Source organism: Variovorax robiniae, assembly GCF_037889955.1.
Classification (GTDB): domain Bacteria; phylum Pseudomonadota; class Gammaproteobacteria; order Burkholderiales; family Burkholderiaceae_C; genus Variovorax; species Variovorax robiniae.
The window spans coordinates 1-54,413 of sequence record NZ_JBBKZS010000013.1; the positions used below are offsets into that span (position 1 = coordinate 1).

At 66.0% G+C, this 54,413-nt stretch carries 58 protein-coding genes, 3 tRNA genes and 1 pseudogene (1 of these 62 running past the window's edge); 32 read left to right on the forward strand and 30 right to left on the reverse strand.

Annotation, left to right across the window (positions count from 1 at the left end; all coding sequences use genetic code 11):
- From WKW79_RS24785 to trpE, 11 genes are all read right to left on the reverse strand, one after another.
- A partial coding sequence (locus tag WKW79_RS24785) for a GTP-binding protein (RefSeq protein WP_295178652.1) occupies window positions 1-107 on the reverse strand: 107 nt, incomplete at its 3' end.
- A gap of 124 nt (window positions 108-231) precedes the next feature.
- A tRNA-Thr gene (locus WKW79_RS24790) sits at window positions 232-306 on the reverse strand.
- A gap of 49 nt (window positions 307-355) precedes the next feature.
- Window positions 356-429, reverse strand: a tRNA-Gly gene (locus WKW79_RS24795).
- Window positions 430-529: 100 nt separating this feature from the next.
- A tRNA-Tyr gene (locus WKW79_RS24800) sits at window positions 530-615 on the reverse strand.
- Between the two features lie 45 nt (window positions 616-660).
- Entirely contained in the window at window positions 661-1,389 is a 729-nt protein-coding gene (locus tag WKW79_RS24805) for a uracil-DNA glycosylase (RefSeq protein ID WP_340337883.1), read from the reverse strand.
- A gap of 10 nt (window positions 1,390-1,399) precedes the next feature.
- A complete protein-coding gene (trpC, locus tag WKW79_RS24810) occupies window positions 1,400-2,200 on the reverse strand; it encodes an indole-3-glycerol phosphate synthase TrpC (protein ID WP_340337884.1) in 801 nt (266 codons plus the stop codon).
- Window positions 2,201-2,202: 2 nt separating this feature from the next.
- Window positions 2,203-3,237 carry an anthranilate phosphoribosyltransferase gene (trpD, locus tag WKW79_RS24815; protein WP_340337885.1) on the reverse strand — a complete coding sequence of 345 codons (1,035 nt, stop codon included), beginning with the start codon at window positions 3,235-3,237 and terminating at the stop codon, window positions 2,203-2,205.
- Between the two features lie 17 nt (window positions 3,238-3,254).
- The gene (gene ltaE, locus WKW79_RS24820) at window positions 3,255-4,307 is read right to left on the reverse strand and encodes a low-specificity L-threonine aldolase (protein ID WP_340337886.1); all 1,053 of its coding nucleotides are present in this window, start codon (window positions 4,305-4,307) and stop codon (window positions 3,255-3,257) included.
- 14 nt (window positions 4,308-4,321) lie between these two features.
- Window positions 4,322-4,906 carry an anthranilate synthase component II gene (locus tag WKW79_RS24825; RefSeq protein WP_340337887.1) on the reverse strand — a complete coding sequence of 195 codons (585 nt, stop codon included), beginning with the start codon at window positions 4,904-4,906 and terminating at the stop codon, window positions 4,322-4,324.
- Window positions 4,903-5,292: a GxxExxY protein gene (locus WKW79_RS24830; protein ID WP_340337888.1), complete on the reverse strand. Its 390-nt coding sequence runs from the start codon at window positions 5,290-5,292 to the stop codon at window positions 4,903-4,905. Before WKW79_RS24830 ends, WKW79_RS24825 begins: the two co-directional genes overlap by 4 nt.
- Window positions 5,289-6,791, reverse strand: coding sequence for an anthranilate synthase component I (trpE, locus tag WKW79_RS24835; protein WP_340337889.1), 1,503 nt, complete (start codon window positions 6,789-6,791; stop codon window positions 5,289-5,291). The genes WKW79_RS24830 and trpE overlap by 4 nt, the downstream gene beginning before the upstream one ends.
- Window positions 6,792-7,076: 285 nt before the next feature.
- Here trpE and WKW79_RS24840 point away from each other — a divergent pair, with 285 nt between their 5' ends.
- Window positions 7,077-7,679 (forward strand): chalcone isomerase family protein, encoded by a 603-nt coding sequence (locus WKW79_RS24840; RefSeq protein ID WP_340337890.1) that lies wholly within the window; start codon window positions 7,077-7,079, stop codon window positions 7,677-7,679.
- Here WKW79_RS24840 and WKW79_RS24845 read toward each other — a convergent pair.
- Window positions 7,662-8,375, reverse strand: coding sequence for a phosphoglycolate phosphatase (locus tag WKW79_RS24845; RefSeq protein WP_422823963.1), 714 nt, complete (start codon window positions 8,373-8,375; stop codon window positions 7,662-7,664). The two genes, WKW79_RS24840 and WKW79_RS24845, sit on opposite strands and share 18 nt — an antisense overlap.
- Before the next feature lie 205 nt (window positions 8,376-8,580).
- Between WKW79_RS24845 and WKW79_RS24850 the strand changes: the two genes are divergently transcribed.
- From WKW79_RS24850 to WKW79_RS24870, 5 genes are all read left to right on the forward strand, one after another.
- On the forward strand, window positions 8,581-9,228 hold the full coding sequence (locus tag WKW79_RS24850) for a GntR family transcriptional regulator (protein WP_340337892.1): 648 nt from the start codon (window positions 8,581-8,583) through the stop codon (window positions 9,226-9,228).
- A 118-nt stretch (window positions 9,229-9,346) separates the two neighbouring features.
- Window positions 9,347-10,390, forward strand: coding sequence for a taurine ABC transporter substrate-binding protein (locus WKW79_RS24855; RefSeq protein WP_340337893.1), 1,044 nt, complete (start codon window positions 9,347-9,349; stop codon window positions 10,388-10,390).
- Between the two features lies 1 nt (window position 10,391).
- Complete coding sequence (locus tag WKW79_RS24860) at window positions 10,392-11,180, forward strand: ABC transporter ATP-binding protein (protein ID WP_340337894.1); 789 nt, start codon at window positions 10,392-10,394, stop codon at window positions 11,178-11,180.
- The gene (locus tag WKW79_RS24865) at window positions 11,177-11,995 is read left to right on the forward strand and encodes an ABC transporter permease (protein ID WP_340337895.1); all 819 of its coding nucleotides are present in this window, start codon (window positions 11,177-11,179) and stop codon (window positions 11,993-11,995) included. Before WKW79_RS24860 ends, WKW79_RS24865 begins: the two co-directional genes overlap by 4 nt.
- Window positions 11,996-12,005: 10 nt before the next feature.
- The gene (locus tag WKW79_RS24870) at window positions 12,006-13,250 is read left to right on the forward strand and encodes a pyridoxal phosphate-dependent decarboxylase family protein (protein ID WP_340337896.1); all 1,245 of its coding nucleotides are present in this window, start codon (window positions 12,006-12,008) and stop codon (window positions 13,248-13,250) included.
- Between the two features lie 29 nt (window positions 13,251-13,279).
- Here the strand turns inward: WKW79_RS24870 and WKW79_RS24875 are convergent, their stop codons facing one another.
- Complete coding sequence (locus WKW79_RS24875; RefSeq protein ID WP_340337897.1) at window positions 13,280-13,642, reverse strand: response regulator; 363 nt, start codon at window positions 13,640-13,642, stop codon at window positions 13,280-13,282.
- 174 nt (window positions 13,643-13,816) lie between these two features.
- Between WKW79_RS24875 and WKW79_RS24880 the strand changes: the two genes are divergently transcribed.
- Window positions 13,817-14,101: a hypothetical protein gene (locus tag WKW79_RS24880; protein ID WP_340337898.1), complete on the forward strand. Its 285-nt coding sequence runs from the start codon at window positions 13,817-13,819 to the stop codon at window positions 14,099-14,101.
- A gap of 18 nt (window positions 14,102-14,119) precedes the next feature.
- Here the strand turns inward: WKW79_RS24880 and WKW79_RS24885 are convergent, their stop codons facing one another.
- The gene (locus tag WKW79_RS24885; RefSeq protein WP_340337899.1) at window positions 14,120-15,238 is read right to left on the reverse strand and encodes a beta-ketoacyl-ACP synthase III; all 1,119 of its coding nucleotides are present in this window, start codon (window positions 15,236-15,238) and stop codon (window positions 14,120-14,122) included.
- Window positions 15,239-15,413: 175 nt separating this feature from the next.
- Between WKW79_RS24885 and WKW79_RS24890 the strand changes: the two genes are divergently transcribed.
- Both WKW79_RS24890 and WKW79_RS24895 read left to right on the forward strand, forming a co-directional pair.
- On the forward strand, window positions 15,414-15,569 hold the full coding sequence (locus WKW79_RS24890; RefSeq protein ID WP_340337900.1) for a hypothetical protein: 156 nt from the start codon (window positions 15,414-15,416) through the stop codon (window positions 15,567-15,569).
- A 22-nt stretch (window positions 15,570-15,591) separates the two neighbouring features.
- Complete coding sequence (locus WKW79_RS24895; protein WP_340337901.1) at window positions 15,592-16,227, forward strand: transglutaminase-like domain-containing protein; 636 nt, start codon at window positions 15,592-15,594, stop codon at window positions 16,225-16,227.
- Window positions 16,228-16,230: 3 nt separating this feature from the next.
- On the opposite strand, the gene uraH is transcribed toward WKW79_RS24895, so the two are convergent.
- The 4 genes from uraH to WKW79_RS24915 are packed head-to-tail and all read right to left on the reverse strand — an operon-like array spanning window position 16,231 to window position 19,009.
- Window positions 16,231-16,584 carry a hydroxyisourate hydrolase gene (gene uraH / locus WKW79_RS24900; RefSeq protein ID WP_340337902.1) on the reverse strand — a complete coding sequence of 118 codons (354 nt, stop codon included), beginning with the start codon at window positions 16,582-16,584 and terminating at the stop codon, window positions 16,231-16,233.
- 22 nt (window positions 16,585-16,606) lie between these two features.
- Window positions 16,607-17,122 carry a hydroxyisourate hydrolase gene (locus WKW79_RS24905; protein ID WP_340337903.1) on the reverse strand — a complete coding sequence of 172 codons (516 nt, stop codon included), beginning with the start codon at window positions 17,120-17,122 and terminating at the stop codon, window positions 16,607-16,609.
- On the reverse strand, window positions 17,119-17,664 hold the full coding sequence (gene uraD / locus WKW79_RS24910; RefSeq protein ID WP_340337904.1) for a 2-oxo-4-hydroxy-4-carboxy-5-ureidoimidazoline decarboxylase: 546 nt from the start codon (window positions 17,662-17,664) through the stop codon (window positions 17,119-17,121). Before uraD ends, WKW79_RS24905 begins: the two co-directional genes overlap by 4 nt.
- Window positions 17,665-17,671: 7 nt before the next feature.
- Window positions 17,672-19,009 (reverse strand): MFS transporter, encoded by a 1,338-nt coding sequence (locus WKW79_RS24915; RefSeq protein WP_340337905.1) that lies wholly within the window; start codon window positions 19,007-19,009, stop codon window positions 17,672-17,674.
- A 158-nt stretch (window positions 19,010-19,167) separates the two neighbouring features.
- Between WKW79_RS24915 and WKW79_RS24920 the strand changes: the two genes are divergently transcribed.
- Window positions 19,168-20,121, forward strand: coding sequence for a LysR family transcriptional regulator (locus tag WKW79_RS24920; protein ID WP_340337906.1), 954 nt, complete (start codon window positions 19,168-19,170; stop codon window positions 20,119-20,121).
- On the opposite strand, the gene WKW79_RS24925 is transcribed toward WKW79_RS24920, so the two are convergent.
- Entirely contained in the window at window positions 20,108-21,103 is a 996-nt protein-coding gene (locus WKW79_RS24925; protein WP_340337907.1) for a 2-hydroxyacid dehydrogenase, read from the reverse strand. The two genes, WKW79_RS24920 and WKW79_RS24925, sit on opposite strands and share 14 nt — an antisense overlap.
- 200 nt (window positions 21,104-21,303) lie before the next feature.
- Here WKW79_RS24925 and WKW79_RS24930 point away from each other — a divergent pair, with 200 nt between their 5' ends.
- The 3 genes from WKW79_RS24930 to WKW79_RS24940 are packed head-to-tail and all read left to right on the forward strand — an operon-like array spanning window position 21,304 to window position 24,931.
- Window positions 21,304-22,122, forward strand: a complete 819-nt coding sequence (locus WKW79_RS24930) for an IclR family transcriptional regulator (protein ID WP_340337908.1) — start codon at window positions 21,304-21,306, stop codon at window positions 22,120-22,122.
- A gap of 34 nt (window positions 22,123-22,156) precedes the next feature.
- The gene (locus WKW79_RS24935; RefSeq protein ID WP_340337909.1) at window positions 22,157-23,323 is read left to right on the forward strand and encodes an acyl-CoA dehydrogenase family protein; all 1,167 of its coding nucleotides are present in this window, start codon (window positions 22,157-22,159) and stop codon (window positions 23,321-23,323) included.
- A gap of 51 nt (window positions 23,324-23,374) precedes the next feature.
- Window positions 23,375-24,931: an AMP-binding protein gene (locus WKW79_RS24940; protein ID WP_340337910.1), complete on the forward strand. Its 1,557-nt coding sequence runs from the start codon at window positions 23,375-23,377 to the stop codon at window positions 24,929-24,931.
- Between the two features lie 3 nt (window positions 24,932-24,934).
- Here WKW79_RS24940 and WKW79_RS24945 read toward each other — a convergent pair whose 3' ends face one another.
- Window positions 24,935-25,858 carry a LysR substrate-binding domain-containing protein gene (locus tag WKW79_RS24945; protein ID WP_340337911.1) on the reverse strand — a complete coding sequence of 308 codons (924 nt, stop codon included), beginning with the start codon at window positions 25,856-25,858 and terminating at the stop codon, window positions 24,935-24,937.
- A 112-nt stretch (window positions 25,859-25,970) separates the two neighbouring features.
- Here WKW79_RS24945 and WKW79_RS24950 point away from each other — a divergent pair, with 112 nt between their 5' ends.
- From WKW79_RS24950 to WKW79_RS24980, 7 genes are all read left to right on the forward strand, one after another.
- A complete protein-coding gene (locus WKW79_RS24950; protein WP_340337912.1) occupies window positions 25,971-27,059 on the forward strand; it encodes a tartrate dehydrogenase in 1,089 nt (362 codons plus the stop codon).
- Window positions 27,060-27,199: 140 nt separating this feature from the next.
- Window positions 27,200-28,573 carry a dicarboxylate/amino acid:cation symporter gene (locus WKW79_RS24955; RefSeq protein ID WP_340338057.1) on the forward strand — a complete coding sequence of 458 codons (1,374 nt, stop codon included), beginning with the start codon at window positions 27,200-27,202 and terminating at the stop codon, window positions 28,571-28,573.
- Window positions 28,574-28,697: 124 nt separating this feature from the next.
- Window positions 28,698-30,002, forward strand: coding sequence for a phosphopyruvate hydratase (eno, locus tag WKW79_RS24960; RefSeq protein WP_340337913.1), 1,305 nt, complete (start codon window positions 28,698-28,700; stop codon window positions 30,000-30,002).
- Window positions 30,003-30,028: 26 nt separating this feature from the next.
- A complete protein-coding gene (locus WKW79_RS24965) occupies window positions 30,029-31,000 on the forward strand; it encodes a Bug family tripartite tricarboxylate transporter substrate binding protein (RefSeq protein ID WP_340337914.1) in 972 nt (323 codons plus the stop codon).
- Window positions 31,001-31,050: 50 nt separating this feature from the next.
- The gene (locus tag WKW79_RS24970; protein WP_340337915.1) at window positions 31,051-32,238 is read left to right on the forward strand and encodes an amylo-alpha-1,6-glucosidase; all 1,188 of its coding nucleotides are present in this window, start codon (window positions 31,051-31,053) and stop codon (window positions 32,236-32,238) included.
- 134 nt (window positions 32,239-32,372) lie between these two features.
- Complete coding sequence (locus WKW79_RS24975; RefSeq protein WP_340337916.1) at window positions 32,373-32,735, forward strand: hypothetical protein; 363 nt, start codon at window positions 32,373-32,375, stop codon at window positions 32,733-32,735.
- On the forward strand, window positions 32,735-33,325 hold the full coding sequence (locus tag WKW79_RS24980) for a hypothetical protein (RefSeq protein WP_340337917.1): 591 nt from the start codon (window positions 32,735-32,737) through the stop codon (window positions 33,323-33,325). Before WKW79_RS24975 ends, WKW79_RS24980 begins: the two co-directional genes overlap by 1 nt.
- Window positions 33,326-33,358: 33 nt before the next feature.
- Here the strand turns inward: WKW79_RS24980 and WKW79_RS24985 are convergent, their stop codons facing one another.
- Window positions 33,359-34,402, reverse strand: a complete 1,044-nt coding sequence (locus WKW79_RS24985; RefSeq protein ID WP_340337918.1) for a GIY-YIG nuclease family protein — start codon at window positions 34,400-34,402, stop codon at window positions 33,359-33,361.
- A gap of 440 nt (window positions 34,403-34,842) precedes the next feature.
- Between WKW79_RS24985 and WKW79_RS24990 the strand changes: the two are divergent.
- The 4 genes and pseudogenes from WKW79_RS24990 to WKW79_RS25005 all read left to right on the forward strand — a co-directional run.
- Window positions 34,843-35,078: pseudogene (locus WKW79_RS24990) on the forward strand (glycoside hydrolase); the annotation flags it as partial.
- A gap of 95 nt (window positions 35,079-35,173) precedes the next feature.
- Window positions 35,174-35,500 carry a type II toxin-antitoxin system PrlF family antitoxin gene (locus WKW79_RS24995; RefSeq protein ID WP_340337919.1) on the forward strand — a complete coding sequence of 109 codons (327 nt, stop codon included), beginning with the start codon at window positions 35,174-35,176 and terminating at the stop codon, window positions 35,498-35,500.
- Window positions 35,497-36,015: a type II toxin-antitoxin system YhaV family toxin gene (locus WKW79_RS25000; RefSeq protein WP_340337920.1), complete on the forward strand. Its 519-nt coding sequence runs from the start codon at window positions 35,497-35,499 to the stop codon at window positions 36,013-36,015. The genes WKW79_RS24995 and WKW79_RS25000 overlap by 4 nt, the downstream gene beginning before the upstream one ends.
- 166 nt (window positions 36,016-36,181) lie before the next feature.
- The gene (locus WKW79_RS25005; RefSeq protein WP_340337921.1) at window positions 36,182-36,640 is read left to right on the forward strand and encodes a DUF995 domain-containing protein; all 459 of its coding nucleotides are present in this window, start codon (window positions 36,182-36,184) and stop codon (window positions 36,638-36,640) included.
- A gap of 27 nt (window positions 36,641-36,667) precedes the next feature.
- Here WKW79_RS25005 and WKW79_RS25010 read toward each other — a convergent pair whose 3' ends face one another.
- From WKW79_RS25010 to WKW79_RS25035, 6 genes are all read right to left on the reverse strand, one after another.
- A complete protein-coding gene (locus WKW79_RS25010) occupies window positions 36,668-37,666 on the reverse strand; it encodes a Bug family tripartite tricarboxylate transporter substrate binding protein (RefSeq protein ID WP_340337922.1) in 999 nt (332 codons plus the stop codon).
- A 43-nt stretch (window positions 37,667-37,709) separates the two neighbouring features.
- Window positions 37,710-38,876, reverse strand: a complete 1,167-nt coding sequence (locus tag WKW79_RS25015) for an acyl-CoA dehydrogenase family protein (protein ID WP_340337923.1) — start codon at window positions 38,874-38,876, stop codon at window positions 37,710-37,712.
- Window positions 38,877-38,890: 14 nt separating this feature from the next.
- Entirely contained in the window at window positions 38,891-40,096 is a 1,206-nt protein-coding gene (locus WKW79_RS25020) for an acetyl-CoA acetyltransferase (protein ID WP_340337924.1), read from the reverse strand.
- A gap of 14 nt (window positions 40,097-40,110) precedes the next feature.
- Entirely contained in the window at window positions 40,111-41,562 is a 1,452-nt protein-coding gene (locus WKW79_RS25025; RefSeq protein ID WP_340337925.1) for a 3-oxoacyl-[acyl-carrier-protein] synthase III C-terminal domain-containing protein, read from the reverse strand.
- 15 nt (window positions 41,563-41,577) lie between these two features.
- Window positions 41,578-42,459 carry a MaoC/PaaZ C-terminal domain-containing protein gene (locus WKW79_RS25030; RefSeq protein WP_340337926.1) on the reverse strand — a complete coding sequence of 294 codons (882 nt, stop codon included), beginning with the start codon at window positions 42,457-42,459 and terminating at the stop codon, window positions 41,578-41,580.
- Window positions 42,460-42,551: 92 nt separating this feature from the next.
- Complete coding sequence (locus tag WKW79_RS25035; protein ID WP_340337927.1) at window positions 42,552-43,457, reverse strand: SDR family oxidoreductase; 906 nt, start codon at window positions 43,455-43,457, stop codon at window positions 42,552-42,554.
- A 106-nt stretch (window positions 43,458-43,563) separates the two neighbouring features.
- On the opposite strand from WKW79_RS25035, the gene WKW79_RS25040 reads away from it, so the two are divergent.
- Both WKW79_RS25040 and WKW79_RS25045 read left to right on the forward strand, forming a co-directional pair.
- Window positions 43,564-44,877: an acetyl-CoA hydrolase/transferase family protein gene (locus WKW79_RS25040; RefSeq protein ID WP_340337928.1), complete on the forward strand. Its 1,314-nt coding sequence runs from the start codon at window positions 43,564-43,566 to the stop codon at window positions 44,875-44,877.
- A 37-nt stretch (window positions 44,878-44,914) separates the two neighbouring features.
- Window positions 44,915-46,087, forward strand: coding sequence for a M20 aminoacylase family protein (locus WKW79_RS25045; protein WP_340337929.1), 1,173 nt, complete (start codon window positions 44,915-44,917; stop codon window positions 46,085-46,087).
- A gap of 10 nt (window positions 46,088-46,097) precedes the next feature.
- Here WKW79_RS25045 and WKW79_RS25050 read toward each other — a convergent pair whose 3' ends face one another.
- On the reverse strand, window positions 46,098-46,781 hold the full coding sequence (locus WKW79_RS25050; RefSeq protein WP_340337930.1) for a response regulator: 684 nt from the start codon (window positions 46,779-46,781) through the stop codon (window positions 46,098-46,100).
- 219 nt (window positions 46,782-47,000) lie between these two features.
- Here WKW79_RS25050 and WKW79_RS25055 point away from each other — a divergent pair, with 219 nt between their 5' ends.
- Both WKW79_RS25055 and WKW79_RS25060 read left to right on the forward strand, forming a co-directional pair.
- Window positions 47,001-48,332: a DotU family type IV/VI secretion system protein gene (locus WKW79_RS25055; protein WP_340337931.1), complete on the forward strand. Its 1,332-nt coding sequence runs from the start codon at window positions 47,001-47,003 to the stop codon at window positions 48,330-48,332.
- Complete coding sequence (locus tag WKW79_RS25060; protein ID WP_340337932.1) at window positions 48,329-49,363, forward strand: type VI secretion system protein; 1,035 nt, start codon at window positions 48,329-48,331, stop codon at window positions 49,361-49,363. The genes WKW79_RS25055 and WKW79_RS25060 overlap by 4 nt, the downstream gene beginning before the upstream one ends.
- 12 nt (window positions 49,364-49,375) lie before the next feature.
- On the opposite strand, the gene tssJ is transcribed toward WKW79_RS25060, so the two are convergent.
- Complete coding sequence (gene tssJ / locus WKW79_RS25065) at window positions 49,376-49,912, reverse strand: type VI secretion system lipoprotein TssJ (RefSeq protein WP_340337933.1); 537 nt, start codon at window positions 49,910-49,912, stop codon at window positions 49,376-49,378.
- Window positions 49,913-49,983: 71 nt separating this feature from the next.
- Here tssJ and tssA point away from each other — a divergent pair, with 71 nt between their 5' ends.
- From tssA to WKW79_RS25085, 4 genes are all read left to right on the forward strand, one after another.
- A complete protein-coding gene (gene tssA, locus WKW79_RS25070; protein WP_340337934.1) occupies window positions 49,984-51,021 on the forward strand; it encodes a type VI secretion system protein TssA in 1,038 nt (345 codons plus the stop codon).
- 46 nt (window positions 51,022-51,067) lie between these two features.
- Window positions 51,068-51,586, forward strand: a complete 519-nt coding sequence (tssB, locus tag WKW79_RS25075) for a type VI secretion system contractile sheath small subunit (protein WP_340337935.1) — start codon at window positions 51,068-51,070, stop codon at window positions 51,584-51,586.
- A gap of 37 nt (window positions 51,587-51,623) precedes the next feature.
- A complete protein-coding gene (gene tssC / locus WKW79_RS25080; protein WP_340337936.1) occupies window positions 51,624-53,120 on the forward strand; it encodes a type VI secretion system contractile sheath large subunit in 1,497 nt (498 codons plus the stop codon).
- A 143-nt stretch (window positions 53,121-53,263) separates the two neighbouring features.
- Window positions 53,264-53,749: an Hcp family type VI secretion system effector gene (locus WKW79_RS25085; RefSeq protein WP_340337937.1), complete on the forward strand. Its 486-nt coding sequence runs from the start codon at window positions 53,264-53,266 to the stop codon at window positions 53,747-53,749.
- A gap of 107 nt (window positions 53,750-53,856) precedes the next feature.
- Here the strand turns inward: WKW79_RS25085 and WKW79_RS25090 are convergent, their stop codons facing one another.
- On the reverse strand, window positions 53,857-54,413 hold the 3' portion of the coding sequence (locus tag WKW79_RS25090; RefSeq protein ID WP_340337938.1) for a PP2C family protein-serine/threonine phosphatase. Its footprint extends 208 nt past the window's final position; only the last 557 of its 765 coding nucleotides appear in the window; its start codon lies beyond the right edge, outside the window; the stop codon is at window positions 53,857-53,859.

The window sequence follows — 54,413 nt, forward strand, 5'->3', positions numbered from 1 at the left end:
AGCACCGTTGCGATTGCAGCGGTCAGCGTGGTCTTGCCGTGGTCGACGTGACCGATCGTGCCGACGTTGACGTGCGGCTTGGTGCGGGTGAACTTGCCTTTTGCCATTTTTTCGCTCCGAAGAATTTACTGAATCAACACACTGACATGGGGCCGCGATGTCATGGTGACAAGTGGCCTTCCATCGACACCTTCAACACGACCCGGGGCGGATGCGCCACCCCTTGAAATTTGGTGCCCTTTGCGGGAATCGGACCCGCGACCTCTCCCTTACCAAGGGAGTGCTCTACCACTGAGCCAAAAGGGCAAAAACCAACGCCATCCAACAATCATCACGAACATCCAAACACACCGACTGGAGCGGGAGACGGGAATCGAACCCGCGTCATCAGCTTGGAAGGCTGGGGTTCTACCATTGAACTACTCCCGCATCTGGGGCACCCCAAGAAGCACCCCGAAACCTGAGATCAGGCAATTTCCAAACGCTCTGTCAGTCCTGCTGTCTGTTCTTTTGTCCGTTCTGCAATCGCTGGTGGAGAGGGCTGGATTCGAACCAGCGTACTCGTAAGAGGGCAGATTTACAGTCTGCTGCCATTAACCACTCGGCCACCTCTCCAGCGAGCCTCGGAATATAGCACGAATAGAAGGGGCCGTCGATTCGCTATCCAGAATTTCGCACCGAGGCGTTCGTTTGCGCGTCCCGCCAGGCCCTCGCCTGCCCGAAATGGCCGCATCCGATGAAGGGCAGTGGCGGCCGCAGGGCCGACAGCGGCGAGGGGTGGTTGGCCACGAGCACCTTGTGGCGCTGCAGGTCGATCAGGGCGCGCTTGCTCTGGGCGTGGGAGCCCCAGAGCATGAAGACGACTGCCCGGTCGCCCTGCGCCACGTGGCGGATGACGGCATCGGTCAGCACCTCCCAGCCGCGGCCGGCGTGGCTGGCGGGCTGGGCTTCCTCGACGGTCAGGCAGGTGTTGAGCAGCAGCACGCCCTTTTTCGCCCAGTTCACCAGGCTGCCGCCCGGATTCGGGAACGGCGGCGTCGGCGTGCCGAGGTCGCGCTGCAACTCCTTGAAGATGTTACGCAGGGAAGGCGGAATGGCCACGCCGGGCGCCACCGAGAAGGCCAGCCCCTCGGCTTGCCCGCGGCCGTGGTAAGGGTCCTGGCCGAGCACGACGACACGCACCTGCTCGGGCGGCGTCAGTTCGAGGGCACGCAGCGGCTGCGGCGGAAAGATCGTCGCGCCGCTCGCCAGGCGCTCCCCCAGGAAGCCGATCAGCTTCTGGCCAACCGGGCTGGCGAAGAATCCGTCCACCAGCGGCTGCCAGCCGGGCGCCACCGGCCAGTCGGCCGGGTTGTTGCTCGACAGTTGATCGGTGCGGGCTTCCGTCATGGCGATCGCCTCAGCGGAAGAGATCGGCGAGCGCGTCACCCGGTTCGTCGGCGCGCATGAAGGTCTCGCCGACCAGGAAGGCGTGGATGCCGGCGGCGCGCAGCCTGGCGACGTCTTCGCGCGTCGCGATGCCCGATTCGGTGACCATCAGGCGGTCGGCGGGCAGCTTGGGCAGCAGGTCGATGGTGGTCTGGATCGACACCTCGAAGTTGCGAAGGTTGCGGTTGTTGACGCCGACCAGTGGCGTCTTGAGCCTGAGGGCGCGTTCGAGTTCGGCTGCGTCGTGCACTTCGACCAGCACGGCCATGCCTAACCCCAGGGCGATGGCTTCGAAGTCCTTCATCTGTGCATCGTCGAGCACGGCCGCGATCAGCAGGATCGCATCGGCGCCGATCGCACGCGACTCGTAGATCTGCCAGGCGTCGACCATGAAGTCCTTGCGCAGGACAGGCAGTTCGCAGGAGGCGCGGGCCTGCTTGAGGTAGTCGATTCCGCCCTGGAAGAACTGCTTGTCGGTGAGCACGGAGAGGCAGGCTGCGCTGATGGTGCCATCGCCTTCCGCGTAGCTTTGCGCGATGTCGGCCGGGATGAAGTCGGCGCGGATCACGCCCTTGCTCGGGCTGGCCTTCTTGACCTCGGCGATCACGGCCGCCTGGCCTGCGGCGATCTTGGCGCGCATGGCGCCGACGAAATCGCGCGTGAGCACGCGGCTTTCGGCGTCGAAGCGGATCGCGTCGAGGGGCGTGCGCTGCTTCAGTGCCGCCACTTCCTGGTGCTTGACGGCAACGATCTTGTCGAGGATGTCGGACATGTTCAGTTCGCCCCCGCGGTGCTCGTGGCCTTGACCAGTTCGGACAGCTTGGCCTTGGCCGCGCCCGAATCGAGGGCCGCACGTGCCTTGGCCACGCCCGTCTCGACGGAGTCGGCCACGTTGGCCGCATAGAGGGCCGCGCCCGCATTGAGCACGACGATGTCGCGCGCCGGCCCCGGCTGGTTGTCGAGCACGCTCATGAGCATGGCCATCGACTGCTCCGGCGTTTCCACGCGCAGGGCGCGGTTGCTCGACATCGCGAAGCCGAAGTCCTCGGGATGCAGCTCGTATTCGCGGATCTCGCCGTTCCGGAGTTCGCCGACCATCGTGGCCGCGCCGAGAGAGATCTCGTCCATGCCGTCGCGTCCGTAGACCACCATCGCATGCTCGGTGCCCAGGCGCTGCAACGCGCGCACCTGGATGCCGACCAGGTCGGGATGGAACACGCCCATGAGGATGTTCGGCGCGCCGGCCGGATTGGTCAGCGGGCCGAGGATGTTGAAGATGGTCTTGATGCCCAACTCCTTGCGCACCGGCGCGACGTTCTTCATCGCAGGATGGTGGTTGGGCGCGAACATGAAGCCGATGCCGACGTCGGCGATGCATTTGGCGATCTGCTCGGGCTTGAGGTTGATGTTGACGCCGAGCGACTCCAGCACGTCGGCGCTGCCGGACTTGCTCGACACGCTGCGCCCGCCATGCTTGCTGACCTTGGCGCCCGCGGCGGCGGCGACGAACATCGAGCAGGTGGAGATGTTGAAGGTGTGCGAGCCGTCGCCGCCGGTGCCGACGATGTCGACCAGGTTGCGCGTGTCCGCGACCGGCACCTTGGTCGACACCTCGCGCATGACCTGCGCGGCGGCGGTGATCTCGCCGATGGTTTCCTTCTTGACGCGCAGGCCGGTGATGAGCGCGGCCATCATCACGGGCGAGCATTCGCCGCTCATGATGAGGCGCACGATGTGCAGCATCTCGTCGTGGAAGACCTCGCGGTGTTCGATGGTGCGCTGGAGCGCTTCCTGCGGGGTGATGGGCATGGGGAGTCTCCTTTTTCTCAGTTCTTGAAGTACGCGCGGACGGTCTCGATCGCACGGTCCACGCCGGCCGCATCGACGTCGAGGTGGGTGACGAAGCGCAGCTTGTAGAGGCCGGTGGCCAGCACGCCGTGCTCGGCGAGGTGCGCCATCAGGCCGGCCGACTTCGCCTTGGCCGGGCCTTCCAGGTCGACGAAGACGATATTGGTCTGCGGCTTCTCGACGATGAAGCCTTCGATGCCGGAGAGGCCGTCCGCGAGACGCTGCGCCAGTGCATGGTCGTCGGCCAGGCGGTCGATGTGATGGTCCAGAGCGTGCGAGGCCGCGGCCGCGAGCAGGCCCGACTGGCGCATGCCGCCGCCGGCCATCTTGCGGATGCGGTGGGCACGCGCGATGAACTCGCGCGAGCCGCACAGCGCGGAGCCGATCGGCGCGCCGAGGCCCTTGCTGAAGCAGACAGAGGCGCTGTCGAAGCACTGCGCGATGCGGCGGGCTTCGGTGCGGGCGTCGCTGCCTGTCTGGACGGACTGGGCCACGGCGGCGTTGAAGAGGCGTGCGCCGTCGAGGTGGCGTTGCAGGCCCTTGGCCTTCGCGAGGTCGGTCGCGGCTTGCACGTAGTCGAAAGGCAGCAGCTTGCCGCCGAGGGTGTTCTCCAGCGCGAGCATGCGGGTGCGCGCGAAGTGCGCGTCGTCGGGCTTGATCGCCGTCTCGATCTGCGCGAGCGGGATCGTGCCGTCGGGCGCGTGGTCCAGCGGCTGCGGTTGCACGCTGCCGAACACCGCGCCCCCGCCACCTTCCCAGCGGTAGCAATGGGCCATCTGGCCGACGATGTATTCGTCGCCGCGGCCGCAGTGCGAGAGGATCGCGCAGAGATTGCTTTGCGTGCCAGTGGGCACGAACAGCGCGGCTTCGAAGCCGAGCACGTCGGCGATCTTTTCCTGCAACGCATTGACGGTCGGGTCGCTCGCGAAGACGTCATCGCCGAGCGGCGCGGCCATCATCGCGGCGCGCATCGCGGGCGTGGGTTGCGTGACGGTGTCGCTGCGCAGGTCGACGGTGTTATTGGATGCCATGGCGTGTTGTCGTCTCAGTCGAGGAAATTCTTGAGCATGGCGTGGCCGTGCTCGGTCAGGATCGATTCGGGGTGGAACTGCACGCCCTCGATGCGCACGTCATGCGCGAAGCCGGTGTGGCGCACGCCCATGATCTCGCCGTCGTCGGTCCAGGCGGTGATGGCCAGTTCGGCGGGGCAGGACTTGCGCTCGATGGAAAGCGAGTGGTAGCGGTTGACGACGAACTTCTCCGGCAGGCCGGCGAAGACGCCCTCCTGCGTGGTCGTGATCTCGCTGGTCTTGCCGTGCATCAGTTGCTGCGCACGAATGATCTTGCCGCCGAAGGCCGCGCCGATCGCCTGGTGGCCAAGGCAGACGCCGAGGATGGGGAGCTTGCCCTTGAAAGCTTCGATGGCGGGGACCGAGACGCCGGCTTCCGCAGGTGAGCAGGGGCCGGGCGAGATCACGAGCCGCGTGACGCCCGCGGCAATGCGCTCGGCGATCTGCTCCACGCTGATCTCGTCATTGCGCTGCACCTCGACATCGGCACCCAACTCGCCCAGGTACTGGACGATGTTGTAGGTGAACGAGTCGTAGTTGTCGATCATCAGGACTTTCATGGCTTGCTCACGATCCGGTGGACGCCTTTGACGACGGGGAATACATTGAAGTTGATCAGCAGGCCCAGCTTGAGGCCCGAGAGCCGCAACGCGGCCATGACTTGCGCGCGATGCAGGTCCGTCAATACATCGGCGGCGCGCAATTCCACGATCACCGACTGCTCGACGACAAAGCCGGCCCGGTATACCTCGCCGAGCGGCCGGTTCTTGTAGGTGGCCGACAGCGGCACGTCGCGCTTGAAGCCAATCTCGCGCTCGGCAAGTTCGACCTCCAGCGCGGTGGCATAGGCGGCTTCGCTCAGGCCGGTGCCGAGCACGCGCTGCACTTCGACGCAGGCGCCGATGATCTCGTGCGAGAAATCGTTCTGGATGTCCGGCGAGCTCATTCCAGGCCCTCTTCCACCAGCTCGGCCGCCCGCAGCAAGGCCCGCGCCTTGGCCTCGGTCTCCCTCCACTCCAACTCGGGCACCGAATCGGCCACAACACCCGCTGCCGCCTGCACATGCAGCACCTGGTTCTTGATGATCCCGGTGCGGATGGTGATGGCCACGTCCATGTCGCCGGCGTAGCTGATGTAGCCGCAGGCGCCGCCGTAGAGGCCGCGCTTGATGGGTTCCAGTTCGTCGATGAGTTCCATCGCGTGGACCTTGGGCGCGCCGGTCAGGGTGCCCGCCGGGAAGGTGGCCTTGAGCACGTCGATGGCGCGCATCCCGTCCTTCAGGGTGCCTTCGACGTTGCTCACGATGTGCATCACATGGCTGTAGCGCTCCACCGCGAAAGCCTCGGTGACCTTCACAGAGCCGATCTTCGCGATGCGGCCGATGTCGTTGCGCGCCAGGTCGATCAGCATGACGTGCTCGGCGCGCTCCTTCGGGTCATTGATGAGTTCGACTTCGGCAGCCTTGTCGAGCTCGATCGAGGCGCCGCGCGGTCGGGTGCCGGCGAGCGGGCGGATGGTCACCTTCTGCTCGCCGTCGGGCATGTTCTCCTGGCGCACCAGGATCTCGGGCGAGGCGGCGACCACGTGGAAGTCGCCCATGTCGTAGAAGAACATGTAGGGCGAGGGATTCATCGAGCGCAGCGCGCGGTAGAGCGACAGCGGCGACTCGGTGTAGCGCTTGCTGATGCGCTGGCCGACTTGCACCTGCATGAAATCGCCCCCGGCGATGAGTTCCTTGGCGCGCTCGACGGCGGCCAGGTAGTCGGCCTTGGCGAAGGAACGCTCGGGCGGGTGCGGCTGGGTCGGCCGGACTTGCGGTGCGGCGACCGAGTACTTCAGCTTCTCACGCAGTTCGCGCAGGCGGCGCTTGGCGTTGGGGTAGGCCTCCGGACGCGTCGGGTCGGCGTAGACGATCAGGTAGAGCTTGCCGGAGAGGTTGTCGATGACGGCCAGTTCCTCGCACTGCAACAGCATGATGTCGGGGCAGCCGAGCGTGTCAGGCGGGCAGGTCTTCTCGAGCTTCTTCTCGATGTAGCGCACGGCGTCGTAGCCGAAGTAGCCGGCGAGGCCGCCACAGAAGCGCGGCAGGCCGGGGCGCAGCGCGACCTTGAAGCGGCGCTGGTAGGCATCGATGAAGTCGAGCGGGTTGCCGCTGGCGGTCTCGACCACGACGCCGTCGGTCACGACTTCGGTGCGGGCCTCTGCGCCGAAGCCGCTGGCGCGGATCAGCGTGCGGGCCGGCAGGCCGATGAAGCTGTAGCGGCCGAAGCGCTCGCCGCCGACGACCGATTCCAGCAGGAAACTGAACTTGCCGCCGTCCGTGGTGTGGGCCAGCTTGAGATAGAGCGAGAGCGGGGTTTCGAGGTCGGCAAAGGCCTCGATCATCAGCGGGATGCGGTTGTAGCCCTGGGCGCTGAGGCTCTTGAATTCGAGTTCGGTGATCACGGGATGTCCTCCGTCTGCCGGCCGGCGCGTCATTGGCCGGTGGCGTTGTCATTCATGGGTGGCCCTGAGTCGAGAAGTGATCAGGCGCCGCGGGCGCACGGCGTGCGCCGTGCAATCAACGAGACAGCGACGACGGGCGACGCCAGGGCCAGGCTCCCCGGCTGCCTTGACCTGTCTGGATGACGTGATGAATGAACATGGAACGGCGGAGTTTAGCTGAGCGAGAATGGATGTACAAAAAGATACATCTCGGGGAGTTTCGAGACATATACGGAGACTTTTCAGATGTTCCAGACCGCCATCCGGCGCGCACTTCCCCAGGTTCTTCTGGCATTGGCATCGATCGGCGCTGTTGGGGCGTCGGCGGCCACCATCGACGTGGCAGGCGTCAAGCTCGACGACGGAATCGAACTGCGTGGCAGCAAGCTGCAACTCAACGGCGCTGGCGTGCGCTACAAGGCCGTGTTCAAGGTCTACACCGCCGGGCTCTATCTAGGCAAGAAGGTCGGCACGACCGAAGAAGCACTGGCTTCCGCCGGCCCCAAGCGCATCACGGTGACGATGCTGCGCGACATCGACGCCAACGAACTCGGCAAGCTGTTCACCCGCGGCGTGGAAGACAACATGCCGCGCAACGAATTCAGCGCGGTGGTGCCGGGGCTCCTGCGCATGAGCCAGGTGTTCACCGAGCAGAAGCAGTTGAAGGCGGGCGACACCTTCACGGTGGACTGGGTGCCCGATACCGGCACGGTGGTCACCGTGAAGGGCGTGGTGCAGGGCGAGCCGATCAAGGAACACGCCTTCTTCAACGCGCTGCTGCGCATCTGGATCGGCCCGAATCCGGCCGACTGGAAGCTCAAGGACGCACTGCTAGGAAAGTCGGCCTAATTCCGCCAGGCTGTCGACGAAGGCGTCGGCATCGACGCCCTGGATCGGCTCGCCGTGGTTGTAGCCATAGGTCACGAGCACGACCGGGCAACCGGCCGCGCGGGCGGCCTGCGCGTCGTTGCTGGAGTCGCCGATCATGAGCGTGCGCGCGGGCGAGGTGCCGAGCGCCTCGCAGGTCTTCTGCAGAGGCAGCGGGTCGGGCTTCTTGCGCTCGAAGGCGTCGCCGCCGAAGACGAAATCGAAATAGCCATCGAGGCCTTTTGCCGCGAGCAGGGGCTTGGCGAAATCGTTCGGCTTGTTGGTGAGGCAGGCCAGGCGCAGGCCCTGGGCGCGCAACGCTTCCAGCCCTTCGATGACGCCGGGGTACACCGCCGAATGCTGACCGTTGATGGCGAGGTAGTGGTGGGTGTAGCGCTGCCAGGCGGCGTCGCACAGTGTCTCGTCGGCGTCGCTGCCGCGCACATGGCGCAGGGTCGAGCGGATCAGGTGCTCGGAGCCCTTGCCGACCATGGATTCGACGTCCTTGGCCGTCACGTGCGACAGCGTGAGATCGTCGAGCATGAGGTTCAGCGCCACGACGAAATCGCCGAGCGTGTCGATCATGGTGCCGTCGAGGTCGACGATGGCTGCGTCGAAGGTGGACGCGTTGAAGCTGTTGGATTTCACAAGGGACGAATGGAGTTTGAACGAGTCCATCTTGCGACCTTGGGCCCGATGGCGCGAGATCGAAGGCGGCTCGGAGGCGCGATAGCCGGCGAGTGTGCCCTGCGTGACCGGCGCGGCAGAGTATATTCAAACGCGCGCTATTGCCCGAGCCCCGCCCTCCTCCATGCCCAAGCCGACCACGACCTCACGCCGTACTCTCCGCCACGTTGCAGGGGTGCCGGCACATGCAGATCGCATGGCGTTGCGCGGCGATACCCTGACCGACAGGACCTACCAGAAGCTGCGCCAAGCCCTGATGACCGGCGCACTGCTTCCCGAACAGGTGCTCACGGTACGGGGTGTCGCGGAAGACTTCGGCGTCAGCCTGACGCCCGTGCGTGAGGCGGTGCAGCGACTGGTGGTCGAGCACGGCTTGGAAGTCGTCAATGGCCGGACGATCCGCGTCCCCCGGCTCGACATCGAGACCTACCGCGAGATCCTGAAGATCCGCATGGAACTCGAATGCCTGGCTGCGAAAGAGGCCGCGCCCCGCATCTCCAATGAAGAGATCGAGCGCCTCGATGCCGTGGTGCAGTCGCACCTGTCCGCCATCAACGCCGGCGACGCCCACCGGACCTTGCTCGAAAACACCGAGTTTCACCTTTCAATATATCGAGCATCCGGCCAGCCGATCCTGGTCCGGATCATCGAAGGCCTGTGGCTGCGCGTGGGCCCGACGCTCAACCTGCTGTTCCCCCAGTACTGCGGCAGTCTTACCGGCCACGAGACGCACATGGTCGCCATGGATGCGCTGCGCCGCCGCGATGGCGATGCCTTGGGCCAAGCCATGCGGGACGACCTGACGCATGGCTCCCGCTTCCTGATCCGCCTTCTCAAGCCCTGATCACGGCGCACATCGGGTTTTGGAGCTTTGACAATATATTCAACGCTTCATAAACTGAATTCCAGACCGCATCGAAGTGGTCCTCCGATGTTCTGCACTTTCAGAAAAGGCCGTCTGTATGAAGTTGAATCTCTCGCGTCGCGATTTCCACCTGGCCGCAGCCAACATGCTGGTTGCATCCTCCGCAGGCAGCTTGCTGCTGGGCGCTTCCAGCCCGGCCTTCGCGCAGTCCAGGTCGGTGAAGCTCGGGACCTTCGGTGCGATCGATGCGCAGAACTACATCCGTGCCAAGAACATGGCGCCGAAGACCTTCGGCCCCAGCGTCGCCAGCGACTTCGTCACCGTGCGTGCGGGCTCCGAGGTGATTTCGGCCATGGCCGGCGGCAGCCTCGACATGTGCAACATCGGCTCCAGCCCGATGATGGTGGGCTATGCCAATGGCCTCAAGGCATCGATGGTCTACGTCTACAAGAACATCGTCGACAGCGAATGCCTGGTGGTCCAGGGCACTTCCGGCATCACGAACATTGCGGGCCTCAAGGGCAAGAAGATCGGCCTGCCGTTCAACACATCGGTGCACTTCGCGGCGATCGCTGCGCTGAAGACCGCGGGGCTGGGCATCAACGACGTCCAGCTCATCAACATGCGGGCCGACCAGATCGCGTCGGCCTGGCAACGGCGCGAGATCGATGCGAGCTACATCTGGGTGCCGGTGCTGCCGCGCCTGACCGAGGACGGCGGCAAGATCATATTCAAGACCGGCGACCTGAACCAGCACAACCTGCTGATCTTCGACGCGCTGCTGGTGCGCGACGAGTTCAAGCAGAAGTCGCCGGACCTGGTGCTGGCCTTCCTGAAGGAGTACGAGCAGATCGCGCGCACCTTCAAGCAGGACCCGAAGGAAGTGGTCGAGACCATGACCAAGTTCCTCAATGTCGATGAAGCGGCTGTGATGCGTTCGCTCAACACCTTCTATCCCGTGCCGGCGAGCGAGCAGCTCTCGAGCAAATGGATGGGCAAGCCCGGCGAGAAGGACACCGGCGTGATCAAGACCTTGCAGACGCAGGCGCAATTCCTCTTCGAGTCCGGGCAGATCACCGCCATGCCCAAGGATGTGGCCGGGCTGGTCGACCAGAGCTTCGTTGCGAAGATGGTTGCCTGAATTGGCCAAGGTTCACTTCGAACAAGTCTCCAAGCGATTCGGCAGCGGTCCCCAGGCAGTCCAGGCACTGGAGCCGATTTCGCTCGCCATCGAGGAAGGCGCATTCACCTGCCTGCTGGGCCCGTCGGGCTGCGGCAAGAGCACCTTGCTGAACATCCTGGCAGGTTTCGAGCATCCGACCAGTGGCCAGGTGCTGATGGACGGCCTGCGGGTGCGCGGGCCCGACTCGCGCCGTGGCGTGGTGTTCCAGCAGGGCGCGTTGTTCACCTGGATGAACGTGCTGGACAACGTGGCCTTCGGGCCGCTGGCCACCGGCAAGTCCGCGGCAGAGGCGGCGCGCATTGCGGCGCAGTACATCGAGATGGTGGGGCTTTCCGGCTTCGCGAAGCGCTTCCCCTATGAGCTTTCCGGCGGCATGCAGCAACGTGTCGGCATTGCACGCGCGCTGGCGAACTCGCCCGAGATCCTGCTGATGGACGAGCCCTTCGCGGCGCTGGACGCGCAGACGCGCGAGTTGTTGCAGGAGGAGATCAAGCGCATCTGGCACGAGACGCACAAGACCATCCTCTGGATCACGCACAGCATCGACGAGGCGCTGTTCCTGGCGACCGAGGTTGTCGTGATGTCGGCGCGCCCGGGCCGCATCAAGGCGAAGTTCCAGCCGCGCTTCGCGCAGAGCAACGACCCGGCCGTGGTCGCGAGCGCCGAGTTCGTCCGCATGAAGGCCGAGATCTTCGGCCTGCTGCGCGAAGAAGCCCTGACGGCGCAGCGCCAGGAGACGGAGCGATGAGCAGCGCAGCAACGCAGGCGCCCGGCGCCGCCCGGCATCGCTCGCGCTGGATCAACCTGGCATCCTTCGCGGCCTTGTTCGTGCTGTGGTGGCTGATCACCGCGCCGCTCGTGAACGGGCAGCCGCTGGTCGCGCCGCTGTTCCTGCCATCGCCGGCCTCGGTCTGGGCCACGTTCCTGCAACTGATGCAGAACGGCTACCAGGGCAAGACGATGGCCTATCACCTCGGCATCAGCCTGTTCCGCTTCGGGCTCTCGTTCGCGCTGAGCGTGCTGGTCGCCGTGCCGCTCGGCCTGTGGATGGGCATGAACGAAACGGTCAAGGCGGTGCTGGATCCGCCGATCGAGATCTCGCGTCCGATGCCCAAGCTGGCGTTGCTGCCGTTGCTGATCATCTGGTTCGGCATCGGCGAGGTGGCGAAGGTCGTGATCATCGTGCTGGCGCTGTTTCCGATCCTGTCGATCAGCGCGATGCAGGCGGTGCGCGGCGTGGGCCGGCGCAAGGTGCAGGCGGCCATGGCGCTGGGCGCATCGCGCTCGATGATCTTCCGCCGCGTGATCTTTCCGGCCAGCCTGCCGGGCATCTTCACCGGCATCCGCGTGAGCATCGGCATCGGCGTGACTATGCTGGTGGGCGCCGAGATGATCGCCACGAACGCGGGCATCGCGTACATGGCGATGTCGGCCTCGGACTTCCTGCTGACCAACGTCGTGATTGTCGGGGCGCTGATCATGGCGATCCTGGGCTACGTGCTCGACCTGCTGGCCCGCGCACTCGAAAACAAGGTCGTCCATTGGGGCGGCAAAGAAGGATGACACGCACACCATGACGACCACAAAACTCCCCGACCGCGGCATTGCCTGGCCCGAACTCGAACGCCAGCTCAAGGAGGCCGGCAAGCACGACGTGGACTGGCGCAACGGCCGCGTGCCGATGTTCATCCACTACGCCGGCGACGACGTGCTGGAGGTCGCGAAGAAGGCCTACCTGATGTATTTCTCGGAGAACGGACTGGGCGGGCGGGCCTTCGGCAGCCTGGTCAAGTTCGAGACCGAGGTGGTGGCCATGGGCCTGGACCTGCTGCACGGTGGCCCCGAGGCGCGCGGCGCGATGACCACCGGAGGCACCGAGAGCATCTTCCTGGCCGTGAAGTGCGCGCGCGACCGTGCGCTGGCCCGCAATCCCGGCATGGGGACGCCGCAGATCGTGATGCCGCTCAGTGCGCATCCGGCCTTCGACAAGGCGGCCTGGTTCCTGGGGATGAAGACGGTGCGCGTGCCCCTGGGCGCCGATTTCTGCGCAGACGTGGACGCGCTTCGCGCCGCGCTGACACCGGAGACAGCGATGCTCGTCGGCTCGGCGCCCGCGTTTCCGCATGGCGTGGTGGATCCCATTCCGCAGATCGCGGCGCTGGCGCAGGAGCGCGGAATCTGGATGCACGTCGATGCCTGCGTCGGCGGCTACTTCGCGCCGTTTGCACGCGAACTGGGCGCGGATATTCCGGACTTCGACTTCGCGGTCGATGGCGTGACCTCGATCTCGGCGGACCTGCACAAGTACGGGTACACGGCCAAGGGCGCATCGACCTTGTTCTTTGCCGACCCCGAGTCCTTCGCGCTGATGGGCTATGCCTTCGACAACTGGCCGCGCGGCCAGTACTTCACGCACACGCTGGTCGGCACGCGCGCGGGCGGTGCGATCGCGGCCGCCTGGGCGGTGATGAACTACCTCGGCAGGGACGGCTACCTGCGCGTGACGGAACGTGTGCTGGCCACGCGCCGCGCGATGCAGGCGGGGCTGGACCGGCTCGGCCTGCCGACGCTCGGCCAGCCGGAGCTCTCGGTGTTCGCCTTCGGTTCACCGGAGCGGGACATGGCGGCGATCGGGCGCGGCCTCGGTGCGCGGGGTTGGATCGTGGGATACGTGAAGGAGCCCGCAGGCATTCATCACATGCTGAACCTTACGCATGAGCCGGTGGTCGGGCGCTACCTGGCCGATGTGGAAGAGGTGCTCAAGGACAAGGCGACACGGGCCACGGCGGTGTCGGGAAGCGTTGTCGCGGAGTACTGAGCCAGTAGCCGCCAGCTTGTCCGCCCCGGTCAGCCCCTGCACCACGCGAAGAACAGCTCGAGTTCGTTCGATTTGTCGAAGATCGCGTCGGCGCCGAGTGCGAGGCTGCGGCGTCGCATTTCCGGGGTGGGGTAGTTGGTGAGGACCACCAGTCGCTGGTGCGGCAGGCGAGCCTGGCAGACCCGCAAGACCGTCAGGCCGGAGCCTTCGCGCAGGAAGAGATCCACCACCGCCAGTTGCCACCGGTCCCGCAAGTCGTCGAGGATGGTCATCGCCTCGCTTGCCGTTTCGGCGACCGCGATGACTTCCACGTCGGCAAGCTCCGCCAAGGCCGGGATCAGGTTGTCCCGGATGGTCTGGCTGTCTTCGACGAGAACGGCGGCGATGGACATGGCTCTGATGGGTCGCGCCCTGCCGATGGCTGTTGCGTTGCAGGGCAACACGAGTCATCGTTATACGAGTACAACGCGGAATTCGTGTAGGCCGAAAGCCTGAGCTGTCAACGCCCGCTGCGACGTGCCGCGTTTCTGAATAGCATCGGGCCGTTGCTCGAAATGAGGATTCCCATGGCCAAGCAATCGCCGCCCCCTGTCCCGGAAAAGCCGGCCGTCCTTGCCAAGTCCCTGAAGGAGAACAAGGAGGCGGCACAGGTGGTCCAGAAGGCCTCCGACGAACTCGCGGTCGTCCATGCCGTACTGGACCAGGAAGTGCCGAAGAATTCGCTGCCCCCGGAAGTGGATCGGGCCGTCGAGCGGACCGAGCAGATCGAGAAGCAGCTCAGTGCGTCGGTCGAGAAGCTGAAGAAGGTGAACGAGACGCTGGCGCGCGTGTTGCCCGACCCTAAAGCCTGAGCGTCGGGGACGACACGCTCAGAGCTTCTTCACGATCGCGCTGCCGATCGAATAACCCGCACCGAAGGAGCAGATCACGCCCACGTCGCCCGGCTTGAAGTCGGCCTGGTGCCGATGGAAGGCAATGATCGAACCGGCGGACGCCGTATTGGCGAATTCGTCCAGGATCACCGGTGCCTCGTCCGCCGTGGCATCGCGGCCCAGCAGCTTGCGCGCGATGAACTGGTTCATCGACAGGTTGGCCTGGTGCAGCCAGAAGCGGCGCACGTCGGCCGGGGCGTAGCTGAACGCGGCCAGATGCTGCTCGATGTGGTCGGCGGCCATGGGACAGACTTCCTTGAACACCTTGCGGCCTTCCTGGCGGAAGAGCTGGTCGCGGTCGTCCGGGTCGCGGTCTTCGGCGCGCGACATGAAACCGAAGTTGTTGCGGATGTTGTTGGAGAAGCTCGTCAGCGCCTTGGTGCCCAGGATCTCGAAGGCACCCGGCGGCGCCAGTTCCAGCCGTTCCACCAGCACCGCCGTGCAGACGTCGCCGAAGATGAAGTGGCAGTCGCGGTCCTTCCAGGCCAGGTGGGCCGAGGTGATTTCCGGGTTGACCATCAGCACGGCGCGCGCGCCGCCGCTGCGCACCGCGTTGTAGGCCATCTCCAGCCCGAAGGTGGCCGACGAGCAGGCCACGTTCATGTCGAAGCCGAAGCCCTGGATGCCCAGCGCGGTCTGGATCTCCACGCCCATCGCGGGATAGGCACGCTGCATGTTGGCCGAGGCGCAGATCACCATGTCGACGTCGGCGGCGGTCTTGCCGGCCTTGGCCAGCGCGTCCTGCGCGGCCTTGACGGCGATCTCGGCCATCATGGACAGCTCGGTGTCCGGCCGCGGCGTGAAGACCGGGCGCATGCGCGTGGGGTCCAGCACGCCGGACTTTTCCATCACGTAGCGGCGTTTGATGCCGGAGGCCTTTTCGATGAATTCGACGCTGGAATTGGTCAGCGCCGTGAATGTACCGGCAGCGATTTCTTCGGCGTGCCTGGCGTTTTCCAGCGCCGCGTACTGGTTGAAGGCCTCGACCAATTCCTCGTTGGTGATCACCTCCGGCGGGATATACAGGCCGGTACTGCTGATGGCGACGCGATGCATGGCGGTCTCTCTGATTTGTGTTTTGGATGGGGCAGGCGAACTGCCCGGGACGGGGCAGATTGTCCGCTACCCGTCAGGTTCGCCCGGATACGGATTTGTGCTTACCGGCAAGCAGGAACTGCCGGCTGGCGCGTCAATTGCATGACCACTTTCTTCTACCCCACTCGGCACCACCATGAAGCTGCACGCCACCTGCAAGATGACCGTCACTGCCAGCAGCGCCTGCCCCGTCGTCGCGATGTTGCGCCCACGCAGCGGTGAGGCGCAATGGATGGTGCAGGAGCGCTACGAACTCGACCCCGTGGGTCGCGACCACGGAATATGTCGATGACTTCGGCAACCTGTGCCAGCGCATGAAGATCCCGCAGGGCGAGATGCGCATCGAAGTGGACATGGTCATGGTGACGGACGAGGTCATCGCGGTCGACTTCGAAGCCACGGCGACGCCTGTCGAGCAGTTGCCTTTCGATGTGCTCAAGTACCTGCTGCAGAGCCGCTACTGCCCGTCGGACAAGATGGCCGACAAGGCCCAGGAGATCGTCGGCGACGCCGCTTCTGGCTACGCGCAGGTGGAAGCGATCCGCAGCTGGATCCATGCCAACCTGGAATACAAGTACGGGGTCAGTTCCGGCAGCACCGATGCCCTCGACACCCTGGGCGACGGCGCCGGCGTGTGCCGGGATTTCTCGCACGTCGGCATCGGGCTGTGTCGTGCGCTGCGAATCCCTGCCCGGTTCGTGGTGGGCTATCTCCATCGGCTCGATCCGATGGACATGCATGCGTGGTTCGAGGCCTTCGTGGGCGGGCGTTGGTACACCTTCGACGGCACGCAGGATCAGCCGCGCGGCGGGCGCATCGTCGTGGCCTACGGGCGGGACGCGGCGGACGTGGCGTTTCTTTCGAACTATGGGCCGCTGGAGATGGGGGAGATGGAGGTCACGGTCCGCGAGGTGTTGCCCGGCGAGCCGACACCGCGCCCGTCGATCTGAACCTCAGGACCCGCGGTACGTCGAGCAACTCCAGCCAGAGCACAGCATCGGCACGTGGTAGTGCTGCTTCGCATCGAAGATCGAGAAGCGCACCGGCACGGTGTCGAGGAAGGGCGCCTCGGCCAGGTTGGCGCCAGGGCGCTGGAAGTAGTCGCCGACGTGGAACAGCAGTTCGTACTGCCCGACCTTCGCGTCCGCGGGCGCCAGCACCGGTGCATCGGTGCGGCCGTCCTTGTTGGTGGTGATGGTCTTCACTAGCTTCCAGGCGTTGCCGTCGAAGATCGAGAAGTCGATGCGCACGCCCGCTGCGGGGCGGCCGCTGGCGCTGTCGAGGACGTGGGTGGAGATGCCTGCCATGTGAATGCTCCTGGTGAAAGACTCAGCTACCGCGGTAGTACGAATAGCTCCACGGCGTGAACAGGATCGCGAGGTGAATGCGTTCCTGCGGATTGCGCACGACGAAGCGCAACGGCACGGTCGACAGGAAGGTGGGCTTGGGCAGCGACGCGTTCAACCGCGAGAAGTAGTCGTCGATGTGCAGCAGCACTTCGTAGCGTCCGGCCTTGTAGGTGCCTTCGAGCAGCAGCGGTTCCGCGGAGCGTCCGTTGGCCGCCGTCTCGATCGACTTGACGCGCCGGTACGCGCCATCCTCGAACATGGAGAAGTCGACCTTCATGCCGGCGCCGGGCGTGCCGTGGAAGATGTCGATGGCATGCATCGTGAGGCGCGGGCTCAGGTCGGATTGCGAGACCGGTGCGGTGGTGAGGCCTGCCGGCATCGCCGGGGTGGCGGGTGCATCGGCGGCGTGGGCGTTGCCGGCCAGTTGCAGGCCGATGCCGCCGAGCGCCAGGCTCGCAGGGAGGAAGGAGCGACGGCTCAGGGGTTTGTCGATCATGTCGTGGCCTGCGAGGGTTCGGGTTGGGGGGCGCGGAACAGCGCGGCGAGGCGGCGACGCGTGATCAGGCCGATCTGGCGCAGCGCCTCTTCGCGTTCGGTGTCGGTGTCGCGGTGGATGCGCATGCGCAGCGCGTCGAAGATGCCGGCCCGCGTGTGGCCGAGCACGGAGATGATGAAAGGGAAGCCGTGGCGTTGCGCATAGGCCGCGTTGAGCGAGCGCAGCTCGGCGAACTCCGCGGGGCTGAGGCTGTCCAGGCCGCGCTGCTCGAAGGTCGAATGCCCGGTCATCGTGCCGGCCTGCGCTTCCTTGCCGGCCAGTTCCGGATGGCCGCGCAGGAAGGCGATCTGCTTTGGCAATGGTGCGGCGCGAACCGCCTCCAGCATGGATCGGTGCAGCGCGTCTTCGGTGGCGAAGGGACGCACGGCCCAAGCCGCTTCCGCCACCCAGGGCGCATGCTCGAAGAGATCGCCGAGCGTGTCGATGAAGGCGTCCCGGTTCATGTCGGCAACGGCCGAGATCGTGAGGGTTGAAGTGGTCATGGTTTCTTTACTTTCCAGCGACCTTGTTCACGAAGCGCGGGACAAAGAGCAGGATCAGGATCGCGGCGCACACTTCCACGGCGGCGACGATCAGCAGGCCCGGAGCAAGGCCACCGGTTTGCGTCTTGATGAAGCCCAGCATGGCCGGCGCACCGAAGCCTGCGAGGTTGGCGATGGAGTTGATGAGCGCCACGCCACCGGCGGCGGCGGCACCCGCGAGGAAGCGGCCGGGCAGCTGCCAGAACACCGGGATGGCGCTCATGGTGCCGATGATGGCGACCGTCTGCGCGACCAGTGCCAGCACCGGGCTCACGCTGATGAAGAGCGAGGTGCACAGCAGGCCGACCGCGCCGAGCGCTGCGGCAAAGGCGCAATGCAGCCGCGCTTCCTTGCTGTGGTCCGAATGCAGGCCGTTGACGACCATGCCGACGGCACCGAACAGGTACGACAGCGCCATGATCCAGCCGACCGTGGCCGGGTCGGTGAAGCCGACTTCCTTGACGACGGACGGGCCGAAGAAGGTCAGCGACGAGTTGGCCGCGATCACGCAGAAGAAGACCAGGATCAGCAGCCACAGGCGGCCGTCCTTCAGCGAAGCGAGCAGGCTTTCTTCACGATGGCCGAGCGAGGCCCGGTCGCGAGCGAGGTCGTCCTCGATGAGCTGGCGTTGGGCGGGCGAGAGCCACTTGGCTTGTTGCGGGCGGTCGGTCAGGTAGTACCAGGTGACGACGGCGGCGATGACCGAGGGAATGCCTTCGACCAGGAACACCCACTGCCAGCCGGCCCAGCCGTTGACACCGTGCAGGGTATTCATCACGGTGCCCGCGAGCGGCCCGCCGATCACGCCAGCCACGCCCGAAGCGGACATGAACATGCCGAAGGCCTTGGCGCGGCGTTCGCTCGGGTACCAGTAGGTGAGGTACAGGATGATGCCGGGGTAGAAGCCCGCTTCGAACACGCCCATCAGGAAGCGCAGGAAGTAGAACATCGCCGGCGTCTTGACGAACATCATCAGCACGCAGACGACGCCCCAGCCCATGGTGATGCGGGTGATGGTCTTGCGGGCGCCGATGCGTTGCAGCAGCAGGTTGGACGGCACCTCGAAGAAGAAGTAGCCGAGGAAGAAAATGCCGGCACCGAGGCCGTAGATGGAGTCGCTCCACTTCAGGTCGTCCAGCATCGTGAGCTTCACGAAGCCGATGTTGACGCGGTCGATCCAGGCCAGCACCCAGAGGACGAACAGGAAGGGAATGAGGCGCCAGGTGATCTTGCGATAGGTGGCGTCGAGGTCGTTGGTCGGGCCCGTTCCCGCGGCGGCGGGGGAGGGCAAGGGGATGGTGGTCATGCGCGGCTCCGGGATGTCTTGGTGGGGTCGGATCGGGGGTTGGATCGGGAGGCCGAAGATTGCGCTTTTTCAGGCAAAAGCGGGAGGCCTCGGCGGCAGCGGTTTCGATATAGAGTCGATCAGCAAAGACCATGGGCCCCGGCTCCGGGTGCCAGGAAATGACCTCACGCAGCAACGTCGATCCTCTCGATGGCTACCTTCTCCGGGCGCTCTGCGCGCTGGTGGAAGAGCGCAGCGTCTCGCGCGCCGCGCGGCGCATGGGCCAGACCCAGCCGGCCGTCAGCGCCGCACTGAAGCGCCTGCGGCAGATCCTGTCCGACCCGCTGCTGGTGCGCAACAAGCTCGACATGATCCCGACCGAGCGCGGGCTGCAGCTGGCGGCGCAGGCGCGGGTGGCGCTGGACGCGATGTCGGTGCTGGTGGCTTCGCGCGAGGAGTTCGACGCGCAGCGGGCCGCCCTCACCTTTCGTGTGGCCTCGCCGGATTACCTCGCGCCTTCTGTGCTGGCCGAAGTGGCGCGGCGCATCCGTGAAGAGGCGCCGCTGTGCCGGCTGGAAGTGCATCCGATGGGGCCCGACTTCGACAGCGAACGCGCGCTGGCCGACGACCTGCTGGACGTGATCATCGGCAACTGGCCCAACCCGCCCGAGTTGCTGCACACGCTGCTGCTGCTGGAGGACGAACTGGTGTGCCTGGTGCGGCCGGGCCATCCACTGGCCGATGCAGGGGAACTGACGGAGGCGCAGTACCTGTCGGCCGCGCACGTCGCGCCGATGCGCTACTCAGGGCTTCATCGCGGCGTGGTCGAGACGCATCTGGCGCGGCATCACGTCGCCCGCGATGCGCGGGTGTCGGTGCCCTACTTCGGCCTGGCGCCGCATGTGGTCGCGCGCACCGACCTGGTGTTCACCACGGCCCGGCATTTCGCCGAGCACTTCGCGGCAGCGTTGGGACTGGTGATCCTGAAGACGCCGCCGGACTTTCCGACGATGCGCTTCTACCAGCTCTGGCATGAGCGCGCGCACCATTCGCCGGCGCACCGCTGGCTTCGCGCGGCGATCGCGGAGGTGGGCCGGGCGCATGCGCCCGGCGCCAGCCTCAAGGCAGCTTGATCTCGTTCGACAGCGGCTTGCCCTCCGCGAATTCGCTGGCGCTCTGCAAGGTGGTCTCGCAGATCGTCGAGATCGCCTCCCGCGTGAAGAAGGCCTGGTGCCCGGTCACGATCACGTTGGGGAAGGCCATCAGGCGTTGCAGCACATCGTCGGTGACGATGGTGCTGGACAGGTCGCGGAAGAACAGTTCCGCCTCCTGCTCGTAGACGTCCAGCGCCAGCCCACCCAGTTGGCCGCTCTTGAGCGCCTGGATCGCGGCTTCCGCATCGACGAGGCCGCCCCGGCTGGTGTTGACCAGCAAGGCGCCGCGCTTCAGTCGCGACAAGGATTCCGCATTGACGATGTGATAGGTCTCGGGCGTGAGGGGGCAGTGCAGCGAGATGATGTCCGCACTGGCACCGATCTCGCCGGGCTCCGCGTAGTGCGCACCGAGCGCCTCGAATTCCGGGGACGGGTACTTGTCGTAGCCGATCACGTTGCAGCCGAAGCCCCGCATGATCTTCGCGAACACGCGCCCGATCTTGCCCGTGCCGATCACGGCCGCGGTCTTGCCATGGAAGTCGAAGCCCATCAGGCCGTCGAGGGAAAAGTTGGAATCGCGGGTGCGGTTGTAGGCGCGGTGGATGCTCCGGTTGATGGCGAGCAGCAACGCCACCGCATGTTCCGCCACCGAGTACGGCGAGTAGTCGACCACACGCACCACCTTGATGCCCAGCTTCGCCGCGGCCGCGAGATCGACGTTGTTGAAGCCGGTGCAGCGCAGGCAGACCAGCTTCGTGCCGCCGCGCTTCAGCGCCTCCAGCATGGCGGCATCCACGACGTCGTTGACGAAGACGCAGACGGCCTCATGTCCCTCGGCGAGCGTCGCCGATTCGGGTGCCAGCGCCACCTCGAAAAACTGCAACTGGTGCTGCTGGGCCGCATTCGCTGCGCTGAGGAAGTCGCGGTCGTAGCGCTTGGCACTGAAGACGGCAATTTTCATGGGCATCCCCGGTTCCGGGTTGGTGTACCCGATTCACCGTGGGCCGTGTTGCGCGTTACAGCGGGTAGCAAGTCGGGGGCCGAGGAGGTGTCGAATATCATCGCCAGCCTCATCCTCGTTCCATAAAATCGAAATCAACGTCTCGAAATTTGTTGATTAGAGCGATCCAACACTCCACAATGCAGATCAAGGACAGAGAAATGGATCAAGAGTCTCGTTTCCAGGAAACGTCGAACGACACCGACAAGCCAGGCGGCAGCGCGCTGGCCCGCGGCATCCACATCCTCCAGGCCTTCAGCGTCGATGCCCCGGCGCTCACGGCGCGCGATCTCATGGCCGCCACGGGCCTGCCCAAGCCCACCCTGTTCCGACTCGTGACCACCCTGACCGAAGTCGGCCTTCTGCGCTACGAGGAAGCCGACGGCCGCTTCATGCCCGCGCCGGGCCTGGCGCGGCTGGCCGCGCCGCTGCTCGCGCGCACGCCGATCCGGCAACTGGCCTTCGGCCCGATGCAGGCGCTGGCCGACCGGGTCTGCGCGCAGGTCTCGCTGGGGCTGGGGCTGGGCCTGGACCTGGTCTTCATCGAGCTGGCGCAGTCCAGGGACTGCGTGACGGTGCGTCCGGCCATGGGCAGCCACATCTCGCTGTCGCGCACCGCCTCCGGACGCGCCTACCTGGCCGCGCTACCTCCCGAACAGGCGCAGCACTACATCGACGGCGTGCGCGAGGCCGATGCCGCCCAAGGCGCCTGGCTCGCCGAGCGCATGCAGGAGACCCGCGCCGACCTCGCCGAGCGCGGCTTCTGCGTGAGCCACGGCGACCTGCAGCGCCAACTGGAGGCCGTGGCCGTGCCGCTGCGCGCGGCCGGCAGCGCCGACGAGATCTATGTGTTTGCCTGCACCGTGCCCAGCTTCGAGCTGAAGCCGGGGCAACTGCTGGACGAGGTCGGCCCGCGGCTGGCCACGCTGGCGCGCAGCATCGAGGCCGCACTCGGGGCGCCACCCACGCTCGGCGCCTGACCTCTCACTCTTGAACGGATCGCCCTCCTCGCGCATGAATTTCGACCTCTCCGAAGACCAGCAATCCCTGTGCGACGCCGTCGGCCGCATCTGCCAACAGTTCGACGACGACTACTGGCTCCGGAAGGACAAGGAAGGCGGCTTTCCCTTCGAGTTGCACCGGGCGTTGGCCGATGCGGGGTGGCTCGGCATCTGCATCCCGGAGGCGTATGGCGGCTCCGGCCTGGGCATCACCGAGGCGGCGCTGATGATGCAGACCATCAGCGCATCGGGCGCAGGCATGAGCGGCGCGTCGGCGGTGCACATGAACATCTTCGGGCTCTCGCCGGTGGTGATCTTCGGCACCGACGCGCAGAAGCAGCGCATGCTGCCACCGCTGGTCAAGGGCACGGAGCAGGCCTGCTTCGCGGTCACCGAACCCAACACCGGGCTCAACACGACGCGGCTCAAGTTGCGGGCCGAGCGGCAGGGCGACCACTATGTGCTGAACGGCCAGAAGGTCTGGATATCGACCGCGCAGGTGGCGCAGAAGATGCTGATCCTCGCGCGCACCACGCCGATCGAGGAGGTGAAGAACCACACCGACGGTTTGAGCCTGTTCTACACGGACCTGGACCGCCGCTTCGTCGAGGTGCGCGAGATCGACAAGATGGGCCGAAAGGCGGTTGACTCCAACCAGGTCTTCATCGACGGCCTGCGCGTGCCGGCGGAGGACCGCATCGGCGAGGAAGGCAAGGGCTTCCACTACATCCTGCACGGCATGAACCCGGAGCGCATCCTGATCGCGTCGGAAGCCATCGGCCTCGGCAAGGTCGCGCTGCAACGCGCCACGCAGTATGCGAACGAGCGCGAGGTGTTCGACCGGCCGATCGGCAAGAACCAGAGCATCCAGCATCCGCTGGCCGAATGCTGGATGCACCTGGAAGCGGCCAACCTGATGATGATGAAGGCAGCCGACCGCTTCGACCGCGGGCTGTCCTGCGGCGCCGAGGCCAACGCGGCCAAGTTCCTCGGCGCGGAGGCCGGCTACCAGGCCTGCCTGCAAGCGGTGATGACGCATGGCGGCTTCGGCTACGCGAAGGAATACCACGTCGAGCGCTACCTGCGCGAAAGCCTGATCCCGCGCATCGCGCCGATCAGCCCGCAACTGGTGCTGTGCTTCATCGCGGAGAAGGTGCTGGGGCTGCCGAAGTCGTATTGAGGATCGCCGTGGCGCGGAGCCCGGGGCGTACAACAAGAAGGAGACGAGAACGTGCTGGACAACCTGGAGCGCTGGTCCCTGGAGAACCCGGACAAGCCCGCCGTGTGGATGGAAGACGCGGCGGAGCCGATGACGCACCTGCAACTGCATCGACGATCCGCGCAGGTCGCGCACTGGCTGGTGTCGCTGGGCTTGCAGGCCGGCGACAGCATCGCGATGCTGATGGAGAACCGCGCCGAGTTCTTCGAGCTGGCCTGGGGCGCACGGCGCACGGGGCTCTACTACACGATGATCAGTTGGCACCTCAAGCCAGCGGAGATCGCCTATGTGCTGAAGGACTGCGGCTCGCGCGTGCTCATCACCACGCCGACGCTGGCCGCGCTGGCGCGGGAAGTCATCGCCAGCAGCCAGTGGCCGGGCCACTGCTTCGTGCTCGACGACACTGCGCCAACCGATGTGTCCGTGCCTGCACAACGCGACCGCTTCGATCCCGACGCACCGCTGCCGCCGCGCCCGGTCGGCCGCGAGTTCCTTTACTCCTCCGGCACCAGCGGCAAGCCCAAGGGCATCCGGCGGCCGATGATCGCGTACGAGGACCGCTTCAAGGAAGCCTTCGACTTCGCGGCCTGGCGCGACACCTACCGCGTGACACGCGACAGCATCTACCTCTCGCCCGCACCGCTCTATCACGCGGCGCCGATGCGCTTCACCAACCGCATCATCGACATCGGCGGCACCGTGGTCGTGATGCCGCGCTTCGACGCGGAGCGCGCGCTGGCATTGGTCGAGCAGCACCGCGCGACGCACAGCCAGTGGGTGCCGACCATGATGATCCGCATGCTGGCCTTGCCGGAGCCGGTGCGCAGCCGCTACGACATCTCGAGCATGCGCATGTTCATCCATGCCGCCGCGCCCTGCCCGCCCGAGGTCAAGCGCCGCACCATCGAATGGTGGGGCCCGGTGGTGACCGAGTATTACGGCGGCTCCGAGACCATCGGGCTGACCGCGCTCTACAGCGACGAGGCCTTGCAGCGTCCGGGCTCCGTCGGCCGCGCGACGCTGGGCACGGTGCACATCGTCGGCGCGGAGGGCGAGGACCTGCCGGCGGGTGAGCAGGGCGCGATCTACTTCTCCGGCACGCCGCGCTTTGTGTACCACAACGACCCGGAGAAGACGGCCGCCGCGTATGACACCAAGGGCCGCGCCACGTACGGCGACATCGGGCACCTGGATGCGGACGGCTACCTCTATCTCTCGGGCCGGCGCACCGACCTGATCCTGTCGGGCGGCGTGAACATCTATCCGCAGGAGATCGAGAACCTGCTCGCGGGGCACCCGGGCGTGCGCGACGTGGCGGTGATCGGCGTGCCGCATGCGGAGTTCGGCGAGGAGGTGAAGGCGGTGGTCGAACTCAACGATCCGACGGCCGCGAGCGATGAACTGGCGCAGGCGCTGATGGCGTATTGCCGCGAACACATCGCGCATCTCAAATGCCCGCGCAGCGTGGACTTCACGACGGCGCTGCCGCGGCAGGAGAACGGCAAGCTGTACAAGCGGTTGTTGATGGAGCAGTACGCGCAAGGCATGGCTGCGACGGCTGGCGCGTAGCCCTCAGGCCTCAGCCTCCTGCTCCTTGAACGCCAGCGCCACGAAGTCGACAAACGCGCGCACCCGCGCCGCAAGCTGGTGCCGCTGCGGATACACCGCATGGATGTCCGCATCCGGCGTGTCGTACTGCGGCAGCACGCGCACGAGCCGGCCGTTGTGCAGGTAGCGCTCGATGTCCCACTCGGCGCGCATCAGGATGCCGTGGCCATCGAGCGCCCAGTTCACGGCGATCTCGCCATCGTTCGTGGCGAGGTTGCCGCGCGTCTTGACGGCCTCGGTGCTCGCGCTGCGGCCTCGCCCGCTTGAGAGCCGCCACACGCCATACGCTTCCTCGCCCTGCCGAATGCCGATGCAGTTGTGCTTCGTGAGGTCGTTCGGCACTTTGGGCATGCCGTGCTTCGCCAGGTAGGCCGGCGCAGCGCACAGCAGCCTCCGATTGGCCGCGATGCGCCGCGCGATCACGCGTGAATCCGGCGGCGCCCCGAAGCGGATGCAGACATCGAAGGCATCCTCCGTCAACGGCGGCGGGTTCACCGACAACTGCAACTGCACCTCGACCTGCGGATACTTCCGCACGAACTTCGAGATCAGCGGCGCGACATGGCTGCGCCCGAAGCCGAGCGTGGCATTGACACGCAGCAGGCCCTTGGGCGTGGCCTTCGACACGCCCAGCAACTCGCCCATGCTGTCGATGTCGCCAAGGATGCGCCGCGCATGTTCCAGGTACAGCTCGCCCTCGGGCGTGAGGCTCATGCGCCGCGTCGTGCGGTTGACCAGCGACACGCCGATGCGCTGCTCCATCAACGCCAGGTGCTTGCTCACAGCCGGCGTGGTGATGCCAAGCTCGCGCGCCGCCGCGCTGAGGCTTCCGGCGCTGGCCAGCGTGGAGAAGAAGCCGAGGTCGGCGGGCTGCACTTCACTGGGCATGGCCGCTCCATTGTTGAATTCAGGTGAAGAATGTATTCACTTGAGGCCCGGTTGGAAAGGACGTCCAGTTCTTACATTCACTCCACCCCAACCACCACCCCGGAGACACACCGTGAAGACGTACAAGATTGCAACCATCCCTGGCGACGGCATCGGCAAGGAAGTCGTTCCTGCCGGCCAGGAAGTCCTCGAAGCGCTGGCCGCTGCCAGCGGCGATTTCAAGTTCGAGTTCGAGAACTTCGACTGGGGCGGCGACTACCACCGCGCGCACGGCGTGATGATGCCGGACAACGGCCTCGACGCACTGCGCGACAAGGACGCGATCCTGTTCGGCTCGGCCGGCGACCCGCACATCCCCGACCACATCACGCTCTGGGGCTTGCGCCTCAAGATCTGCCAGGGCTTCGACCAGTACGCCAACGTGCGCCCGACGCGCATCCTGCCCGGCATCGACGGCCCCCTCAAGCGCTGCGGCCCGGACGACCTCAACTGGGTCATCGTGCGCGAGAACTCCGAAGGCGAATACTCCGGCGTCGGCGGCCGCGTGCACCAGGGCCATCCGATCGAGGCCGCCACCGACGTGTCGATGATGACCCGCGCCGGTGTCGAACGCATCATGCGCTTCGCCTTCAAGCTGGCCCAGTCGCGTCCCCGCAAGCTGCTGACGGTCATCACCAAGAGCAACGCGCAGCGCCATGCGATGGTGATGTGGGACGAGATCGCGCTGCAGATCAGCAAGGAGTTCCCGGACGTCAAGTGGGACAAGGAACTGGTCGACGCCTCGACCGCCCGCATGATCAACAACCCGGCCTCGCTGGACACCATCGTCGCGACCAACCTGCATGCCGACATCCTGAGCGACCTGGCCGCCGCGCTGGCCGGCAGCCTGGGCATCGCGCCCACCGGCAACATCGATCCGGAGCACCGCTATCCCTCGATGTTCGAGCCCATCCACGGCTCGGCCTTCGACATCATGGGCAAGGGCCTGGCCAATCCGGTCGGCACCTTCTGGTCGGTGGTGATGCTGCTGGAACACCTTGGCGAGATTGAAGCGGCGCAGCGCGTGATGGCTGCGATCGAGAAGGTCACGGCCGACAAGTCCCTGCACACCCGCGACCTCGGCGGCAAGGCCACCACGGCCGACGTGACCAAGGCCGTGTGCGGCCAGGTCGCGGCCAGCGCACAGCGCAAGGCGGCCTGAGCGCCAGCCTACCCCGGCGACTGGCCGGGGTGACTTCCAGCACCTGAACAGGCCGGCGCCACGCGCCGCGCCTCGCCCCTCGAAGCGGCCATCAAGCGCCGCAGGGGCCGGCTCGCGCCCACAACCACACCCGGAGACAGATCATGCGACGCTACCTCGGAAAACTCTACGTGCAAGTGCTCATCGGCGTGTTCGCCGGGGTGCTGCTGGGCATCTTCTGGCCCAACCTCGCGACGGACTTCAAGCCCTTCGGCGATGTGTTCATCAAGCTCATCAAGATGGTCTTCGCACCGATCATCTTCGCGACGGTGGTGCTCGGCATCGCCCGCATGGAGAACATGAAGGAGCTCGGCCGCGTCGGCGTGCGGGCGCTCATCTACTTCGAGGTGCTTTCGACCTTCGCACTCCTGCTCGGCCTGCTGGTCGTCAACGTGTTCCAGCCCGGCCACGGCATGAACATCGACGCGACGCAACTCGACACCAAGGCCATCGCCAGTTACACGGCGGCCGCGGCCAAGCCCGAAGGCTTCGTCGAGTTCGTGCTGCACCTGGTGCCGACCAGCATCGTGGATGCGCTGGCCAAGAACGACATCCTCCAGATCCTGGTGTTCGCGACGATGTTCGGTGTGGCGCTGTCTCACATCGGGCCGCGTGCCAAGCCGGTGGTGGACTTCCTGGATTCTTTTACGCACGGCGTGTTCTCGGTGGTCGGCATGATCATGCGGCTCGCTCCGCTGGCAGCTTTCGGTGCGATGGCTTTCACGGTCGGCAAGTACGGGCTGGGTTCGGTGCTGTCACTCGGCAAGCTGATGGGCACGATGTATATCACCTGCTTCCTGTTCGTGACGCTGGTGCTGGGTGCCATCTCGCGGATTTCGGGCTTCAGCCTGTGGAAGTTCCTCAAGTACATCAAGGACGAGTTGTTCACCGTGCTGGGCACGAGCTCGTCGGAATCGGTGGTGCCGCAACTGATGCGCAAGCTGGAGCATGCGGGCGTGTCGAAGCCGGTGGTGGGCCTGGTCGTGCCGGCCGGCCTGACCTTCAACCCCGATGGCCAGTGCATCTACTACACGATGGCCGCGATCTTCATCGCGCAAGCCACCAACACGCCGCTGACGATGACCGACCAGTTCGTGGTGCTCGGCGTGCTGCTGCTGACCTCGAAGGGTTCGGCGGGCGTGACCGGTTCCGGCTTCATCACGCTGGCCGCGACGCTGGCCTCGATGGGCAAGATCCCCGTCGCCGGCATGGTGCTGCTGCTGGGTGTGGACCGCTTCATGTCGGAAGCACGGGCCATCACCAACACGATCGGCAATGCCGTCGGAACCTTGGCGATTGCTCGCTGGGTCGGTGCCGTGGACCGCGACCGGCTCACGCAAGTGCTGGATGGCAAGAGCGATCCGGAAGACCTGCACGGCCTCTACGAAGGCGATGACGACGACACCAGCAAGGTGAAGCCGCTGCATCTGCCGGTCGAGGCGGCGAATCCGGCCACGGTGCGCATCGCGGCCTGACCTTGCCGGGCCACGGCGCTTCACGCCGGCCACACCCCACTTGATTTCCACCGGCATGCCCTCCTTCGGCATGTCCGGCACCACCCACCTCCCGCGCATCGCGCAGACCTGAACAGGACCCACCATGACGACAACGATCCAACAGATTCGCGGCTTCGAGCTGCTCGACTCCCGGGGCAATCCCACCGTGGCTGCCGAGGTCCTGCTGTCCGATGGCTCACGCGGCTTCGCGGCCTCGCCCTCGGGCGCTTCGACCGGCGCACGGGAAGCCATCGAGCTGCGCGACGGCAATCCGAAGCGCTACTTCGGCAAGGGCGTCACGCAGGCGGTCGGCCATGTGAACGGTGAACTGGCCCGCGCGCTCGTCGGTCGCGCTGCGAACGACCAGGAAGCGATCGACCGCCTGATGATCGCGCTCGACGGCACGCCGACCAAGGCGCGACTGGGTGCCAACGCGATCCTCGCCGTCTCCCTGGCGCTGGCCAAGGCCGCGGCCGCTTCGAAGGGCTTGCCGCTCTATCGCCACCTTGCTGGCGGTCGCAAGCCCGTGCTGCCGATGCCCATGATGAACATCATCAACGGCGGCGCGCATGCCGACAACAACGTCGACATGCAGGAGTTCATGATCGTGCCGGTCGGTGCGCCGCGCTTCTCCGAGGCGATGCGCTGGGGCGTGGAGGTGTTCCATTCGCTGAAGGCCTTGTTGAAGGGCCGCGGCCTCTCCACCGCAGTGGGAGACGAGGGAGGCTTTGCGCCCGACCTGCCGTCGAACGAAGCGGCCATCGAAGTCATCCTGGCGGCCATCGAGCGCGCCGGGTTCAAGCCGGGGCATGACATCGCGCTGGGGCTCGATGTCGCCAGTTCGGAGTTCCACAGGAACGGCTTCTATGAGCTCGCGTCGGAGGGCAAGCGCTTCGACTCCGCGGCCTTCGCTGACTACCTCAGCCAATGGGTCGATGCCTACCCGATCGCCACGATCGAGGACGGCATGGCCGAGGCGGACTGGGATGGCTGGGAGTTGCTGACTGCCAGGCTCGGCCGCCGCGTGCAGCTCGTCGGCGACGACCTGTTCGTCACCAACACCGAGATCCTGCAGCAAGGCATCGCTCGCGGCGCGGCCAACTCGATCCTCATCAAGCCCAACCAGATCGGCACGCTGACCGAAACACTCGCCGCCATCGCGATGGCCGATGAGGCGGGCTACTCGTCGGTCGTCTCGCACCGCTCCGGCGAGACCGAGGACACCACCATCGCCGACCTCAGCGTCTGCACCGCCGCCACGCAGATCAAGACCGGCTCGCTGTGCCGCTCCGACCGCATGGCCAAGTACAACCGCCTGCTCCTCATCGAGGCCGAGCTGGGCCAGGCCGCCACCTTTGCAGGGCGCGACGCATTGGCGCGCGCCCCGCTGTCCGCCGTGCATTCATAAGCAAAGCAACCCCGAAGGAGACAACCATGTTCAAGCTCACCCCCCGCACCACCGTCACCGCACTGGCCCTGGGCCTTGCCACCTCCGTCGCCGCGGCCCAGGCATGGCCAACAAAGCCGATCACGCTCGTCGTGCCCTTCCCGCCGGGCGGCAGTTCGGATGCGCTGGCGCGTTCGCTGACCACCAGCCTCTCGCAAAGCCTCGGCCAGCCGGTGATCGTCGAGAGCAAGCCTGGCGCGGGCGCCACGCTCGGTGCCGACTACGTGTCCAAGGCCAAGCCCGATGGCTACACGCTGCTGATGGGCGCGGTGCACCACACCATCGCCACCAGCGTCTACAAGAAGCTGCCCTACGACTTCGAGAAGAGCTTCGCGCCGGTCACCACAGTTGCGCTGGTGCCCAACGTGCTGGTCGTGAATTCGAAGTCGTCGGCGACCGACGTCAAGGGCCTGATCGCGCAGGCCAAGGCATCGCCCGGCAAGCTCACCTACGGCTCGAACGGCAACGGCACCGTGCAGCACCTGATCGGCACGCAGTTCGCGGCGCTGGCCGGCGTGGACATCCTGCATGTGCCGTACAAGGGCAGCGCGCCCCTCACGACGGACCTGCTCGGCGGCCAGGTCGACATGTCCTTCGACACGCTGACGCCGGTGGTCCAGCACATCAAGGGCGGCAAGCTGCGCGCGCTGGCCGTGACGACGGCGAAACGCTCGACCACGCTGCCCGACGTGCCGACGCTGGCGGAGTCGGGCCTGAAGGACTTCAACCAGGGCACATGGTTCGGCGTGCTCGCGCCGGCCGGGACGCCGAAGGACATCGTCGCCAGGCTCAACACCGAGATGGTGAAGATCATCCAGTCCCCGGAGTTCAAGAAGCGCATGGACGAGATCGGCGCCGAGCCGGTTGGCGACACGCCGGCGCAGATGGCGACGCAGATCAAGGATGACACCGCGAAGTACGCGAAGCTCGTGAAAGACGCGAAAGTCGCGATCGACTGAACGCCGCGCAATGGGTCGAGAATGCCGGCTGACCCTGCAGCGGCATCCTCATGACCCATCCTGACTCCCCCGCCAACCGCGCCCTGATCGACACCTGCGCCCAGGCCTCGCTCGATCTCCTGCAAGCCAACCTCACGTCGCACGGCATCCTGGCCGCGAGCCGGACGGAGGCGGCGGTGGCGCGCCGCTACACGCGCATCTTCGGCCGCGACGCGGCGATCTGCGTGATGGCGATGTGCGGCAGCGGCGTTCCGGCGCTGGAGCAGGGCGCGGTGGCAAGCCTCGACGCGCTGGCCGCGCAGCAGGCGGCCAACGGCCAGATCCCCAAGTACGTGGACCCGGAAGGCCAGGACGCCGACTTCTGGTACCTGGGCTGCATCGACGCCACGCTGTGGTGGCTGATCGCGGTGGACCATGTGCGCCGCCACGGCAGCGTCGGCCCTGCGCATTGGGGCGGCGGCGTGCGCCGCGCGATCGACTGGCTGCTGGCACAGGAGCACCAGCACTTCCGCCTGCTGCAGCAGAACGAGGCCAGCGACTGGGCCGACATCATGCCGCGCTCGGGCTACGTGCTCTACACGAATGCACTCTGGTACGACGTCAAGCGCCGCTTCGCGCTGGACCATGCGGAGGAGACGCTCTACCACTTCAACCACCTGTTCAACCCCTTCCAGCAGGACCTGCCCGAATACCACCGCGCCCGCCTGCTGCGCCACTACGCGCGACGCGGCCGGCAGGATCCGGGGATGTACCTGAGCTTCGTCAACCTCTCCTTCGTGGGTGACGAGGGCGATGTGTTCGGCAACGTGCTGGCGATCCAGAGCGGACTGGCCGACGCGGACATGGCGCGCCGCATCGTCGACACCATCGCCACCGCGCATGCGAGCGAGCCCTGGCCCGTGCGCGTGGTGCTGCATCCGCTGGCGCAGGATCACGACCTGTGGCGGGCCTACATGGGGCGGCACCAGCAGAACATCGTGCACCAGTATCACAACGGCGGCATCTGGCCCTTTGTCGGCGGGTTCTGGGTGATGGCGCTGGCGCAGTTGGGGATGCGCGACCTGGCCTGGGCTGAACTGGGGCGGCTGGCGCGGGCCAACGAACACGGCGACTGGCGATTCACCGAGTGGTTCCACGGCAAGACGCTGGCGCCGATGGGGATGGCGGGGCAGAGCTGGAATGCGGCGGCGTTCCTGCTGGCGAAGCGGGTGTTGGAGGGGACGGGGGCGGCCTGGTGAGGCGGGTTGAGCCGGGTAACGGTCCCGTAGTGACGGGATTTCGCGCTGGTTCCGCCTGCTAGCATTCTTGTGCGGTCTCGCATTCGCGGACCGCGCCCGCTTGGGCAACATCAAAGAAGTTCAGGGAGAAAGAAATGGCAGGACTGTCGTCTGGCGAGAAAGAAAGCATCCGAAAGTTGATCGTGGACTTTTTCAGTTTTGCAGGAGTTCCAACCACCAGTTGGGATGGCACCGTCAACGAATGCGTCGCCGGTGTCTTCACGACGATGTATCGCGAAACTGTCAAGTGCTCCAAGGCCATGGCCTTCGTGCCGGAGCCTCCCATGGGACCTGCGTCATATCTCTGGCTGGCCACCCAGTTGGGCGGTGGTGCGTTCAAGCGCATCCAAGGGAAATTGAGCCAGACCTGCGCCAGGCAGGTGATCAACTTGTATCGCTCCGATCTGCAGATGGCCTCCATGGGAGTGTCGTCGTTGAGGTTCGCCAAGTGGGCCTGATGCGGGCACTGCTGCTGGCCGCCGCTCTCGGATCGGGACCGGTCAGCGCAGCAACATTGCAGGTCGCCGATTGGCCCGCCGAGCGCGATTGCACGAACTGCATTCGGCTGCAATTCAGGCGCCTTGACCTGCAACTTCCCCACGCCGAGGTTGGCAAGATATTCACTACTGGCACTGGGAGTCTCGCCGTCGAATTGGTGCCTCCGTCCGGCGATCTGAAGCAAAGCACTTCCATCTTTGACCGGACGCAAGCCCAACTTCGGGACCTCTTCAAGAAGAGCGAATTTCTCCAGGCACACAGCATCAAGACGCCGCGCGACTATTGGGATACCTTGGGCACGGAACCCGCGTCCGGCGACAAGCGGCTCGCCCTGGTCAGAAAGGCTGAGCGCATCGACAGCGCCCGCAGCTATACGCGACTGTCCAAGGGACGCTTGACGGCATACGTGGTCCGCGCCGCCGAGCCCGACGATCAGCGCATCTATTTCGTCATCGATGGCGACGAAACGTACTACATGCTCGTCGGCCCCATGTCGCAGGCACTGGTCGATGCGGTGCTTGCCAACGCGCGAGTGGCTGAGATGCCGTAGTTGCAGCCGGCGCTGTGCTTGATAGCTTGGAGGTCATGCACGCAAGCGATGACGTAGTTCAGGAAAGAGCACTGAAAGAAAATCATCGAACCGCCGGTCCCGATCCCGCTCAGCGCGGTCACCTTGCAGCAGTGCTTGGCCGGCTTGCTCTTGGGTATCCGTGGCCGCAGGGGCGAACAACTCCCAACTGGTCAGGTAAAGCCAGCGGAATGCCGCGTGCCCGTCCCTGCTTCTGTTCAGAGCCGCTGCAAGAATTTCGAATGGCCATTTCACCCGACTACCGACCGAACGATTCAAGCTGAAGCTCAGCAGAACGTGCAGCACGCCTTTCCTTCCCCAAAAGTCGGAGCCAAGACAAGGCGCATAGCTGGCTCGCCAGTATCGCGATCTCGTCAGCTTCAGTCCGGCGACAAAGACCGCGTCTTCGAGATCAGGAGCACCATCGCTGTCATGAAACGCCACGACCGCAGCAATGAATTGCCGAACGTCCCGATCCCAATCCACAGAGTCATCGCCTGGATCCCGACGCAATCGCGCAAGTTGAACTAGATCCCACATGCCGTGCGCTCGCAACTCCCTCTTGATTCCTGGCGGATCGATGGAGCAGAAGTGTCCGCCCCTGACATTGTCTACGCCGTGCTTCACCATGAGCGCAATCGTGGCCTGGTCTTCGATCAGTTCCGCCGTTCGCGAGGACCTGGTGCTTGTATTGAATGAATAGCTCAGACCTTGAACCGGATGCAATGCGGTCCACCTCGCGGCTTTCCCTTCGGCGTGTTGCCTGAAGCGCCGATCCATGTTGGATGTGATGCCGACGTAGTGTTTGCCGCCCGCAAGCGCGAGGACGTAGAGCCAAATCTCCGACGAAGACTCAGGTTGACAACGTAAGGCTGTTTCCTGCGGCGCGGCCAGTGCCAAGTATTCGAGGGCGACTTCATCGTCAATCTCGCGGCCGACGATGTCGCGCTTCCAGCCCTTGTTCGGCGGCCACTGGAGACCAAGGAGTTCGATGTGTCGGCGAGTGAAGCCGCGGTTGGCGGTCGCGCCACGTTCGATGAAATCCAAGGTGATCTTCATTGATTCAGTCTGCAACCGCGCAAGGCGCTGGGTCACCGTCTTTTCTGATTCTTGTGGTTCGGAGTTGAGCGAATGCTGTCATGGGATCCCGGTAGCGCTGATCTCAATTGGCTTCTGACCAGCATCTGCTTTCAGGTAGTTCGTAGCCAGCGGAGCCACATACGCAGGATATTTTTCCCGACTACCTTGCCATAGCTCGAGACGCAAAGGCGGTTCAGGCAGCGCGATGGCGAACTGGGCAAGCTCGCAGCGCCCGAGCACGACCAAGGCGCCATCGAGATGGACGTCCGGGCAGCCGTCGAACTGGGCCGCGCGCGCCCCACGGCTTCGCCCTTAGCGAGTACCTACCCCTCATTGACAGCGAGTTACTGCCGCCAGGCCGCCTGTCGACCGATTCGCAGCGTGCGGTCGGCGCGGTCGACGACGCACATGCGAGCGAGCCGTGGTCCGTGCGCGTGTTGCTGCATCCGCTGGCGCGCGATCACGACCTGTGGCGGGCCTACATGGGTCGGCACCAGCAGAACTGCCGCGGGCCAATAAACATGGCGACTGGCGATTCACCGAGTGGTTCCACGGGAAGACGCTGGCGCCGATGGGGATGGCGGGGCAGAGCTGGAATGCGGCAGCGTTCCTGCTGGCGAAGCGGATGCTGGAGGGCACGGGGGCGGCCTGGTGATACCTGGGCGGCGGCCAAGGAATCCGGCCGAGTATCGGGCCCATTGAATTGACAATGCAATTGCATTACCATGCTGTTTTGCATTGGAGGCCCTCATGCAAGCTACACCCGGAATCGAATCCACCCTGACAGACCGCTACCAGACGACGGTTCCTGACCCCGTGCGCCGAGCACTTCGACTGGGCAAGCGCGACAAGATCCACTACGCGATCCGCCCCAATGGCGAAGTTGTGCTGACGCGTGCGGATGCCGTCCAGGATGATCCGCTGCTTGGCCAATTCCTCAGCTTTCTTGCGCAAGACATCCAGAAGCATCCAGAGCGGCTCAAGGCGGTCGATGCCGGCCTCCTGAAGCGCATCGACAAACTCGTGACAGGGGTCGCAATCGACCTGGATGCTCCGTTGTCGCCCGAAGACGAATGAGCAAGAAGACCGAGAAGGGGCCGGAGCCCCTGGTCATCAACGGTTGGACGATCTATGCCCACCCCTTGTTCCTGCAGGAACTGGAAGCGCTTGCAGAGAAGGTGGAGGCGCTGAAGAAGAAGGATCCCAGGAACTACAAGCAGAAGAACGCCACAAAGCGTCTGGCAGCGATCCGCAAGCTGGCTTTCACCGACATTCCCGAGGACCCGGCAAAGGCTGAATACCGTCAAGGCAGCACGCTGGGCGAGGAGTACACCCACTGGTTTCGCGCGAAGTTCTTCCAGCAGTACCGCCTGTTCTTCCGCTTCCACCTCACCAGCAAGTTGCTGGTGCTCGCGTGGGTAAACGACGAGCAGACGAAGCGCGCCTACGAAAGCAACACCGACGCCTACAAGACCTTTCGCAAGATGCTGGACCGGGGCCGTCCTCCCGACAGTTGGGACAGCTTGTTGAAGCAGGCCAAGGCGGAGGATGCCCGGCTTCGGAAGGCGCTTGGCAACACCAACTCGGATTAGCAAAGCTTGCATGGCCCGGGAGCCTGTCGTGCCCCTTGTGCTCGACGCATGACGCCCGAGGCTTGCCCTTGGCCGAATGGCCGGTGGCGCGCGCCGACCGATCGCGCCAGACTCGAAGCGGCGGATCATGCCGCCCGTCTCCGTGGCCAACTCAAGGAACAAGTCCATGCGAATCTCGACAACGAAATGGGTTCCCGCGCTGCTTTTGCCGTGGGTCGCCACCGCGGCGCTCGCCCAGGCCGACATGGTGCTTCGAGACCTGGAGGCGAAGAACCCCAAGAAGCTGTCCAAGGAGGAGGTGACGGCCTTGCTCACCGGCGCCAAGATGAGCAGGGTCAGCGCCCGGGGAAACGTGCACTACTGGAGCAACGATGCGGACGGCAGTTTCGTCGTTTCCTCGGACAACCGCGGTGCGGGTGCCGTGGGCTCGTCAGGTCGACCGTCGACCGCGCCTGGCAAATGGCACATCTCCGACGACGGGCGGTACTGCGTGCTGATCGAATGGAAGGGCGTGCCCACGGAAGAGTGGTGCCGGTACATCTTGCAGACGACCGATGGCTACTACTCGGTGCGTTCCGATTCCGTCGGCACCGAACGGGTTTTCAAGCTGGAGATCAAGAAGTAGCAAGTCACGCGAGAAGCGAGACACCCGCTACGCCTCTTCCATCGGAATCTTCGCCAACTTCACCGCGTTCCCCCACGCCACGTACTGCTGCTTGAGAAAACCGCCGAACTCCTCCGGCGTACTGGCTTGCGCGAGCAGGCCGTACTTGTCGCACTGCGCCACGAGTTCCGGGTTGGCAATGACCTGGCGCAGGTCGCGCGACAGGCTGGCGATCACCGGCCTGGGCGTCGCGGCGGCGGCCACGAAACCACCCCACGGCGAGATGTCGACCAGCGGATAGCCGGCCTCGGAGATCGTCGGCACCTCGGGCATCACGTTGCTGCGCCTGGGCAGCAGCACCGCCACCGGGCGCGTGCGGCCGTCCTTGAGCAGCGCGGGCGTGACGGCCGGCGTGGCCCATGACATCAGGATGCGACCGCCGATGAGGTCGGTGGTCATCTGGCCTTCGCCCTTGTACGGCGAGCGGATCATGTTGACGCCGGCATTGGCCATCAGCTGCTCGGTCGCCATGATCGACGCGGAGTTGCCGCCGCCGTACGCGTACTTGCCAGGGTTGGCGCGCACATGCGCGAGCACCTCCGCGAGGTTCTTGCCCGGGATGCTTTCGTGCACCATCAGGAAGAAGGTGAAGGTCACGAAGGATGTGAGCGGCGCGAAGTCGTCGAGCGTGTAGCCGGGCGCGCGGCGGATGTGCGGCACGTACGACAGGGCGCTCGATGTCGCGAGGCAGATGGTGTGGCCGTCCGCCTTGCTGCGCAGCAACTCCTGCAATGCGAGCGCGCCGTCGGCGCCGGCCTTGTTCTCGACCACCACCGTCTGCTTGACGACGTCCTGGAACTTCACCGCCAACTGGCGTGCCGCGACGTCGGCGCCGCCGCCCGCGGCGAAGGGCACGAGCAGGCGGATCGGTTTGCCCCCCGCCTCGGACGATTGCGCAAGTGCCAGGCCCGGCAGGGCCACCTGGGCTGCGCCGGCCAGCAACAGGTTGCGGCGGGAGATGCTGAATGAAATGCGGCGGTTGCTCATGTCTCGTCTCTGGTCTTCTTGTCTCGTTCGTTCGTCAGATCGCTCAACCCAAGGCTTGCGTTTCCATGCTCCGCGCAATGAGTTCCTTCATCACCTCGTTGCTCCCACCATAGATGCGCCCCACGCGCGCATCCGCATACATCCGCGCAATCGGGTATTCGTTCATGTAGCCATAGCCACCGAACAGCTGCAGGCATTCGTCGATGACCTTGCACACCATCTCGCTGACCCACCACTTGGCCATGGCGGAGGTGGGCAGGTCGAGTTCGCCCTTGGTGGCGCGCACGATGCAGTCGTCGACGAAGCTCTGCGCGATGGTGGCGTGGGTCTGGCATTCCGCGAGCTTGAAGCGCGTGTTCTGCATCTTCATCAGCGTCTCGCCGAAGACCTTGCGCTGGCTGACGTAGGCCAGCGTTTCCTCGACCGCGCGCTGCATGGTGGCGACGCCGCCGGTGGCCACGATGAGGCGCTCGCGCGGCAACTGGCTCATGAGTTGCGCAAACCCCCTGCCCTCCTCGGCACCCAACAGTTGCTCGCAGGGCACGCGCATCTCGTCGAAGAAGAGTTCACAGGTGTCGGTGCTGTGCTGGCCGATCTTGTCGAGCAGCGGGCCATGGCGATAGCCCTGCTGGCCCTTCGTCTCGACGACGATGATCGAGAGGCCCTTGCCGCCCTTCTCCGTGCCGGTGCGCGCGACCACGCAGACCAGGTCGGCATGCCAGCCGTTGGTGATGAAGGTCTTGCTGCCGTTGATGACGTAGTGGTCGCCATCGCGGCGTGCGGAAGTCCGCAGCGCCTGCAGGTCCGTGCCCGCGCCCGGCTCGGTCATGGCGATCGCCGCGACCATCTCGCCGCTCGCCATCTTCGGCAGCCAGCGGCGCTTCTGCGCTTCGGTGCCGTAGCCGAGGATGTAGTGCGCGACGATGGCCGAATGCACGTTATTGGAACCGCCGCCGACCATCGCCCGCATCTGCGCATGCAGGAACACCGCGTCATGCCGGAAGTCGCCGCCACCGCCGCCGTATTCCTCGGGGATGCTCAGGCACAACAGGCCCGCCGCGCCGAGCTTGTTCCAGTAGTCGCGATCGCCGACATGCTGGGCACGCCAACGTGCGTCGTTCGGCACCGCCTCGCGTTCGAAGAAGCGGCTGGCGGTGTCGGCCAGCAACTGGAGTTCCTCGGTCATCCACGGGGATGGGCGTTGCTTCATGTTGGCTCCCTTGCTCAGGCGCCGTACGCGCCGACGATGGTGACCGACGACACGTTCTGGCTCGGGAAGCCACCGAGGTTGTGCGTCATGCCGAAGGTCGGATTCGACGCGCGCTGGCGCGGGCCGGCACGGCCGCCGAGCTGCAGGTACATCTCGTAGATCATGCGCAGGCCCGACGCGCCGATGGGATGGCCGAAGCACTTGAGGCCGCCGTCGATCTGGCAGGGCAGCGTGCCATCCGCATCGTAGAAGCCATCGAGCACGTCAGTGATGGCCTTGCCCTCTTCCGACAGCAGCAGGTCTTCCATCGTGACCAACTCGGTGACGGAGAAGCAGTCGTGCACGTCGACCAGCGAGACCTGTTCGCGCGGCCTGGTGATGCCGGCTTCCTTGTAGGCGCGGGCGGCGGCGACGCGCGTGGTGGCGAAGTAGGAGCCGTCCCATTTGCCGAGCTGCAACTCCTCGCCGTTCGACACCGCAAGCTGCAGCGCCTTCACCGCGACCAGGTTTTTCTTGCCGAGGCTGCGCGCGATCTCCGGCGTGGTGACGATGGCGCAGGCCGAGCCGTCCGACACGCCGCAGCAGTCGTAGAGGCCCAGCGGGTCGGCCACCATCGGCGCGTTGAGCACGTCCTGTTCGCTGATCGCGTTGCGCAGGTGCGCCTTCGCGTTCTTGCCGGCGTTGGCATGGCTCTTGACCGAGATGTGGGCCATCGCGCGCTTCAGGTCGCCGGCATCGACGCCGTGCTTCGCGCGGTAGGCACTGGCCAGTTGGGCGAATGAGCCCGGTGCGGAGATGTTGGCCCAGTGCAGGTTGTTGAGTGCGCCGCGGCCGCGTTGCGGCAAACCACCATAGCCGGTGTCCTTGAGCTTCTCCACGCCGAGCGCGAGCGCGATGTCGGCCGCGCCGGAGGCCACCGCGTAGCACGCGCCTCGGAAGGCCTCGGTGCCGGTGGCGCAGTAGTTCTCCACGCGCGTGACCGGGATATAGGGCAGCCGCAGCGTCATCGCGAGCGGCACCGACGACATGCCGACATGCTGCTCGGCGATGGCGGTGCCGAGCCATGCGGCCTCGATGCGATCGCGCCCGATGCCGGCGTCGGCCAGCGCTTCCTCGAATGCCTCGACCATCAGGTCTTCGGCGTTGCAGTCCCAGCGCTCGCCGAAGCGCGAGCAGCCCATGCCGAGGACGACGACCTTGTCCTTGATTCCGCTTGCCATGTCGATGCTCCTTGTCAGTCCTGCTTCACTGCTTGTTGAATCGGCTGCGCTTTCCAGAAATAGCGCTGGAAGCCGCGTGCGGCATCCACGTCCTTGATGCGGAAGGCCATGCGCATCGGCGTGCCCACGTCGACCGAGGCCACGTCGGTGAAGTCGGCCAGCAGCCGCCCGCCCTCTTCGAACTGCACCATGCCGTACCAGGCCGGCGGGTCCGGGCTGTAGGTGAGCAGGTCGGCGGTGTACGAGAGCACGGTCGCGCGCGATTCGGCAAAGGCATGGTCGTCCTGGCTGTCGAGCGCCTTGCAGCTGGGCTCGGCGCAATAGCGCTGCTTGGGGTACTGCACGGTGCCGCAGCTTCGGCACTTGCCGCCGATGAGGCTTTGCAGCGCATCGCGGTTGCGGTAGGCGGTGCTTTGCGGCGTGAGCTTGTCGGCCTCGGCGCGCATGCCGCGCTCGATGTCGACCAGGCCGTTGATGGTGAGGTAGCGCATGTAGTTGCCGTCCTCGTTGCGGCGCGCGAGCGCAGCGCTGACGCCACCTTGCGAGCGCCGCTTTGCGATGGCGTCGGTGGCTTGCAGCACCAGCGCATCGCAGCCTTGGCCGAAGGCGGCGACCACGATGATGTCGCCTGGCTTGGCCGTCTCCAGCGTGTGCGCGAGCATGAGCAGGGCATGCGCGGCGCCGGTGTCGCCGCAGTTCGATGCGAGGTTGTCGCGCACGGCGGCCTCGGGAATGCCGATCTTCTTCGCGACGCCCGCCGCCACGCGCGACAGCGTGCAGGGCATGCAGAAATGCGCCACGGCCGATGCCTCGACACCCGCGTCCCGCAAGGCCGCGGTGACGGCGGCGGGCACGATCTTGAAGTAGCCCTCGTCGCGGATCCAGCGCTCTTCCCAGGCGTAGTCGTGCGACTGGTCGTGCATGCGGTACTGGTGCACGAAGTCGACCGTCTGGCTGTGCGCGGCGCGCAAGGTGGCGATGGGCTCTCCGGTGCCGACGAACATGGCAGCTGCGCCATCGCCGTACGCCATCTCCTGCGTGCTCGCGGCTTTGGCGGGGCGCTTGTCGGCGGCCATGACGAGGGTCTGTGCATTCACGCGCAAGGCCTGGATCAAGGCGGACGTGCCGGCGCGCATGCTGCCGGCCGTGTCCTGCGCGTTCACGTTGCCGTTGAGGCTCAGCGCGCCGGTGGCGATGCCGACGTTGAGCCGGTCCGCGAAGGGATGCGTGGTCGATGCGAGCACGGCGTTGACGATGCCGGAACGGTCGAAGCCGGCGAGGCAATCGCGTGCCGCCTCGATGCCCATCGTGATCGCGTCCTCGTCCCAGTTGGCGATCGCGCGCTCGCCCTTGGCCTGGCCCTTGAGGCCCGGGTTGAACCACGTGTTGGCGGCCGCGATGGCCTTGCGTTGCAGGCGCCGCCACGGGAGGTAGGCGCCGAAGGAAAGGATGCCGTGTGGTGTCATGCCGTGCTCTCGTCTTCAGCCCAGGGTGGCAGTGCCATGCGACAGCACGACCACGTCGCGCTCCAGCGAGCGGGCGCGGAACTGCACGCGCTTGCCGTCGCGCCAGATCTCGGTGCGCAGGGTTTCGCCGGGATACATCGGGCTGGCGAAGCGCAGGCCGATCGACGTGAGCCGCGCCGCGTCGTAGTCGCAGCAGGTGCGCAGGATGGCGTGGCCCGCGACGCCGAAGCTGGCCAGTCCGTGCAGGATCGGCTGCTTGAAGCCGGCCGCGCGCGCGACGGCAGGGTCGGCATGCAGCGGGTTGAGGTCGGAGCACAGGCGGTAGAGCAAGGCGGATTGCGGCATCGTCGGCAGGTCGCAGACGATGTCTGGCGTGCGATCCGGCGTGGCGGGCTTGGGCGTGGGGGCGGGGTCGCCGCCGCGGGGGCCGTTGCCCGGTGTTTCCGAGAAGCCGCCGTCGCCGCGGCAGAAGGTCAGGCCTTCGAGCGTCGCCAGCAAGGCGCCCGTTGACTTGTCGTGCAGCGTGCGCTCGGAGACCAGCAGCGCACCCTTGTCGCGGCCCTTGTCGACGATGGCCGTGACCTTGAGCTTGCCCACCACGGTCGCGCCCACCGGGATCGGATGGTGGATCGTGAGGCTCTGCTCGCCGTGCAGCACCTTGACCCAGTCGACGCCAGAGTCCGGCTCCTTGAGCCAGAAGCCCGGCGTCGCCAGCACCACGGGCATGGTGGGGACGGCGCGCATGTCCTGCTCGTAGACATAGGGCAACTGTTGCGCGTCGAGCGGGTCGTGGCCGAAGCCGACGCCCAAGGCGTAGAGGGCGCTGTCTTTCCAGGTGTAGGTCTGCTCGACGTCGGGGAAGACGCGGGTGCGTAGCTTTTGATAGTCGATGGGCATGGCTGGAAGGCGCGTGAATTGAAGGGAGTGCGAGAACCGAAGCCGTTGCCCTCACCCCGGCCCTCTCCCAGGGGGAGAGGGAGGAAGAAGGATCAGATGGGGTCCCAACAGAACACGTCGGCGCTGCGCTCGAGCGGCGTGAAGCCGGCCTTCAGTGCCGGCATCGCATGATCGGCCACGGTCTGCGGCGTCCAACCCTCGCTGCGGTGCACGCCGCGCATCGGGCGGATCTGGTTGAACAGGAAGATCTCGTTGGCGCGAACGGTGAAGATCTGGCCCGACACGCCCTTGGCCGCGTCCGAGCACAGGTACACGACCAGCGGCGCGATCTTGTGGGTCTCCATGCGCTTCATGCGTTCGACGCGCTGCTTCTCTTCCGGCGTCTCGGTCGGGATGGTGCCGATCAGGCGGCTCCACGCAAAGGGCGCGATGCAGTTGGAGCGCACGTTGTAGCGCTGCATATCCAGCGCGATGTTGCGCGACAGGCCGACGATGCCGAGCTTGGCCGCCGCGTAGTTGGTCTGGCCGAAGTTGCCGATCAGGCCGGACGTCGAGGTCATGTGCAGATAGGCGCCGCTGCCCTGTTCCTTGAAGTGGTTGGCCGCCGCGCGCGCCACGTAGAAGCTGCCGTTGAGGTGCACGTCGATGACCGACTTCCACTCCTCCAGGCTCATGCGGAAGAACATGCGGTCGCGCAGGATGCCGGCGTTGTTGACCACGCCGTCGATGCGACCGAAGTGGTCCAGCGCGGCCTGCACGATGCGGTTGGCCGCGTTCCATTCCGACACGCTCTCGGTGCTCGCGACCGCCTCGCCGCCCGCCGCGCGGATCTCGTTGACCACCGCCTGTGCCGGGCCGGCGTCGCTGCCCTCGCCGCTGCCACTGGTGCCGAGGTCGTTGACCACCACTTTCGCGCCTTCGGCCGCCATCGCCAGCGCGATGTCGCGCCCGATGCCGTTGCCCGCGCCGGTGACGACCACGACTTTGTTTTCCATCATGTTGGCCACTGCATGTCTCCAAGGGTTCGTTATTTCGGGACGATAGTATCGAAAATATCAATTCATGTCATGATGGATTCCGATCAGGACTTTCATCCGAATAAAAATGAGACGACCCGGCGAACCCCTGCTCCACGACTGGATCCGCCCCGGCGACACCGTCATGTGGGGCCAGGGCACGGCCGAGCCCTTGACCCTGACGCGGGCACTGGTGGCGCAACGCGCGTCGGTGGCGGGCCAGGGACGCGTGCGCGTGTGGGTCGGGCTGGGATTCGCGGGCACCTTGCATCCGGAGCATGCCGATTTCCTGGACTTCGTGGGCTACATCTGCGGCGCGGCGCAGCGCGGCCTGTCGCAGGCGGGCGTGCTCGACGTGGTGCCGGCGCATTACTCGCAGCTGCCGGACATGATCCGCACCGGCGCGCTGAAGGTCGACGTGCTGATGCTGCAGGTGCCGCCGCCCGACGTGGAGGGTCGCTTCCAGCTGGGCCTGGCGCATGAATATCTGGGCGCGGCGCTGGACGTGGCGCGCACGGTGCTCGTCGAGGTGCATCCGGAACTGCCGCAACTGCAGGGCGGCCTGAGCCTCGGCCCGGAGCGGATCGCGGCCTGCTTCGACGCGCGCCATCCACTGGTCGATGCGCCTGTTGCGCGAAGCGGGCCGGTCGAGCAGGCCATCGCCGCGCACATCGCCGGCCTGGTGGAAGACGGCGCGACGCTGCAGGTGGGCATAGGCGCGGTGCCGGAGGCGGTGTACGCGGCGCTGGTCAACCATCGCGACCTGGGCCTGCACAGCGGCGCGGTCGGCGACGGCATCGTGGCGCTGGCCGAATCGGGCGCGCTCACGCATGCGCGCAAGAGCCTGGACCCGGGCGTGGGGGTGGTCGGCATCCTGCTCGGTGGCCCACGGCTGCGCGCCTTCGCCCATCGCAACACCAGCCTCAGCCTGCGCGGCACCGACTACACGCACCATCCCGACGTGCTGGCCGCGCAGGAACGGCTGGTCGCGATCAACGCCGCCATCGAGGTCGACCTGACTGGCCAGGTCAATGCCGAGGTGGCCGATGGGGTCTACGTCGGCGCGGTCGGCGGGGCGGTCGATTTCCTGCGCGGCGCGCGCCGCAGCCGGGGCGGCCTGCCGATCGTCGGGCTGCCGGCGCAGGCGGGTGCACGCAGCCGCATCGTGTTGAACCTGGGCGGGCCGACGAGCACCTCGCGCGCGGACGCCGGTCTCATCGTCACCGAATACGGCGTGGCCGACCTGCGCGACCAGCCACTGTCGGTGCGTGTGCGCCGCATGATCGACATCGCGGCACCGGAGCATCGCGAGGCGCTGGAGAGGGAAGCGTTTACGCTGTTGCCGCGAGCGGGTGCCGCGCTGGACCGCGCCGCGTCGCCGCCAAGCCCGTCCGGGACCTGAACATCCGAATCGACCAATGGAAGAAGGCAACCGACTCATGGACCCCACCGCACTCCTCGATCACATGCAATTGCTCGCGCCGGAAATGGTGGCGCTGCGGCGTCAGATCCACGCGAACCCGGAGCTGGCTTTCCAGGAGCACCAGACCAGCGACCTGGTGGCCGGGAAGCTCGCGGCCTGGGGCTATGAAGTGCACCGCGGCCTGGCCGGCACCGGCGTGGTCGGTACGCTGCGCGAAGGCACGGGCGCGCGCAGACTGGGCATTCGCGCCGACATGGATGCGCTGCCGATCGTCGAGGCCACCGGCCACCCGTGGGCCAGCCGGCGCATCGGCTGCATGCATGCCTGCGGCCATGACGGCCACACGGCGATGCTGCTCTGCGCCGCGCGCTACCTGTCGGAGCACCGCGGCTTCGACGGCACGCTGAACCTGATCTTCCAGCCGGCCGAGGAGAACGAGGGCGGCGCGCGCCACATGATCGAGCAGGGCCTGTTCGAGCGCTTCCCTTGCGATGCGGTGTTCGCGCTGCACAACGGGCCGGGCATCCCGGTCGGGCAGATGGCCATGCGCACGGGCCCGGCGATGGCGTCCTTCGACCGTGTGACCGTGACGCTGACCGGTGTCAGCGCGCACGGGGCGATGCCGCACCATGGCGTGGACCCGATGCAGTGCGCCGCCAGCATCGTGCTGGGCCTGCAGAGCCTGGTGTCACGCGAGGTGAGCGCGCACCAGGCCGCGGTGATCACGGTGGGATCGGTGCAGTCCGGCGAGGTCTACAACATCGTGCCGGAGCAGGCCGTGCTCAAGATCGGCGTGCGCGCGCTGGACCCGGCCGTGCGCGACCAGATCGAACGCCGCCTGAAGGCCTTCGTGCATGCGCAGGCGGAGAGCTACGGCCTCAAGTGCGAGATCGACTACCGCCAGCAGTACCCGGTGCTGGTGAACCCGGAGCGCGAAACCTCGTTCGCCCGCCAGGTTGCCATCGACCTGCTCGGCGAGGACAAGGTCTTCGAGCGCCCCGCCACCATGGGCAGCGAGGACTTCGCCTTCATGCTGCAGGCCCGCCCCGGCGCCTACGTGGTGCTGGGCAACGGCACCGGCGAGGACGGTGGCTGCATGGTGCACAACCCCCGATACGACTTCAACGATCGCGCGCTGCCGCTGGGCGCCAGCTACTGGGTGAGCCTGGCGCGCAAGTTCCTGGTGTAGGAGCGTTCGGTTATGTCTGCGCCTCGGTCAAGGTCTGCGCCGCAACCACCGCCTCGGTGCGGTTGCGGACATTCAGGGCGCGGAAGATCGCCGCGAGGTGGATCTTCACGGTGCCTTCGCTGATGCCGAGGCTGCGGCCGATCAGCTTGTTGGGCTTGCCCTGCGACAGCAGTTGCAGCACCTCGACCTGGCGCTCGGTCAGCACCTTGCGCAGGTGTTCGAGCGTGTGGGTGTTGTTGGCGCCGCGTGGCGTTGCCGCATCACTGCCGACGTCACCGACACCCGGCACGATGCCCGGCGGCACGGCGGAGAGCATCAGCGGCGGCACGTAGACGCCGCCAGCCAGCACCAGCCGGACGGCCGAGATCATGACTTCGGGCGAATAGGCCTTGGGAATGAAGCCGAGCACGCCCACCTCGAGCGCGCTGCGCATCACGTTCGGGTCTTCGTAGCCCGACAGCACGATGACCGGCACCGCGGGATGACGGCGGCGGATCTCCTCGATGTGGGCCTGGCCTTCTGCACCGGGCATGTTGAGGTCGATCACGGCCAGGTCGAGGTCGTCGGAAGCGCTGGCCAGCAACTCGTCCACACTCATGGCGAGCACGAATTCAATGGCAGGTTCCAGCTCGGACAGCTTGGCCTTGACCGCTTCGATGACGAGCCGGTGGTCGTCGGCGATCAGGATTTTCATGGCGCACCCCCGGCGGCAAATGTTTGTTAACGCAACAGTGAAGATAGCGGCCTTTGGCTGCGCCGGCAAGCCGGGGCGCCGCCCGAAAGGCATAGTCCCCACGCAGTATGGTGCATGCCCGCGGCGGCCGGAAGAATCGCTGGACTTCTGAAACAGACGGGACGGAGCATGTGCCAACCACAGCGGCTTCGCGCCCACGAAGGATAGCCGCGAGCAGCCATGAGCCGCCATCGCCTGCTCGACTTCTACCAACCCCTGTTCACGCTCGGCCTCGAACTGGACGTCGCGATCCGCGCCGGCCATGCCGAGCCGCCGGTGGAGGAACCCCAGCGCCAGGCGCTGGCGCTGCTGGAGCAGGCGCGCGCGCAGGCCATCGCGGCCGGGCAGCCGGCGGAGCGGATCGAGTCGGCCTCCTTTGCGCTGGTCGCCTGGCTGGACGAGATCCTCGCGAGGCGCCCCGCATGGCATGCGCGCCTGCCACCGCTGCAGTTGCGGCTCTACAACTCCAACAATGCCCACACCGAGTTCTTCCACCACCTGTCCTCGCTGCAGGCGGAGGACGACGAACTGCGCGAGGTCTACTGGCAGGTGATGGCCAACGGCTTTCGGGGCCAGTACTACTTCGAGGCCGGCGACAGCGGCGAGCTCGGCAAGCTGAAGGCGCTGCATGCGCGCCAGCTGAGCACACCGCCGCTGGTGCTGGACGAGATCGCGCGGGAGCACATCACGCCGCAACCGTATTCGGTGCCGGACCCGCCGGGCCCGAGCAAACCCGAGCAACGCGAGCGGACCATGCTGCGCGGCGGCTTCGCACTGGCGCTGCTGCTGCCGCTGGCGATGCTGCTGTGGTTGTTCGCGGCGCATCCACCGCAAGCGCCGACGACGCTGGCGCAGCGCGTCGACAACCGCCTGCAGGCCTTCGCCTGCGCCGACCTGCAGTCCACCGTGACCGACAGCGGGATGGCCGAGGTGCGCGGCTTCGTGTCCCATCCCGACGACCCGGAACGCGTGCGGCACGAAGTGGCATCGGTGCCGGGCGTGCGGTCCACGCGCATCGAGCTGGCGTTGCGGGTGTGGCCGTATTGCGAGGTGGTCGCGATGCTCAAGCCCTACCAGATGCGCAACCGCGAGAAGCAATGGGGCCTGACCGTGTTCTCCAAGACCGCGCGCAACGGGCAACTGCGCGAAGGCGATCCGGTGCTGCTGCAGCTCACGCAGCCCAACTACGACGGTTATGTGTGGGTCGACTATTTCACCGCCGACGGCTCGGTCCTGCACTTCAATGCGGGTCGCAGTCCGCGCCGGCGCACCGGTGGCGAGCGCTTCGAGATCGGCGCGGACGTGCCCTCGAGCTGGCTGGTCAGTCCGCCCTTCGGCACGGTGCTCGTGACGGTGCTGGCCTCGCCCACGCCCTTCAGCGAGAACGTGGACCGGCCGCCCTTCGAACTGGCCTCCGACTACCTGCTGCGGCTGCGCGAATCGCTGTCCTTGCACAAGGATCCGGAGCGCCTGATCGCCGAGTTCGAGTTCTTGCAGACCATCGAGCGATGAGCGCGCTTTCCCACTCCTTCTGGCTGCTGACGGCGGTGAGCGCCGTGGCCTTTGCGCTGCTGTGGTGGGGAACGCTGGGGCGGCGCCGGTCGCAGCGCTTGCGCACCTTGCGCGGGTTGTTGGCGAAGTCGGACATCGACGATGCGGACACGGCGCTGGCCGCGTTGCCGCAGGCGCTGCAGGAGGCGGACGCGGCGGACATCAGCAAGCCGTGGCTGATGTTCATCGGCAATGCCGCCGCCAACCTGCCAGGACTGCTGGCGATAGAGGCGCAGCCGTGGATTTTCTGGCAGGCGCAGGTGCGCCCGGAGATGGCCGCGATCGCGCTGGGGCCGGCGGCGGTGAGCAACGGCGTGGCCGGGCAGCGTGCCCGCGGCCTGTGGCTGCGTGCGCTGATGGCGCTGGCGGAGCAACGGCCCGCGCTGCCGCTCAACGGCATCGTGGTGTGCGTGGAAGCGCGCGAGCTGCTGCAGCCGCCGCAAGGGGTCGCGCCGCTCGCGGAACGCCTGCAGCGCGTGCTGCGCGAGACCACGCAACTGTTGGAACTTCGCCTGCCCGTGTATGTCGTGGTGACCGGGATCGAACGCCTGGCCGGCCATGTGGAAGTGTGCGAGGTGCTGTCGCCGGAGGTGCTGGCACAGGCACTCGGGCATCGGCTGCCCGAGCCTGGACTTGAACCCGATGCCCCGGCCGCTGCGGCCGGCGAACGCTTCGACGCCTTGTTCGCCCCGATGTCGACCCGCTTGCGCGCGCTCGGCGCAGGACTCCTGCAGGAACATCCCGACGCGCCTGCCGTGCGGCTGGCAAGCCATCAATGGGTAGAGCAACTGATCGCGCTGGCGCCGGGATTGCGCGAACTGGTGGCCAAGCTGTTCGAGCCGACGGGCAACGCGGAGACCGCCTTCTTCTGGCGCGGCCTCTACCTGACTGGCGCGTCGTCACCGCAGAGCCAGGCCGCCTTCAGTTCAGACCTGCTGCATCGTTTCCTGCCCGCGGACCAGTCACTGGCGCGGCTGCACCGGGCGTTCTGATCGGGCGCACGCCTACTTCTTGGGCGGTGGGGGTGGTGGCGGCGCGGGAACCGAATCGATCTTCATCTGCCGCGCGCCCACGGTCACCGTGACGATCTCGCCCTTGCCGGGCTCGACCGGGCGCACTTCGCGCCAGCGTGCACGGTCAAGGTCGCGGTAGGCGCCCATCACGCCCCAGGCCTTGGCATCGGCGGGCAGCACGAAATTCAGCTTCTTGCTGTCCCCAGGGCGCAGCAGCATTTCCTCGCGCTGCACCGTGTCGGCCGCGAGGATGGAGGTGTCCTTCTCGAACAGGGTGAAGAAGTCCGCGCCTTCGAAGGCGGCGGTGGTCTTGAACGCGTACACGCGCACCGTGATGGGAGATGCACGGCCGCGCACATCGGGGTTGGCATCGGGGCCGGCCGTGATCGTGAAGAACATCGGCGTGGTGACCGGCGGTGGCGGCGGCGCCGGTGGCTTGGCGCAACCGGCCAGCGCCAGCCCCACGACCCATGAAGCGAGGACCGCGTGGCTGCCATAGGGCAAACGGTGGGTGCCAAGGAGACGCATGCTATTTCCTTCGTTGCATTGACCGGTCCGGACGCTTCTTTGATTATCACCAGTCAATTCGAACAGGCAACATGCTGACTCCCGAACTCGTCGAGGCCTTGCAAGCACCCATCAGCGAGGCATCGCCGGTGGGTGACGACCTTGAGCATGACCCGGCGTTCACGGCACTGGACGCGGCATCCCAGGGCAAGCCCGAGCAGCAGTTCGGCGACAAGGTCATCCCTGCCGTGGAACCCGAGTGGCGGCTGGTGTCCGACCAGGCGCAGGCGCTGTTGCAGCGCGCCAAGGACGTGCGCCTGGCCATGCTGCTGCTGCGTGCATCGACGCGCATGCAAGGCGTGACCGGCTTCAGCCTCGGCGTGCAACTGTTGACAGGCCTGCTCGGCACCTTCTGGGACAGCATCCATCCGATGCTGGACGCCGAGGAGGACAACGACCCGACCATGCGCCTCAACGCGCTTGCGCCGCTGACCCAGTCGTCGATGGTGCTGCGCGACCTGTATGAGGCCGGCGTGGGCGTGTCGCGCGGCGTCGGGCCGATCAAGGTGCGCGACATCGCGATCGCACACAACCTGCTCACACCCGTCAGTGGGGGCACCGGATATTCACCGGCCCAGGTACATGGCGCGCTGGCCGAGATCCATGCCGAGCATCCGGAAACGATGCCTCTGCTGCAGGGCATCCTCGCGCAGGTTGCAGCCTTGCAGGCGCTGGTGACCGATCGCACCGGCATGGCCGATGCGATCGACCTGGACCCGCTTCGCCGCGTCGGCGTCGTGCTGCGCACCGCGGCCACGGCGGTGGTGGGCGAAACCGCCGAGGCACAAGCCGAAGGCGAAGCCGGCGAGGCGGCCGATGGCGATGCGCCCGCGGGCGGCAAGGCCGCTGCGGCAAAGGGTGAACTCACCAGCCGCCAGGACGTGCTGGCCACGCTCGACCGCGTGATCCGTTTCCTGCAGCAGACCGAACCGGGCAATCCCGCGCCCCTTCTGATCGAGCGCGCCAAGCGCCTGATCGGCGTGAGCTTCTTCGAGATCATGGCCGACCTCGCGCCCAATGCACTCGACACCATCGAGACAGTGACGGGCCCGCGCCCGTCCTCGGAGTGAACCTCTTTCAGCGACCCGCTACTTCCCAACGCAAGGAGTTGTTTCCATGGCCACCAGCAGTCAGAAATTCGTCGCCCGCAACCGGGCCCCGCGCGTTCAGATCGAGTACGACGTCGAGCTCTACGGCGCCGAGAAGAAGGTCCAGCTGCCCTTCGTGATGGGCGTGCTGGCCGACCTGTCAGGCAAGCCCGCCGACCCCGACAAGGTCATCCCGGTGGCGGACCGCAAGTTCCTCGAATTCGACGTCGACAACTTCGACACCCGCATGAAGGCGATGAAACCGCATGCCGCCTTCTCGGTGCCCAACACGCTCACGGGCGAAGGCGAACTCAAGGTCGACCTGACCTTCGAGAACATGGAGGACTTCTCGCCCGCCGCCGTGGCACGCAAGGTCGATGCGCTGAACAAGCTGCTCGAAGCGCGCACGCAGCTGGCGAACCTGGTGACCTACATGGACGGCAAGGGCGGCGCGGAAGACCTGCTGGCCAAGGTCCTGGAGAACCCCGAATTGCTGAAGACGCTGGCCGCCAGCAAGAAACCCGACGACGCCGCGCCCGCCGCGTGACGCCTGACCCATTCACCGCACATCAGGAGAACGCACCATGGCGACCGAAGCACTCGAGCAGCAGAGCGCACTGAAAGACGTTGCGCTGGAGGGGAACGACTTCTCGTCGCTCCTGCAGAAGGAATTCAAGCCGCGCAGCGACGAAGCCAAGAGCGCCGTCGAGGCCGCGGTCCTCACGCTCGCACAACAGGCGCTGAGCAACACCGCGGTCATCGGCAAGGACGTGACCAAGTCGATCCAGGCCATGATCGCCGCGATCGACGCCAAGCTCTCGGAGCAGATCAACAAGATCCTGCACAACGAGGACTTCCAGAAGATCGAGAGTGCATGGCGCGGCCTGCACTACATGGTGAACAACACCGAGACCGACGAGAACCTCAAGATCCGCGTGATGGACATCTCGAAGAAGGATCTCCACAAGCAGCTCAAGAAGTTCAAGGGCGCGGCGTGGGACCAGAGCCCGATGTTCAAGAAGGTCTACGAGCAGGAATACGGCCAGTTCGGCGGCGAGCCCTTCGGCGCGATCGTCGGCGACTACCACTTCGACCAGAGCCCGCCCGATGTGGAACTGCTCGGCGAGATGGCGAAGATCTCGGCCGCCGCGCACGCACCCTTCATCACCGGCGCGAGCCCGCACCTGATGCAGATGGAATCCTGGCAGGAACTCGCCAACCCGCGCGACCTGACCAAGATCTTCCTGACGCCCGAATATGCCGGCTGGCGGTCGCTGCGCGAATCGGACGATGCGCGCTACCTGGGCCTTTGCATGCCGCGCTTCCTGGCGCGCACGCCCTATGGTGCGAAGACCAATCCGGTGGAGGACTTCGACTTCGAGGAAGACGTGGCCGGTGCCGACCACAGCCACTATGCCTGGGCCAATGCCGCCTATGCGATGGCCACCAACATCAACCGCTCGTACAAGATGTACGGCTGGGGCTCGCGCATCCGCGGCATCGAATCGGGCGGCGCGGTGGAAGGCCTGCCGCTGCACACCTTCCCGAGCGATGACGGCGGCGTCGACCAGAAGTGCCCGACCGAGATCGCCATCAGCGATCGGCGCGAGGCCGAGCTGTCGAAGGCCGGCCTGCTCTCGCTGATCCATCGCAAGAACTCGGACTTCGCGGCCTTCATCGGCGCGCAGTCGCTGCAGAAGCCCTTCGAGTACGACGATCCCGACGCCACGGCCAATGCCAACCTGGCCGCGCGCCTGCCCTACCTGTTCGCCTGCAACCGTTTCGCGCACTACCTGAAGTGCATCGTGCGCGACAAGATCGGCAGCTTCAAGGAACGCAGCGACATGGAGAAGTGGCTCAACAAGTGGATCACCAACTATGTCGACGGCGACCCGTCGACCTCGTCCGAAGAGACCAAGGCGCGCAAGCCCCTGGCCGCGGCCGAGGTGATCGTGGAGGAGGTGGAAGGCAATCCCGGCTACTACACCTCGAAGTTCTTCCTGCGTCCGCACTACCAGCTTGAAGGGCTCACCGTGTCGCTCCGGCTGGTGTCGAAACTGCCCTCCGCGAAAGGCGCGTGACAACGTTGCAAAGTGTTTGAAAACAGGGAGGCGTACTCGTTATCTCTGCAGCTACTGGCAACTCACGAAACAGATTGCCGATGGCGACGTAAGCAAGCAAGCCCGTTATCCAACCACACTCTCTCAACTGAAAGGTGAGCATCATGGCCGTAGACATGTTTATCAAGATAGGCGCGATCGAAGGTGAATCCGTCGATTCGAAGCACAAGAAGGAAATCGACGTCCTGGCCTGGAACTGGGGCCTGTCGCAAAGCGGCACCACGCACGTGGGTACCGGCGGCGGCGCCGGCAAGGTGAACATCCAGGACCTGTCCTTCACGAAGTACACCGACTCCGCTTCGCACGCGCTGATCCTGGCCTGCTGCAAGGGCACGCACTACGACGAGGCCGTGCTGGTCGTGCGCAAGGCCGGCGACAACCCGCTGGAATACATCACCATCACGATGAGCGACCTGATCATCACCAGCGTGAGCACCGGCGGCAGCGGCGGCGAAGACCGCCTGACCGAGAACGTCACGCTCAACTTCGCCAAGGTGAAGTACGAGTACGACCCGCAGGCGAAGGAAGGCGCGGGCAAGGGCAAGAAGACGGCGGCGTGGAATATTGCGGAGAACGTGCCGTTTGGTTGATTGATCGGGTTTGCTGCCGCCTCCGCGTTGCATGGAGGCGGGAGCCGCAGCTGGCGCACAAGGCAGAAGTCGCGAAAGCACTTCTGCTTTTTTCTTGGCCGCCTTTGCTACGGCAGCATCTGCGTCACATCATCATCCGCATGCGCCCACAGCGCCAGCGCGGTGTAGTTGTCGTAGCCCGGCTTGGCGCGGCTCCTGACCTGCTCGTCGATTTGCACGATCCATTGGCTGGGATTGCGCGAGGCCTGCAGCGTCTCGTTGAGGCACGCGTCGCCCAGCGGTTCCCAGATGCCGTCGGAGCACAGCAGGATCACGTCGCCCACCGTGAGCGGAATCGGGCTCGAGACACCGATCTCGGGCGCGCTCTCGATGGAGCCGAGCGCCGACAGCAGCATGTTGCGTTGCGGATGCAGTCGCGCGCCCTCGTCGTCGAGCATGCCGCCGGCCACCATCTGCTGGACCAGGCTGTGGTCGAGCGAGCGCGTCAGCACCGTGCCGCCACGGAACAGGTAGGCGCGGCTGTCGCCGCAATGGGCCATGGCCACGGTGTTCTCGTGCAGGTCGATGGCCGCGAGCACGACGGTCGAGCGCATCGCCGACAACTTGCCGCCTTCGGCCTGGCGTGCCACCACGTCGAGGTTGGCGCGTTCGATGACGCTGCGCA

Bases quoted from the DNA above. Each gene is read 5' to 3' on its own strand.
- WKW79_RS25030 (WP_340337926.1), bottom strand. From the start codon at position 42,459: ATGCCCATCGACTATCAAAAGCTACGCACCCGCGTCTTCCCCGACGTC.
- tssC (WP_340337936.1), top strand. From the start codon at position 51,624: ATGGCGACCGAAGCACTCGAGCAGCAGAGCGCACTGAAAGACGTTGCG.
- WKW79_RS24890 (WP_340337900.1), top strand. From the start codon at position 15,414: ATGAAGCTGCACGCCACCTGCAAGATGACCGTCACTGCCAGCAGCGCC.
- WKW79_RS24935 (WP_340337909.1), top strand. From the start codon at position 22,157: ATGAATTTCGACCTCTCCGAAGACCAGCAATCCCTGTGCGACGCCGTC.
- WKW79_RS24850 (WP_340337892.1), top strand. From the start codon at position 8,581: ATGGCGTTGCGCGGCGATACCCTGACCGACAGGACCTACCAGAAGCTG.
- tssJ (WP_340337933.1), bottom strand. From the start codon at position 49,912: ATGCGTCTCCTTGGCACCCACCGTTTGCCCTATGGCAGCCACGCGGTC.
- tssB (WP_340337935.1), top strand. From the start codon at position 51,068: ATGGCCACCAGCAGTCAGAAATTCGTCGCCCGCAACCGGGCCCCGCGC.
- WKW79_RS25050 (WP_340337930.1), bottom strand. From the start codon at position 46,781: ATGAAAATCCTGATCGCCGACGACCACCGGCTCGTCATCGAAGCGGTC.
- WKW79_RS24920 (WP_340337906.1), top strand. From the start codon at position 19,168: ATGACCTCACGCAGCAACGTCGATCCTCTCGATGGCTACCTTCTCCGG.
- uraH (WP_340337902.1), bottom strand. From the start codon at position 16,584: ATGGCAGGCATCTCCACCCACGTCCTCGACAGCGCCAGCGGCCGCCCC.
- WKW79_RS24965 (WP_340337914.1), top strand. From the start codon at position 30,029: ATGTTCAAGCTCACCCCCCGCACCACCGTCACCGCACTGGCCCTGGGC.
- WKW79_RS24845 (WP_422823963.1), bottom strand. From the start codon at position 8,375: ATGGACTCGTTCAAACTCCATTCGTCCCTTGTGAAATCCAACAGCTTC.
- WKW79_RS24805 (WP_340337883.1), bottom strand. From the start codon at position 1,389: ATGACGGAAGCCCGCACCGATCAACTGTCGAGCAACAACCCGGCCGAC.
- eno (WP_340337913.1), top strand. From the start codon at position 28,698: ATGACGACAACGATCCAACAGATTCGCGGCTTCGAGCTGCTCGACTCC.
- tssA (WP_340337934.1), top strand. From the start codon at position 49,984: ATGCTGACTCCCGAACTCGTCGAGGCCTTGCAAGCACCCATCAGCGAG.
- uraD (WP_340337904.1), bottom strand. From the start codon at position 17,664: ATGACCACTTCAACCCTCACGATCTCGGCCGTTGCCGACATGAACCGG.
- WKW79_RS24975 (WP_340337916.1), top strand. From the start codon at position 32,373: ATGGCAGGACTGTCGTCTGGCGAGAAAGAAAGCATCCGAAAGTTGATC.
- WKW79_RS25040 (WP_340337928.1), top strand. From the start codon at position 43,564: ATGAGACGACCCGGCGAACCCCTGCTCCACGACTGGATCCGCCCCGGC.
- WKW79_RS25015 (WP_340337923.1), bottom strand. From the start codon at position 38,876: ATGAAGCAACGCCCATCCCCGTGGATGACCGAGGAACTCCAGTTGCTG.
- WKW79_RS24880 (WP_340337898.1), top strand. From the start codon at position 13,817: ATGGCCAAGCAATCGCCGCCCCCTGTCCCGGAAAAGCCGGCCGTCCTT.
- WKW79_RS24995 (WP_340337919.1), top strand. From the start codon at position 35,174: ATGCAAGCTACACCCGGAATCGAATCCACCCTGACAGACCGCTACCAG.
- WKW79_RS25000 (WP_340337920.1), top strand. From the start codon at position 35,497: ATGAGCAAGAAGACCGAGAAGGGGCCGGAGCCCCTGGTCATCAACGGT.
- WKW79_RS24895 (WP_340337901.1), top strand. From the start codon at position 15,592: ATGAAGATCCCGCAGGGCGAGATGCGCATCGAAGTGGACATGGTCATG.
- WKW79_RS25020 (WP_340337924.1), bottom strand. From the start codon at position 40,096: ATGGCAAGCGGAATCAAGGACAAGGTCGTCGTCCTCGGCATGGGCTGC.
- WKW79_RS24840 (WP_340337890.1), top strand. From the start codon at position 7,077: ATGTTCCAGACCGCCATCCGGCGCGCACTTCCCCAGGTTCTTCTGGCA.
- WKW79_RS24830 (WP_340337888.1), bottom strand. From the start codon at position 5,292: ATGAGCTCGCCGGACATCCAGAACGATTTCTCGCACGAGATCATCGGC.
- trpD (WP_340337885.1), bottom strand. From the start codon at position 3,237: ATGCCCATCACCCCGCAGGAAGCGCTCCAGCGCACCATCGAACACCGC.
- WKW79_RS24985 (WP_340337918.1), bottom strand. From the start codon at position 34,402: ATGAAGATCACCTTGGATTTCATCGAACGTGGCGCGACCGCCAACCGC.
- trpC (WP_340337884.1), bottom strand. From the start codon at position 2,200: ATGTCCGACATCCTCGACAAGATCGTTGCCGTCAAGCACCAGGAAGTG.
- WKW79_RS24980 (WP_340337917.1), top strand. From the start codon at position 32,735: ATGCGGGCACTGCTGCTGGCCGCCGCTCTCGGATCGGGACCGGTCAGC.
- WKW79_RS24825 (WP_340337887.1), bottom strand. From the start codon at position 4,906: ATGAAAGTCCTGATGATCGACAACTACGACTCGTTCACCTACAACATC.
- WKW79_RS25045 (WP_340337929.1), top strand. From the start codon at position 44,915: ATGGACCCCACCGCACTCCTCGATCACATGCAATTGCTCGCGCCGGAA.
- WKW79_RS25085 (WP_340337937.1), top strand. From the start codon at position 53,264: ATGGCCGTAGACATGTTTATCAAGATAGGCGCGATCGAAGGTGAATCC.
- WKW79_RS25010 (WP_340337922.1), bottom strand. From the start codon at position 37,666: ATGAGCAACCGCCGCATTTCATTCAGCATCTCCCGCCGCAACCTGTTG.
- WKW79_RS24885 (WP_340337899.1), bottom strand. From the start codon at position 15,238: ATGCATCGCGTCGCCATCAGCAGTACCGGCCTGTATATCCCGCCGGAG.
- WKW79_RS25005 (WP_340337921.1), top strand. From the start codon at position 36,182: ATGCGAATCTCGACAACGAAATGGGTTCCCGCGCTGCTTTTGCCGTGG.
- WKW79_RS24855 (WP_340337893.1), top strand. From the start codon at position 9,347: ATGAAGTTGAATCTCTCGCGTCGCGATTTCCACCTGGCCGCAGCCAAC.
- WKW79_RS24925 (WP_340337907.1), bottom strand. From the start codon at position 21,103: ATGAAAATTGCCGTCTTCAGTGCCAAGCGCTACGACCGCGACTTCCTC.
- WKW79_RS24865 (WP_340337895.1), top strand. From the start codon at position 11,177: ATGAGCAGCGCAGCAACGCAGGCGCCCGGCGCCGCCCGGCATCGCTCG.
- WKW79_RS25025 (WP_340337925.1), bottom strand. From the start codon at position 41,562: ATGACACCACACGGCATCCTTTCCTTCGGCGCCTACCTCCCGTGGCGG.
- WKW79_RS24930 (WP_340337908.1), top strand. From the start codon at position 21,304: ATGGATCAAGAGTCTCGTTTCCAGGAAACGTCGAACGACACCGACAAG.
- WKW79_RS24915 (WP_340337905.1), bottom strand. From the start codon at position 19,009: ATGACCACCATCCCCTTGCCCTCCCCCGCCGCCGCGGGAACGGGCCCG.
- WKW79_RS24870 (WP_340337896.1), top strand. From the start codon at position 12,006: ATGACGACCACAAAACTCCCCGACCGCGGCATTGCCTGGCCCGAACTC.
- WKW79_RS24905 (WP_340337903.1), bottom strand. From the start codon at position 17,122: ATGATCGACAAACCCCTGAGCCGTCGCTCCTTCCTCCCTGCGAGCCTG.
- WKW79_RS25055 (WP_340337931.1), top strand. From the start codon at position 47,001: ATGAGCCGCCATCGCCTGCTCGACTTCTACCAACCCCTGTTCACGCTC.
- WKW79_RS24945 (WP_340337911.1), bottom strand. From the start codon at position 25,858: ATGCCCAGTGAAGTGCAGCCCGCCGACCTCGGCTTCTTCTCCACGCTG.
- ltaE (WP_340337886.1), bottom strand. From the start codon at position 4,307: ATGGCATCCAATAACACCGTCGACCTGCGCAGCGACACCGTCACGCAA.
- WKW79_RS24875 (WP_340337897.1), bottom strand. From the start codon at position 13,642: ATGTCCATCGCCGCCGTTCTCGTCGAAGACAGCCAGACCATCCGGGAC.
- WKW79_RS24970 (WP_340337915.1), top strand. From the start codon at position 31,051: ATGACCCATCCTGACTCCCCCGCCAACCGCGCCCTGATCGACACCTGC.
- WKW79_RS25060 (WP_340337932.1), top strand. From the start codon at position 48,329: ATGAGCGCGCTTTCCCACTCCTTCTGGCTGCTGACGGCGGTGAGCGCC.
- WKW79_RS25035 (WP_340337927.1), bottom strand. From the start codon at position 43,457: ATGATGGAAAACAAAGTCGTGGTCGTCACCGGCGCGGGCAACGGCATC.